This is a genomic window from Nonomuraea sp. ZG12 (assembly GCF_052068115.1).
Taxonomy (GTDB): domain Bacteria; phylum Actinomycetota; class Actinomycetes; order Streptosporangiales; family Streptosporangiaceae; genus Nonomuraea.
This window is the reverse complement of the sequence record NZ_JBQHCW010000008.1, coordinates 277,654-333,032: the sequence shown is the minus strand read 5'-3', so window position 1 is coordinate 333,032 and position 55,379 is coordinate 277,654. Positions and strand designations below refer to the sequence as shown.

Here is a 55,379-nt window from a genome sequence, read left to right as displayed (position 1 = left end):
CTCCGGTTCCACCGTCTATCCACGCAGGAGTGACCGCGGGGATCAGGAACTTTCGGTAGGTGAGTGCGCTGGTGTCAATTCGAATGTCAGCCATCCCGCTACTCCCGCCTGGCACTACTGCAAGGTGACGAACACCGGAATAGTGCCTCGACCGCTTGGCATGGCGCGCAGTGCTTTGCCGATCACAGCTCCGAAGGCGCGATGAGAGTCGGTCGCCTTCATCGCGTAGCCGACAGTCGGTGAGGTTGTCAGAAGATCACCAACAGTGACAGGAGCGCAGTCGGCGTCCACCTTGCAGTACACCTTTCCGAAGAGGGCGATCGGCCATCGGTTTGATGCGCCAGGTCGCTTATCCAGTATGATGGCGGGCTTGTAGCATCCGGCGCCGGACACCACACCTGCGACTCTTGTGTCATACGGCCTGTCGCTACGTCGTAGTGTGTTCTCATCGCAGATCACCATGACGGTGCCGGGCTCCACGCCTTCCGAGTCGGCAACCTGGAAGTCCTCCGCAAGGTCGGCGTTCGCCAGCGCCATATCTCCTTCGACGAAGAGATTCCGTGTGACGTGGACGTTCCCTATGAAAAACCCGGCGTGCCCCTTGTCGCCCTTCTTCTCGGCGAACACCGCCGCACCCGTACCCTCTGGGTTGACGTTGAAAGCCGCAAGGGCGGCCATCGTGAGCGATTCGCAGTGTGCGTGGACACCCTCTCCCTTAGCGCTCGCCGCAAAGACACCGGTACCGTCTCCATCTGCGCGGATGCCCGTCGAGCGGTCCCCGGTTGCCTTCCCCACAACTGCTATGGCATCGGGGCCGTCTTCCGTGCCAGTAACCCTCCCCACTATTCCTCCTCGAAGATAAGGGCTGTCCCTGTAAGGGCCGGATGTGTTGTATCCGGACATTCCCCCGGTGGTCGTACCCAGAGGCTCATGCGGCAAACGGGAGTAGGGCAAACTCTTGAGCTTTGTAACAATTAGCGCACCAAAGGCCGGTTTGTTCCTTATGTTAAGGCCCCAATGACTCGATTGATCATATTGTGGGTGCCAAGAACTCGGCCGCCCTATGCGGCCTACGCGTATTCGTGGATCAGCCCGCCAAGGCGGTCACGTCGAACGACCATGACAATCGTCCTCGACCGGGTCGGGAAGGGCCCGCAGCGGAGCGGCCTGCCCAGGGAGCGATGTGGGCGATACTCATTGAAGTGGGTCTCGTAGGCAGCCAGCACGCGCCGTAAGTGACGGGCGTTGACGATGAGGATCCGATCAAGGATTTCTTCAACGCAGGCCGCCGATCCAGCGTTCGGCGAAAGCGTTGGCCCGCGGAGCCCGAGGTGGACTCTTGAGAATGCGGATGCCTGAGGCCGTGAAGACTTCGTCGAACATCTCGGTGAACTTGGCATCCCGATCGCGGATGAGAAACCTGAACCCCTCCGCCCTGCCCCCCCAACGCGATCATCAAGGTTCTGGCCTGCTGTACAACCCACGGCCCCGTCGGGTGCTCGGTAACGCCGAGCACATGCACCCGGCGGGTGCTGATCTCCATGACGACCAGGCAATACAGGCGCTTGAACAGCACGGTGTCGCAAGGGAAGAAATCACACGCCAAGATCCCCTCAGCTTGAGCACGCAGAAACTCACCCCAGGACGGTCCTGCATGTCGCGGCGCTGGATCGATACCGGCCCTCTTCAAGATGAGCCACACCGCAGAGGTTCCGACCCGCTGGCCCAGAGCGGCAAGTTCCCCGGCGATCCGCCGGTAACCCCACAGCGGATCCTCCCGCGCCAAACGCACTGATCACCACCCGATCCGCCCACGACGGCCGAGGCCTTGCCACCTGCGGACGCAACACCGCGAGCTGATGGCTCAGGACCAGAATCTCCGCGTCCTTCGACCTCCGCGAGCGACCCAGCAGCACCGCCCAGCTGAGAGCCGAACGAAGATCTGATACACCAGCCGCAGCGCCATGGAAGCGATCATCTCTGCCAGCGCTGAAACGCCAAACCCGCAGGTCAGTCCCAACGGCCGACCCCCACACCGAATCGCGGGTGCGCGTCCGTGATTCCGAGGGTTCGGACCCTTTCGAACGTTACCCATGGGGATTGCCTGCCCATCAATGCGAGCGACACCCCTGGACCGCGATCAGCTGGGCCGGTTGCCGGTCGGAATCACGATCTTGGTTTGCGCCCCCTTGGTGAGGTAGTACGTGGTCCACTTCTTGATCATTTCATCGAGGAGCCAGGCGGTGGCGGGCACCAACGGCAGCCCGATCAGACCCTCCCGGAACTGCACCAGCAGCGGCCAGGCCGCCTTGACCACCGGGTCCGACAGTGGCTGGCGTGGGATGCCGTTCCAGTCGGCCACCTGGTTGCCGGTGAGGTACCTCGAGAACGCGTTGACGAGAGGCTTGTCGATGCCGCCGGGGCTGGTCAGCTCCGCGAGCATGTTCCGCAGGATGCCGTTCAGTTCCACGCCCTCCGGGGTCGGCCCCATGTTTCTGGGCAGGACTATGTCCGACTGGGCGTAGGACGAGTCCCAGGTGGCGGGCAGGAATTCGTCCCTGATGCCGAGCATGTGCCCCATCACCTGCAACGAGTGCAGGTATCCCGCGGTCTCGGCGGAGGAGATGCGCACTTTCCATTCACGCATCCCGCGCATGGAATAGGTCGCCAGGGTGTGCCACGTGACGAGCATGTCCTCCTGGCTGATCGGGATGGGGCCGGACCAGTGGGGAGACGATTTCAGCAGGTGCCGCACCGCCGCGTGCACCAGCCGGGTCTTCACGGCCTCGACCACGGCCGTGCCGCCGGCCGACCAGGCGTTCTGAGGTCTGACCGCGTACGCCAGGATGTTCGTCTTGGCGACCCGGTCTTTCAGATCCGCACCGCCCGCGGAGTAGTAGACCGCGCGGGCCTCCTTGGGGATGGCGGTGGCCAGCATGCCGGCGCCGACGATGGTGAGGACGACGATGTAGTTGCCTTTGAGCACATGGAACCGGGCCGCGGCGTCCAACTTGGCGGAGTCGACCCACGACGGCAGCTGACGCGCCTGCTCGATGAAGGCCCGCAGGTCTTCCGGCAGTCCCGCGGGCAGGGGCTGGTCGTTGCGGTTCCAGTCGTACAGCAGCCGGTTGACTTCGGGTATGAGACCGCGGTCGAACAGTGAGGCGAGGAGTGGATCGGCCACGTCATCCCACACCCATCGGGGATCGGCGCCACTGCCGGAGCCCGCGACCGAACCGCTGGCCGGCCAGGTCCAGCCGTCGGACGGGGAGGCCGCCTGGGCCGGAGAGGCCATCCCTAAGGCGCCGAGCGCTCCCAGGGCGGTACCTGAGATCAGCATGTCGCGCCTGCTCAAGTCTGCCATGCCTGTACTCCTTCGAGGTGGGGGGTCTCGCTCAGGGCATGTGGTTGGTTGCGAAGTCTTGGCCGGCTCGCTGGGGACCCACGGAACATGAAGCACGTGTACGCGCCCTGGCCGGACCCACGCCCGCCTTTGACGCGTCGCGCCTGCTGAGTTTTCCCATGCCGTTTCCTCCTTCTCGCCCGAGGCTGAGAAGTGGGTGATACTTAGAAACAGATCATGATTCTGTGTATCAGAAAATCACAGTGTGACAGGCATCACAAGACCGCGTTTGAGGCAGAATCCATACAGGAGGTGAGCGTGGAGTCTGTGCTGTCCGGATTCATGGCACCGTCGGACTCGGAGTCGTTGCTGGAGCGCGCCTACGTCGATGCCGTCGAGCGCGTGGACGACATCGACGAGCTACGGACGCGCATCCTTGATGCGGCGTACGAGCAGTTCTGCCGGATGGGTATCAGGCGCTCCACCATGGAGGACGTCGCCCGACTGGCGAAGGTTTCGCGGATCACGGTCTACCGGCGGTTCGACGCCAAGGACATGCTGGTCGAACACGTGGTGCGCCGGGAGTTCCGCCGCTACTTCGACCAGTTCCTCATCGACATAGAACAAGCCGACACCGCTGCCGACCGGGTGGTTTTGGGCTTCGTAAGCTCACTGCGGGCAATTCGCGGCAACCCACTGATCGGCGGACTCATCGCCACGGAACCGGACCTGCTCATACCCTCCATGATGGCTGGCGGGGGCCAGACCCTCGCCACCGTGCAGCAGTTCGTCGCCGGCCAGCTCCGCCGCGAACAACGCGCGGGCAACGTGTCGGGCAGCCTGGACGTCGACCTCGTGGCCGAGATGATGGTGCGGATCTCCACCTCCTTCCTGGCGATCCCCAGCGCCATCATCGATCTGGATGACGACACGCAACTGACCGCAGTGGCCCGGCGGTTCCTCGTGCCCATGCTGGAACCACCCGCCTGATCCTCGGCCTCGCGCCAGGGTTCCGAGGCGCCATGCGAGCCGCCGAGTTCACCGCAACCCCCTCGGCACGTAAACGCAAAACCGCCCCAATCTGGACCTTATCGGCAGGTCAGAGGCGGTCTTGGGCCGGTGGAGCCGCCGCATCGAACTAACGCGGCGCTCTGGCCAGGGCATGGACCCGAGTTCCCTCGATCACGCAGGCGGCCAGCGAGTCGCGTGCCCGCCGCCGACCCAAGGCTGTTTCCAAGGTCAGGTGCGGAGTCAGATGACCAGGGCAGCCAGGGTGGCGGCGCCCAGGAAAATGTGGACGCGTTTGATGTCCTATGGGGGTCAAGCGGTTGTTGGAGTGACTTGTGACGGCGGCGGGTTTTGCCGTCGGTGATGCGTCGTTCGACGTACTCACAGGTTCTCTGATCCAAGCGCAGCCGTGCCAGGACGATGGTGTGCGAAGGCGGAGTTGGCTTTGCTCCTGCCGGAAACTACACCCACGCACGTCAAGCATGCTGCACATCGCATCCGAGATCGACTGCAATTCCTGGCTCGCGGACGCGAACTCGCCAGCCGATGGCTGCTCCATGGCTACTCGAACGTACGTGATCTGCCGTGAAACTCGAGCCTCATCACGAAAGCCCGGCCCACACGATCCCTGTCAAGATAGGCGACAAATCGCACATAAGTGCGACGGTCAAGAACGCATCGTTGCTCGGTGGTTGCTCGCGTGTTCGCGATATGTGCTTCCCCTCGTAACGTGGAGACCGAGCCGGGAGAGGTTAGGTCGCGGCAGCAGTCACGCGGCGGCGCTTTGATCCGGAGTCCCGGGCCGGGGCGCTGCGCATCGTCAAGGAGACCGGCAAGCCCGTGGCCCAGGTGGCGCGGGATCTGGGGATCAGCCCGTACACGCTGCACAATTGGGTGCAGATGGACCGGCTCTCCGAGCAGTACGACGGCGACGGGAGCGGAACGCTGAGGGAGACCGAGCAGGAGGAGCTGGCCCGGCTGCGGCGGGAGAAGGCCGAGCTGGCCCAGCAGCACGCCCGTGAGAAGGCGGCCTGGGAGAAGGAACGCGCCGAGTTGGAAGACGAGCGTGACGTGCTCAAGCGCTCGGTGGTCTTGTGGGGCAAAGAGGCGATGGGCCGATAAGCGTGGCGGCCTTCGTCAGCTCCCAGAAGACCGAGCACGGCATCGACCACATCACCTCCTGCCGGGCGCTGGGCGTGTCCCAGTCCTGGTACTACAAGTGGAAGAACCGCATCAGCCAGGACGCGCCGACCGCCCGCCAGCGCCGGCGGGTCGACCTGGATGCGCAGATCACTCACTCGTTCGAGGCGTCGGGCGGCACCTACGGCTCCCCGCGGATCACTCGTGTTCTGCATGAGGCGGGCTGGCGGGTGTCGGAAACACGGTCGCGGCGCGGATGGCCGAGCTCGGCCTGGCCGGTCGCAAGCATCGCAAACCGCGGGCACCGACCCGGCAGGGCAAGCGGCCCGCCGCCCCGGACCTGGTGCGGCGGAAGTTCACCGCGGTCGCGCCGGACGTGCTGTGGTGCGGCGACGTGACGCAGATCGACACCGACGAGGGCAAGCTCTACCTGGCCACGGTGGAGGACCTGTTCTCCCGTCGCCTGCTCGGCTACGCCATGTCCGAACACCACGATGCCGCGCCAACCTGCGCCTCACTGCAGATGGCGGCCGCCACTCGCGGCGGTGACATCGACGGGGTGATCTTCCACTCGGATCGCGGCTCGGAATACACTGTCGCCCGCCACCAGGAGTTGTGCGGGCGCCCGGGCGTGGTCCCTGGGCCGCGTGGGCCGCGCACTCGACAACGCAGCCGCCGAGGCGTTCAACAGCACTCTCAAGGTCGAGTACGCGCACCATCACCGGTTCCGCACGCGAGCCGACGCCCGCTTGAAGATCGCCACCTGGATCGCCGACTTCTACAACACCATCCAGCGGCACAGCGCCAATGACGGCTTGGCGCCCATCACCTTCGAACGTCACATGATCGAGAAGAGAAACGCCTCATCGGCCCTGCTCAGGGCCGCTGTGGCATAGACCGTATCCACGATTCCAGGGGATTGACAGATACGACCCGGCACGGATGGGCACAGGCCGACACAACGGCCGGGAGAATCCCAGCCACAGCGACACAAATCAACACTCAGTGGCATCAACCGAGCCGACTCATAATCCGTGGGTCGTGGGTTCAAGTCCCACCCACCCTACTCTCCAATACCGTGTCCAACCTGGGGTTTCTTGGTTTCCACCAGCCTCTGATCTCGTTTTAGATCATGGTTGGTTGCTCGGTGGTTGCTCTTGTGTACGGATCGTGTATCGCGGTAGATCAGTTAGACGGTCACCGTCAATTCATTGGTGGCCTCACGGCCGGTCAAGTTTTGTCCAAGTGGGCTCGCCCTCCGACCACGCCTTTTGTGACCAGCAGATAAAAGATCCGCTGCTTCTCGCAGGGTGCCCCTCTCGGCCCCGCTTGCAGGATGGACCAGGGATTGATCGACTGCATCACCTGCACGGCGCTGAGGACAAACCACGGGCCCGCCGGCTGGACACAGAGCGCCTACTGCGCGTGCGATCATGCCGACCCGCCGAGGAGCACCTACGAGTGCACCGAACCGCAGGGCGTGCGGCCGTGCCCGTGGACCGGCTTCCGCCCATCTGCGGGCCGGGCGCGGTGAGCTGCCGACGGCGGGGTGCGTCGACTCCCATACGGTCCATACGGTCAAGGCGGCCGAGACCGTCGGTGCCGCGGCCTGCGGTTTTGACGCAGGCAAGAAGATCAAAGGGCAGAAGCGGCGGTGCTCGGGGGACGGAGTCGTTCGTCATCCTGATGGAGGAGGAAAGGGCTGCGGCGGGGGGCGCTAGTCCTGACCCGGTGCCATCCGGGCGGAGGATGAAACAGGCCGACCCCAAACCTAGATTCGAGGCATGACGCATGGAAATGCGCGGCCAAGCGGATGGCTGCGGCGGCTGGTGCGGCGGGTCACCGTCTGGGGTGCTGGCCTGCTCGTGCTGGCGGCGGGCGCCGGGTTCGGCTACGAGACGATCGCCCGGCAGAGCGACTCAGAACACCACAAGGCACCTGGGCGGCTGGTCGATGTGGGCGGTCACCGCCTGCACCTGCACTGCACCGGGGCCGGCGCCCCCACGGTCGTGCTGGAAGCGGGGCTGGCGGAATCGAGCGCTAGCTGGGAGGTGATCCAGCGGCGGCTCTCCCCGGGCACCCGGGTGTGCTCCTACGACCGGGCCGGATACGCCTGGAGCGATGACGGCCCCTCGCAGGGTACGGCGGAGCGCGCCGCGGGCGAACTGCGCACGATGCTGGCCACCGCGGGGGAGGCGGGGCCGTACGTCCTCGTCGGACACTCCTACGGCGGCAACGCCATACGCGTGTTCGCCGATCGCTGGCGGGACCTGACCGCCGGGCTGGTGCTGATCGACGTGACCGACGAGACGGCCGTCGAGGCGCTTCAGATCTCCCGGCCACTGATGGCCGTTCATTTCACCGCCTACCAGGTCGCCGCCCGCCTCGGCATTCTCCGACTGATGGGTGACTCCTTCGTGCCCGCGGAGGCCACCGCGGCGGCCCGCCGCCATGCCGTCGTCGTCTACGGGTCCGGCAGCATGGCGGCCGCACGGGCCGAGGCCTGGGCAGGAGTGGACAGCGCCGCCCAGGTCCGAGCGACGGTCCGCGCGCGAGCGTGGGGTGACCTGCCTGTCGTGGTGATCTCCGCTGCCGGCCAGCCTGCGGCCGTCACGAAGCAGGCCAGGGCTCTGGCCGCGCTGTCGACCCGCGGTCGCCTGGTGGTCGCGGCCACGACGGACCATTACGTGCAGCACGGTCAGCCCGACCTCGTCCTCGACGCGATCCGGGAGGTCGCTTCCGCGCACGGACGGCGGTGACCGTGCGCGGCTATCGCGCCGCGCGGGCATGACGCCGAGCGACAGACTTGGCGCAACGGTGTGCCGCTGGCCGCTCCGGTACGTCAGAGAGACATGAAGATCTGGCGAATCGTGCTTCTACCGGCACTGCTCCTGGCTCTTGAGCCTTCGTCAGCAGGCTCTCAGCGCCGGCACTCGCCCGGTCACCGATCTTGAGGTCCGGGTGCATCTCCAGCACGAGGTCGCCTCCCTGCAGCGCGCCCTGGATGCGGCTCTGTCTCCGCGCGAGGTGCCGATCGCCGTGTCCCAGGCGATGCGCGCCCCCGACACCGGGACACAAGAAATCCAAACCATCAGCCTCGACATCGACGGCACACCCGCCCGCATCGCCCTGCACCCACTTGGCCACGCCGACGCCGAGCGCGAGCTCGCAGCCCGGGCCGTCATCTGCGCTGCCGCCGACCGCATCACCGGCCGGCAGCTCCGGCCCATGGACCCCGCCATCGGCGCCATCGACCTCGGCTCCGACAGCGGAGAAACCCACATCCTCATCCTGAATGACGCGGTCATCCCCAACTTCAATGTCCGCGAACCCACCTGATGATCACGATTCTGCGAGGCCGCTGACCTGGCGCGTCATCGCCCCCAACGCTTACCGCTGATGGCTGTTCCACTGTTCCCCGAGGCCGTTGAACGACAAGCTAAGCGCAGGGGCCGACCGTCGCCATCGCGCGGTCGATGGCGTTGGCGAAGGTGCCGCTCGCGCCGGAGGCGAGCAAGGAATGCTGCGCGGCCACGAGGCATCCGAACGCTGCAGCGGTCAGCGCGCGGGGCGTCGGATCGTCGGCGGCGTAGGGCGTGCCGGCCGCCTCGGCGCGTCTGATCAGTTCGGCGACGACGGCGTTCTGCATCCGTTGCAGCCTCTGCAGGTAACCGGCGAGCAGTGCGGGGGTCTCGAAGACCACCCGAAGGATCGGCTCCACCATCTCCTCGTGACCCGGCGCTTCCGCGAGGGACACCAGCACATCGAACAGGCGATGAAGCGACGTCCAGACGGGCTCGTCGGCCGGGCGGGCGCGCAGGGCGGCGAGCATGTCGTCCACGACGAAGTCGAACTTACCGAGGACGATCTCCTCTTTCGTCGCGAAGTAGCGAAAGACGCTGCGCTGGGACATGCCGACGGCCGCTGCGATGTCGTCGATGGTCGTGGCCTCGAAGCCGCGCTCCACGAACAGCGCGTTGGCAGCCTCGGCGATCTCCTTCTGTATCGCTCGGCGGGCGCGCTGGCGGAGGCCGGGATGGTTGTTGCTCATGATATCGCGATTCTATCAGTAACAGTCGCATGTGACATCTACTGACACAAGTGACTTAGACTGACACAGGTCGCTTCCACCATCATCAGCAGCACCAGCGAGGAAGACATGAACCAGGCCAAAACCATCGTCATCACCGGCGCCAGCGACGGAATCGGCGCCGCAGCAGCCCGCCGACTCCACCGAGAAGGTCACCGCGTCGTCATCGTCGGCCGCTCCCCGCACAAGACCCGGGCCGTCGCCCGTGAGATCGGCGCAGACCACTACCTGGCCGACTTCACGCGCCTGGACGAGGTCCGCAAGCTCGCCGCCGAGCTGAACACTGCCTGTCCCCGGATCGACGTGCTCGCCAACAACGCCGGCGGCGTCTTCGGTGACCGCACCAAGACCGTCGACGGCTACGAAAAGACCTTCCAGATCAACCACCTGGCGCCGTTCCTGCTCACCCGGCTGCTGATCGACAAGCTGACCGCCTCCAGCGCCACAGTGATCCAGACCTCCAGCATCGGCGCACGCGGGGCCGGCGAGCTGGACATCGACGATCTGGACCACGACCGGAACTTCACCGCGGTACGGGCCTACACCGCGGCCAAACTCGAGAACATTCTGTTCACCAAGGAACTGCACCGCCGATACCATGCCCAGGGCATCTCCACGGCCGCCTTCCACCCGGGCAACGTCGCAACGAGCTTCGCCACCGAATCCGACAGCCGGCTGATGCGATTCATCGTCACCAACCGCATCATCCGCGCCATGCTGATCAGCCCGGAAAAGGGCGCCGACCAGCTGGTCTGGCTTGCCCAGGGTCGGCCCGGAGTCGACTGGGAATCCGGCACCTACTACGAAAAGCGCAGGCCCGCCAAACGCGTCAATCCGCAGGCTCTCGACGCCGACCTGGCCCTCCGGCTCTGGGACCGATCCCAACAACTGCTCGGCTGAGCACCGCCCCGCGGGGCCGCCGTGAGCGCGCTACCCGCCAGATGCCCCCGCCGGGAACCCCTCCTTGCCGCCCATCACCGATGCGAACTACACCTGCCGATAAGCCTTTGCGTCGTGCGCCGGCGAGCGCCACTGTGGTCGACGCAAGTTATCGGGCGCCGAAACGACATGAGCCCGCCAAGGCCTCTCCCAGCCGGGTCTAACGTGCGTCAGGTGGGACGTCGACGCCTGGAGGCGGCGGGTAGCTGCAGCGGGCCGCCGTCGAAGGCCAGGTGGAACAGGGCACCCAGGCGTACGGCGGCGAAGTCCGGGCCGCGGCAAGCGAGATGGCATCGTCGGGGCGCATCGCCGCCTCCAGCAGGCGGTCGAGGACGGCGTGGATGTGTTCTCCACGATCCGCTTGTCTCATGAGACATCGCAGAGTTCGGCCTGGGGCCCCACGCCAGTGCCTGTTAGGTCAGCAGGTCGTTGATCCTGCTGAAGAGTTGCTCAGCGCGGGCGAAGGTGGCGGTGCCGATGTTCGGCATCAGCGTGTTCTGCTCGCGCATGAGGACGGCGGCCGGCTTGTAGTGGTTGAACCTGCCGCCGGCGATGCCGGTGGATCGGAAGCAGGTCTCGATCTGCCGGACGATGTGCGCTGCCGCCCAGGCGGGTCGTCGACCAGCTCACAGCCCCAGCCCGCCACCGCGCAGCAGGCCGCGACCCGCTCCGCGGTGACCCGCACCTTCGCATCGGCCGGCCGGCCGGGATTTTTGACGTCCATCACCGTCGCCGACCCGTCCACCCGCCGGATGAACAGGTCGGGGGTAGCCTTCCAGGTGCCACGATCGTCCACGCCGAGCAGTTGCATGGGCTGGCCGGAAAAGCCGCTCACCTCGCCCAGTGGCCGTTCACTCGGCCGGAAGGGCGCAAGACCGGCGGCGGTCGAGCAAGGGGACAGCCGGGTGCTGGAGCTCCTCGGCGAGGATTCCGCGGGGCCGGCACTGCCATTTAGATGAACGTCTCATCAGATCGATGAACGACATTCAAGCCGACAGTGCGATCCGAACACCGTACAGGAGCAACACGTGCGGAACTTCGATCACATGAGCCCGCAACCCCTCGAGGAGGGCCGCTACTCAAGAGGAATAGAGCCCAATGTCCGACCTCACATCCTATATGTCATGAAATTTACCCATTGTCACGTATATGACTATTTGGTAGATAATGCACCATGGCAGAATACGAGCGACGTACCGGCGAGCCCGAACTCGACCGGCTCATGACGGAGTTCCGAGCGAACTCCAAGGAGTTCTCCGACGTCATGGCCGAAATGGGGGACGTCGTCGGCCAGGCGGCCAGTACGGATGACAAGGTCAGGGTGCGGGTGTCGGCCTCGGGGCAGTTGATGGGGCTGCACATCGATCCCCGCGCGATGCGGCTGGGCTCGCAGGAACTGGCGGAGACGATCACGGAGCTGTCGCGGCGGGCGACCGAGGACGCGGCCCGCCGGGTCATGGAGCTGACCCGGCCCTATCTGGAGATGGACGACCGGTAGGGGCGCCCCCCTCAGAAGATCCGGGGTATGAGGCTGCGGGTGCCGTGAATGATGAACTTCTGGTACATCTCCTCCTCGGTCAGCCCGTGCTCGGTGCCGGGGAGCGGGTTGTCGCCGTGCTGCGCGTCCAGGGCCACCGAGTACGTGGTCGAGGCCACCATCCGGGGGAGGAAGCTGCCGGTGTTCAGCGTCGTGCCGTTCGGCAGCTTGACGTGGGTGGCGACCGTGCGCAGGCCCGGCACCTTGGACATGAGCGCCACGCCGCCGTCGACCACCCCGTCGAAGACCACGTTGGCCACGAAGTGCTCGCGGAACACCGTCAGGTTGTGGCTCACCGAGCGCACGTCGTTGCCGGACAGGTCGGTCTTGATACCGCCCGCGAGGTTCAGCCCGAGAGGCAGCAGCACCTGGCCGCCGGCGTACGCGGCGCTGTCGGCGACGTAATGGGCGAACAGGGGCAGCAACATCGTGACGTAGCGGTGCGCGGTGAACCTGAGCAGCAGCGCCTGCCGCTTCATGATCGCCTGCAGCAGCTTCCAGGTGAGCACCTGGTATCCGATGGTGAACATCATGTCCACCGTCATGATCCAGCACAGCACCCGCAGCGCGTGGTTGACCTTCTCGATGACGTCGGCGTAGGCGCGGCAGGCGTTGGCCGCCCTGCGGTGCTTGAGCGAGACCGCGAGGACGGCCGGGCCGTACCGCTCGGTCCAGAACTTCTTGAACTCGTCGACCGCCGGGCCGGAGTTTTTCGTCCAGACGGCCTTGGCGACCGCGTTCGCCTCGCGGAAGTGGGTGTCGATGGCGTCGGCGATGTCGTCCAGGGCGTCGGCCGCCTCGCGGATCTTGTCCGGGTCGCCTTCCAGGTACGAGATGCCGAACAGGAACTCGGGCGCCAGGATCCCGGCCGCGCCGGCACCGGCCATACCGCCCAGGGCGACCTTGGTCGCGACCCCGATGGGCATGTCCGCCTCCTCAGGCTCGCTCGACGGGAGTGGTCGGCACGCCGATGTCGTCGTTCTTGCGCTCGGCGAACGTGAAGAGATCCTGCACGAAGGCGTCCTTGTCGATCATGCTGGCCAGGTCGGCCGCCTTGACGTTCTTGCTCATCGCCACCACGGCGGCGCCGATGACCTGGTACGCCTCGCTCAGATCGGTCAAGGCCTTGCTCAGGTCCTCGTAGGCGTGGTCGAAGCCGGGGTGGCCGTCCTCGCCCTGGCGGAAGATGCGCGCCGCCTCGTCGCTGGACGGGTTGCCGAAGTAGGGGATGAACCGCTCCAGCTGCGTGCCGAGCCGGTCCGCGCTCCGCCGGAACTCCCCTCCCTCTGTGTGGATCGCCCGGCCGGCTGCCTCCATGCTCGTATGGTCGAGCTCCAAGATGATCACCTCCACGGACTCCGCTGCGTGGCCAGTCTCTGTCCCGCCGATTACCGGAGGATGATCAATTTGTTGCAAGTGTGCGCTCTTGTGCCAGCCCTGATCGCCTGACCTATCTCCGGGGTAGCCACGATGCCGTATGCCAGGGAACGGACTTGACCCGACACCGCGCGGACATCCAGCCCCAACGCCTCATCGATCGACCAGGGCGGGCATCCGTTTCGTACCGCCCACCGATCTGCCCATGACGCGATCGACTCGCCAGGCACAGGAGCGACCACCAGGGCCGACCGCCGAGGCCGGACCGACATCATTCCGAGCCGAACCTCCTGTCGTGCACACGCCCACTGACATCCCCGATGGCTCAATGCCAAGTCCCTCTTGGAGCCATGGGGACCGTCGCAGAGATCACGCGATCGGGAACGACCGTGCTTCTCTACACTTTCGCCGGCGCTCCAGTCGGTGTGAGGAATTCATCCAGCAGTGTGAACAGGACCTGGATGATGGCGCACCTGCCCATGCCAGCCATGGTTGCAGTCCTGGCCCCGCCGAGCGACCAGCCACTCCCGCCGGCCGCTCAGTCCAGGACCTCCATGACGCAGCGCGTGCTGGTCATAACCGTCCAGGAAGCCCTCAACCCCAGTAAGCCTCGATCCCACCACGAACATGCCCAACCGCTTGGCCACGTGGGCGAAGTACTCACGTTCGCTCATCCCCGCCAGATTCGCCGGGATGTGGGCACTGCCCCCGAAGGTCTCACGCATTCGGATGAGCTGCTTCGCCCAGCTATGTGGCTTCGTTCGTGAGAACCGGCACCACTTGTGGATGTTGCCCACCGGTGGTGACGTTACGTGACGAGCACGGCGGTGAGCACCGAGAGATACGACTCATGGGCGAGACGCAGGCTGTCGAGGTCGGACGTCTCGAACCACGCCACAGCGTCGTGCTCGTCCGGCGCGGCGTTGACGGGTGTTCCGGTCCACCTGTCGACCAACCAGATCTGCATGTCGAACGTCGCGGTCCGGATCTCATGCATCGGCGGGCCGGACGGCTCCGATGCCGTGATTCCCAACTCCTCCCGAAGCTCGCGGACAAGGCTCTCCTTCGGATCCTCCCCCTCCTCAACATGACCGCCCGGCAGGTCCCACACGTCGGCATACCAACGGCGTCCGGCGCTTCGATGACACAGCAACACCCGATCGCCGTCGCGAAGAACGGCCGTCACAATCCGGACCGGACCGGAGTCGTCAGCGGAGATCGCCATCGGCACATTCTGACCCATGCGGATCTGCCGCAGACAAGGCGCGTCCCGCCTCCGACACCCGTCACCGTGCGTGAGCGGTGCGCTGGCCGACGACAGACGGATCCCGCCCCCCGTAGAGCAGGTCGCGGCAGAACTCCCGGGCGGCGGATCCGCCGGTCAGCGCGAGCTGGTCGCGCCGCCTTTCACCAGGCCCGCAACCACGACGAATAGCCCCCTCACTGCTTGATCACGCAGGCACTGAACCGAGCTACACCCAAGCTCGTTTTCTCTGACGCCACACCGGGGCCCTGGCCCGCGAGGAGGATCGACTGACCCGCGTCACAGTGCGACCGGCCGGTAAACCAAAATCGCATCGACGATCTCCTCGGCGGATGCCGACTCCAGTTCAGGCGGCGACCGGAAGATGAGATCGCTCACTGCCGGATGCGATGTGTTGGTCTTCAATACCAGCAGGTACCAGTCCTGGTCCGGAGGCAGGCACGTCTGGATCCTACGGACGATCTCGACAAGCTCATCGCGCGTGACGTCCGGAACCCGCGGATAACTGGGCCGCGCCGCCCGCAGGGCGGCTTCCTCACGGGACTCGGCCGCCCAATAATTTCGGAACTCCGAATAGTCGTAGCCCGTGGTCTCATTGAACATGGCCACCGCCTCATGGGCGACGTCGCCGCTCAGCTCCGCGATCCTGTCGATCTCACAGCCAAGTTCCTCAATGCGCTGGGGTTTGACCTGCGGGGGCAGCAGTTCAGGACGCAACTCCATCCGCGCATTCTGCCAGGGAGAAAAGTGCTCGCGATCGCACTCGATCCGCTACCGCGCGCAAGCGAGCCACGATGACGTCGGTGACAGTGTGGCGAACCTGCTGGTCGCGGGCGAAGGCCAACGCTCTGACAGAGCATCAGGACCCGGATCCGGCTCATCTGGAAATGGAAGCCGTAGGTGGGCACGCAGCATGTCCATACAGGTCCGGCGGAGCGGTGCCCAATCGTCGGCAAGCCCTGCGAGAGCATGCGCGCCGGCACCTGATCGACCTGCTCACCCGCCTCGCCGATCATCGCGGCAGGCTGGACTGACCCGTTAGGGGCCGCTGTAGACGAACGCCCCCCAGGTGGAAGGGTCGGCATGGGCGCGGCCGGTGCCCCAAAGGCGTGCGGCGAGTCCTCGGAGTTCAGGGCGGGGGATTCCGAGTGTGATGGCCTTGTCGTGGTTTGTGCTCTCGCGAAGCCAGATCTGGGCTTGTCTCAGTGCTTCCGCGGGGGCGATTCCCGCTTGGTGGAGCTGGTGCCAGCGGATGCTGATCATCATGGCGGCGACATCGTCGACGGGCCAGAGCGTACCGATGACGCTGTGCGCGCCGGCTGCGAGGAACCCGGTGTTCAGGCCGATGGCCTCGTCGGGGATGCGCTGGCCGGGGACGGCGGTGCCGCAGGCTGACAGTACGACGACCGCTGCTGCCACAGGGAGCCGGAGCAGATGTGCAAGGTCGAGCGGAGTGTCATCGGCGAGCAGGAGGGCACTGTTGAGCGGTTGGTTCAGGTCGGTCTCGCCGTGGCAGGCGAGGTGAAGGACGTCGCCTTCAGCGATGGCGGCTTCGACCGCGGCGCGGCTGGCCTCGGCGCCGGTCAGGAGCAGTGCGGAGGTGTACAGGTCGGCGATGCGGCCACCTTCGAGCAAGGTCGCCGGAAGCCGTCGTCGGCTGGTCGGCTGAGGATCGGCGATGATGACGGCCTTGAGGTGGTCCGGCCATGGGTTGAGGGGTGCGCGGCGCAGGACGCGTGCGTTGGGCGCGTACCTGATGGCGATCCGGTCAAGCAGGTAGTCGGTTGTGTCCGGTGGGCGGGCCAGGTGCAGGGGCAGGAGCGCGAGTTGTCCGCAGGGAATCAGGGTCAGTTCCCGCGCGTCGGGGAGTTCCGAGAGAACAGGGCCGAGGACCCCTGTCCATGCCCACCGCTGGACATCCTCGTGCCATGGAGTGCCCTTGGCCCACAGGGCCACGGCCGGTTCGACCTCTTGGCGCCCCAGACCTGGCAGCCAGACCGCCCGGGCGCCACTGTCGACCATCAACGCGAGCCCTTCTCCTTCTCCGGGGATCAGGTAGACCACGGGCGCGGTCGCCGACGCGGTCGCGGCGATGTCATCGAAGGCGGGTATGTCCCAGAAGCGATGGAATCCGGCGATGCGCCGGACGTCCCGAATCGCGCTTTCAAGTCCGGCCCACGCGGCCGCCACGTCGCGCATAAGGGCGGGGGGCGTTTCCATGTCGTGTCTGGCTTGTTCGAGCCGCCTACTGGTGCCGGTCCAGGAGCCGAACGCGGCCAGGAGCCCGCTCTTGGTCCCGTCCGGCAGCAGGTCGATCTGGGCGGGCGACAGAGCCACACGTTCGCTCAGCACGATGGCCCTGCCCGCCTCGATCGAGACGACGGCCGCCGCGGGATCCCCGGCGAGCGTGTGTGCGAATGAGGCGGTCTGGGCGAGATCGGCTGCACTGCCCACCCAAAGGTCTTTGTGGTCGGTCACGGCCTGGACCAGCGACAAGCGGTAGATCGCGGAAAGTGCCACGTCCGCTGCCTCACCCACCTCTGCCCACGCCTCCTGGTCGGCCGCCCACTCCATCCACCGCGATGCGAACCGGCCGATCGTGCTGAGCGACTTGTGCGCGCCCTCGCAGGCTTGGCGGAAGGTCTGCGAGATCTCCTCGGCGTCGACGCGGTCCGGGGCCCGCCGGGCGAGAGCGGCGAGGGCGACCGCTCGGACGAACAGGTTGAGTGGTCGTTCGGTGTGGTCATCGGGTGTGCTCGCCAGGACGTCGGTGGCGATGCGCAGCGCGGTCTGCGCGGCGCGGCGTCGGCGGAACGGGAGACCGGGACGTCGCGCCCATTCGGCGAGGTACTGGGCGTGGCTCGCCCGCATCCGCATGCCGAACTCCGATGTGGGGCCCGCGGCATGGATCGCGAGGCCGAACAACCGGTCGATGCGGCGGCGACCTGCCATGCCCTGGACGATGAGCGCTTGCGCGAGCCCGCCCCATCGGCTCGCGGCCGCCGGATCTGTGGGTTCCTGATGGGCGCAGGCGGTCTCCAGCAGAGCGATGGCTCGGGACCGCAGTTCTGAGGCGGTGTGCTCGTCGCTGTGGTCGGCTTGCGCCAGAAGCGTGAACGCCAGGTTGGTGAGCGGCCCCGGTGCGCGGGACCTCTGAGCGGCTCGTTCGGCCAGGTCGATGCCGTGCTCCAGCGCGGCGATGTCCCCGGTGCGTTCATATCGGCGGATCAAGGCGATTCCCAGGGCGCTCCGGGTCGCCCAAGCGTCGTCGTCGGAGTCGTCGGGGTGCAGCCGGAGGTCATCTTCCAGCAGATCGATGGCTCTGTCGCCGTCGGCGCTGTCACTGGCGAGCTGCTGACGGTCCACCAGCATGTTCGCGAGGTTGGTCGCACTGATCCGCGGAGGGAGCCCGGGTATGGAGATCGGAACCCGTTGCGCCGCCTCGGCCAGGGCGATGCCTCGGTCCAGGAGGCTTCGGTCGCCTGTGGCGGCGTACTTTTGACGGTACGCCCAGCCCAGAAGGTCGTGGACGATCCCACCGGCCATCGAGGCGAGGCCATCGAGCCGCGCGGCCCGGGCCAGCACGGCGATGGCCTGGTGGAGCACGTCAGGGTCCCCACGCTCGGCGTAACGGCTCAGCAGCTCGTTACCCTCCTGCCCGAGCGCGAACGCTTGCGAGGATCCCACGATGACGACCTCGGCCTCGGACTCACCGCCTGCGGGAGCAAGGAGACGGCGCATGACCGAGCCGTGCAGTTCGGTCAGCCTGTCGCTGTCATTGGCCTCCTCGACAGGCACCGCGCCGATGGATCCGGCGAGGTCGACCTCGGTGGGTTCGGCGAGGCAGCGCCGGGCCGCGGACATGGCGGCCTGCGCGACGGTTTCGGCATAGGGGCCCCATGCGATCGCCGGATGCAGCGCGACCTCGCACAGCTCGACCGCTCCGGCTCGGAGCAGGGCTCGATCCGCGCCGCTCACGTACAGGCAGATCCTGGCTTTGGCTCGCACCGCCTTGACGAGGAGGGTGCAGGGATGCCCCTCCGGAAGGAGAGCGATCACCTGTTCCAGGGGCTCGACGGCGTTCGCCAGCTCGTCCGCCTTGCCTGTGCGGACCGTCTCCTCCATGGCACGTCCGATGGGCGGCACCCCGCTCAGCACCCTGATCAGGGCCCTCGCGTGCAGCCCATCGACTGCCGGATCACCGGCGGCCTCCTCTACGACCGGCTGGATTCCGGGTGGGAGGTGCGGCGCTGGACCGTCATCGACGGAGGCGACGAGCGCACTCTCCAGGCTCTGGAGGATCGGTCGGTATCGGGTCGCCAACGCCGCGGCCTCCGGGATACCGAAATCGACACAATCACGCGCGAACGCCCATGCCGTGAAGTAGCGGGACCGAGCGATCCCGTCACCTCGGGAGTCGACGTCGGCGAGCATGTCGTGCAACAACGCGGCCGCGCCAGGCAACGCCCGTTCCGCCTCAGGGAAGGCCGTCACTGCGGCGGCGGCTTGATCCGGGGTGAGAGAGGCCAAGAGATCAGCGACGAGATCCAGGGAATCTCCGTCGACTTCCAGGGAATCGGCTCTCGCCGCAGCCGCCACGATCGCGGCGCGGACGGCGTCGACCATCGCGAGCATCCGCAGGACCGTCTCGGCCGCTTCCGGGCTGTCGGCCTGGTGCATCATGGCGAGGATCTCTTCATGGAAGGCAGCCTCCAAGAGCACCGGATGGCGTCTGACCACGACGAGCGCGGCCTCAACGGTCTGGGCCGCGGCCAACGCGGCCAGCGCCTGACCCAGGTCTGAACCGTCTGCGATAGCTGTCACGACCACGCCCCTTCTCCACCGCTGCTGGGTCACCGATATGGTCTACCGGCGCGCGGACCTGCGGTAGCCGGTCGAAGAAGTTGGCCGTTTCTGTCCACGTCGGTGCCGACCGGCCGGGCCACGCGGGTAGGCGGGTGGCGGACTCCAGCGTCACCGATCACAATATGAAGGGCCCGCTGGCTCCCCCTGAGGAGAGCGATTGGACGAGGACGTTTCCCAGACGCTGCGCGTACTGCGCGGTCACCTGAACGAACTCGTTCCTGCTGCCGACACGGCCGAGGTCGACCGCCAGGTTGCTGGGCTGTTGCGCGAGAGCGACGACGAACGCCTCTTCGGACAGCTGACGACCCTGTATGGGGCTGTACCAGGCCTTGAGGCGTGGGTCTCCTCGGTGCTCGCTGATCCACTGCACCGGCCTCCGGCCGCGCAGGACCGGGCCGTGCGCGGCGTTGATCGCCCGCCCGGCGACGGGGAGCCCGTCGACGCGGACCGCTTCGGCTGCCCCGAGAGGGACTACATCTGGTACCGGCTGAGCGTGGCAATGCCCGTGCCCCGGTGCCCCACTCATGATCGTGTCCTGATCCGTGAGGACTGACCAGCGTGGACAAGTTCTGGGAAGGCACGGCAGCCAAGCTCGCGGACAGGTTCGGGGCGGCCGCTGGACCGGCGCTGGTGTTCTGGGTCTGCGGTGCGCTGGCGTGGGTCCGCGGTCACGGTCGCCTCACCGACCCGGCCGGACCCGCGGCACGCGGGCTCGCGTGGCTCGCCGCACGGCCGGGGCCGGTCCAGATCACCATCCTGCTGGCCGTTCTCGCCGCCGTCATCGCCAGCGCCGTGGTCGTGCAGCAGCTCACCTTGCCGGTGTTACGCCTGCTCGAAGGTTACTGGCCCGCCAGAATCGAGCGGCTGACCCGCGCGCTCGCCAACCGCCACGCCACAGCGGCGAGAAGCGACGTCGATGCCTGGCAGGAACTCGCTCCGCGGATGCTCGCCGACGGCGCCCAACCCGGTGACCGGGCGGAGCTGCGCCGGTTCCAGACGCTGGACAGACGCATCCGCCGCCGTCCGGCCCACCCCGTACAGATGATGCCGACCCGGCTGGGCAACGTCCTCCGCGCCGCCGAGACCCGTTCCGTTGACAAGTACGGCCTCGACATCGTCGCTGTCTGGCCCCACCTCTGGCTGGTCCTGCCCGAGCAGACCCGTACGGAACTGGCCGCCTCCCGGCTGCGCCTGGACGCCGCCGTCGCCGCGTGCATCTGGACGGTGGCCTACCTGCTTTTTACTCCGTGGACCCTGTGGGCGCTCCTCGCCCTCCCCGCCGTCGTGCTCGTTCACAGGGTCTGGCTCGTCCGTCGAGCCGAGCACTACGCGGACCTTGTGGAGACGACCGCCGATCTCTATCGCGCCCACCTCTATCGGCACTTGGACTGGCCGCTCCCAACCTCTCCCCGGGAAGAGAAGGCCACCGGCCGGGCCGTCACCTCCTTCCTCGTCCGTGGCAGCGACAGCAGCACACCTCTGTACCGACGACCGGAGGATGACAGCACAGCGCAGCGCGCACTCCCAGCCACTGATGTCTGGACGCAGCGAAGATGACCGTGGAGCCTGCTCCTAACCTGGGCGCTGTCACTTCGATAGGTGTCGAAATATCGGCGCTCGCGTCATCGAAGTCGGCAGTACCCGATCGAAGATCTCGTCCCCTTGAGGGAGGGCTATGACTCCGCGCGGAGGCTTCAGGGAGTCGGACGCCGTGCGCTTGAAGCCGGGAGGGAATCAGCTCTCGGAGCTCGCGTTCTTGGTCCATCCTGCGGAAGAGTCCGTGTCGTACATCGCAAAGACCAACTGGCGATCTTGCGATAGGTGGCGCCAGGGTGTAACTATTGCGCCGATCGCCAGGGTGCACCCGCTGGCCTAGTGAGTCGTCGCCGGTTTCGTCAGCGGGCGTTACGCAGGCGCAGGAGATGCCCGGTGATGTGGTCACGGGCCGCGGTGACAGCGCGAACTGCGTGATCGTCGATGCCTTGTGGCGGGCGGGTGCCCTTGAAGAGCAGCGTGGCGTAGCCGTGCGTGGTGGACAGGTGCACGTAGACGAAATCGGCGGTGTCGGCCCAGGAGGTGTCGGCGGGCAGCACGTCCGCCGCCAGGCGCATGAGGGCGGCGGTGAGGTGGCGGCTCTGCTCCTGGACGGTCGGACGGTGGGGCTCGGCGAAGTCATAGGAGTAGACGAGGTCGAGGCCGGCGCGGTGCTCCAGGACGAAGCGGGTGTAGGCGCCCGCGGTGGCAGCGAGCCGGTCCACGGGATCGGACCCCGCTCGCTCGGCCGCCTTGACGAGAACGTCGGTGATGTCGCTGATGATGGCGGCCGCGCAGGCGGCGAGCAGTGCCTCCCGATCGGGGAAGTGACGGTACGGCGCGGCCGATGACACGCCGACGCGGGCGGCGACCTTCGCCACGGAGAAACCGGTGACGCCCGATTCGGCCAGGAGCGCGCGACTCTCGCGGATCAGCTCGGGACGCAGGTCGCCGTAGTGGTAGCCGCGTTTCGGCGGCGTGGGTCTGCTCACGGCGAACGATTCTCCCTCCCTTTCCAATGTTAGAGTACTCTTACTTAATGTTAGAGCACTCTTACATCTGCGGGAATGAGGACGCATCATGGAGCAACGGACCCTCGGACGGCAGGGGCTGGCGGCGTCGGCGCTGGGATACGGCGCGATGGGCATCTCCCTGGCCTATGGGCCGTCGGATGAGAACGGGGGGATCGCGACGATCCGCCGGGCCCACGAGCTGGGCGTGACGTTCTTCGACACGGCCGAGCTGTACGGGCAGGGCGAGAACGAGCGGATCGTCGGCGCCGCGCTCGCCCCGATACGCGACGAGGTCGTCATCGCGACCAAGTTCGGCTTCGACTTCACCGGCACCAGAGAGGGCGGTGTCGACAGCCGTCCCGAGCACATCCGCGAGGTCGTCGACAACAGCCTGCGTTACCTCGGCGTCGACGTCATCGACGTGCTCTACCAGCACCGCGTCGACCCCAACGTGCCGATCGAGGACGTGGCCGGGACGGTCAAGGAGTTCATCGACGCCGGCAAGGTCCGCTACTTCGGGCTGAGCGAGGCGGGGGCGAACACCATCCGTCGCGCGCACGCTGTACAGCCCGTCTCGGTCCTGCAAACCGAATACTCCCTGTTCGAGCGGGACGCCGAGATCCTCTTCCCCGTCCTGCGCGAGCTCGGGATCGGGTTCGTCGCCTACTCGCCGCTCGGCCGGGGTTTCCTCACCGGACAGGCCAAGCCCGGCGCCGAGTACGACCCCACCGACATGCGCACCTGGGACGCCCGCTTCCAGCCCGGCAACTACGAGAAGAATCTGGAGGCCACCCAGCGGCTCGCCGACCTGGCCGCGACCAAGGACGCCACCGTTGCCCAGCTCGCCCTGGCCTGGCTCCTGACCCAGGGCGACGACATCGTTCCCATCCCCGGCACCCGCAGCATCCAGCGGCTGGAGGAGAACGTGGCCGCCGCCGACCTCACCCTCGACGACACCGACCTGAAGCGCATCGCCGAGATCCTCCCGACCGGCGGCTTCGGCGCCCGCTACCCCGAGGGCATGCTCCCCACTTGGGACTGACCCCGCTGACCGGGCACGACCTTCTCTGAAGCAGCGGGCAGGCCGCTGCCGTCCGCGGCCGCGCCCGCGCCACCCGGCACGGCGATGACCACCGATCGGCGGCTGCGGCCCAGCGGATGCTGCGCCCAAGATCGACCCGTCGGCGATTGCCATCCACTGTCTCGACGCTGACGTCATTGTCCATGGACGCGTCGATGAGCCCCCACTGGCGGAGAGGCGCCGGGTATGGCAGCGCCGAGGATCGGACGGCGAAGGTGTTGCGGGGTGAGCATGACGCCGGTCATCCGGCCGGCGAGCGCCAAGGCCGCCGAGATGGGGTTGTCGATGCTGTCATCGGCGGCCGGATCGATGCCCAGCTCACGGAGGTGACGATTGAGCCGGTCGGGATCCGCGCCTTGCCGTTCGATGGGAAATCCTGGGTTGATGTCGGTGATGGGCAGGCCGTCGACGGCGTAGGCGATGCGGTGCTGGGCGTAGTCATGCCGGTGCACTGCCACGGCCTCTCCGTCGTTGCGCGTCAGGACGCCTAAAACCTCCGGTTGCAGGCCGCGCCAGCCGCAGTCCTCGATCGCGACCGTCCAGTCCCCGATGCGCCTCACGGTGATGATCTGAGGTCCTTCCGGATAGGTGCGGTCCCCGTCTTCGATCATGCGGATGTCCTCGTCCGCGGCGCCGAGCCGACGCAGCACCTCGCGCTCGTCGCGCCCGCGGACGAAGATGATCGTGTAGATGTCGCTGAGTGGGCTGTCCTCCTGCCACTCGTAATCCTCCGGCGACGCGCCGGGGGTTCGCGCGGTGGCGCGGATCATCTCGAACGTGCGTGCCTGCTCGAGGATCTCGGGATGGGCGGTGAAGAAGGCCTCGGTGATTTCTGGAGCTAGCCGGCCACGCTCACTGACCAGCGGACTGACTCCTTGTCGCCCACGCGGACGCCTGCCAGATCCAGGACCGAGTCGTCGAACACCTCCAGGTGCATCCCACGCACGACCTCGAACTCACGCCTGTAGCAGCCTCGACAGCTCTGCACGTCTCCGGCATCGTGACGATGCCGTACGCCGGTGCCACCACCAACGCCAACCGCCGGGGCCAGACCGTCATCATTTCCTTGGCCGAACCTCCTGCTGTACACGCGCCTACTGACATCTCCGATGACCTGCTGCCAGGTCCGCTGACATCTCCTGTGCCGTTCTGACATCTGCAAGCGCGCCAGACAAAGGGCAATTCGCTCAGTTTGCCCTTGACGATTCAAATGAATGATCTTTTAATTCGTCCATGGGCCGGATCGCGGGCGTCACCGCCGCCGAGACGCGGGCGCGGCTGTTGCAGGCCGCCGCCGACGTCTTCGCCCAGCGCGGCTACGACGGCACGCGGGTGGCCGACATCGCCGCCGCCGCGGGTGTGAGCAACGGCGCCCTGTACGCGCACTTCGGCTCCAAGGCCGCGTTGCTCGTGGCGGCGATCCGCGCGCACGGGCGGCAGTTGCTCGCCGATCTGTTCGCCGCCGAGCCCGACCGGCCGATCACGGACCTGCTGGTCACCGTCGGCCGGTTGCTCCCCCGCCGGGGCGACGACTCCTGTGACCTCATCGTCGAGGCGCTGGTCGCGGCCCGCCGGGACCAGGACGTGGCGCGGCCGATGCGTGACTACGTCGGCGAGCGGGCCGACTGGCTCTCCGAGCTCGTCCGTATCGGCCAGTCCAGTGGTGAGCTCGACCCGGCCGTGTCGCCGGCGGCGGTGGCTCATTTCTGCCTGTTGCTGTCGATGGGCAGCGCCCTGATCACGCCGGACCTGCACACGGTCGACGACGCGGAGTGGGCCGACTTGCTCACCCGTATCGTGACCGTTCTGGCTGTACCGTCATTACCCGCACAGAGGGAAGCATTGCAGTGAAAGCGCACATCGACCCCGAGCGATGCCAAGGGCACGGCCGCTGCTACACCCTGGCCCCGGACCTGTTCGGGGAGGACGACGAGGGGTACGGGACCGTCCTCGGTGACGGCCTGGTGCCGTCGGCCCAGGTGCACACGGCACGCCTGGCGAGGTCGAACTGTCCGGAAAGCGCCATCGACCTGTCCGAGGAGACCTGATATGGCCGTCGACGACCGTTTCACCCGCGATCATCGAGAGCCGGACGACGATCGGCCCACCGGGACGCGCAACGAGGTCATCACCGGCCCGGTGGCCGACTGGGCGACCGACTTCTCCCATACGGAGCCTGAGTGGGCCGCCGATCCGTACCCCATCCAGGACGAGCTGCGGCAGCGCTGCCCGATCGCGCGCACCGAGAGGTTCGGCGGCGGGTGGCTGCCGACGCGCTACTCGGACGTGGCGGAGATCGCCTACGACACCGAGCGCTTCTCCTCGCGCTCGGTCGTCATGAGCAACTTCCGGCCACCGGTCGAGCTCGCGCCGATGGGCGTCACCCCGCCGATCTCGTCGGACCCTCCGTTCCACCACGGCGCGCGCAAGCTGCTGCTGCCGGTGTTCACCCGGTCGGCGGTCGCCAAGCGGGAGGAGTCGACCAGGGCGCTGTGCCACTCGCTCATCGACGCCTTCGACGGCCGGCTCACCGTCGACGCCGCCCACGACTACGCGCAGCACATCCCGATGCGGGTGATCGCCGACATGCTCGGCTTCCCGCCCGAGGACGGGCCACGGTTCCAGGAGTTCATCGAGAGCGCGCTCGAAGGCGTCAACAGCCCGCCGGACGAGCGCATGGAACGGATGAACCTGCTGTTCGACTATCTGTACGAGCAGATCCGCGACCACGTCGACGACCCACGTGACGACCTCACCACCTACTTGATCAACGCCGAGCTGTACGGCAACAAGCTGGAGGCCGAGCACGTGGCCGGCACGATGGCCTTGCTGCTCATCGCCGGCATCGACACGACGTGGAGCGCGATCGGCTCCTCGCTGTGGCATCTGGCCAAGACGCCGGCCGACCGCGAGCGCCTGGTCGCCGAGCCGGAGCTGGTGCCGACGGCGGTGGAGGAGATGCTGCGGGCCTACGCCCCGGTGACGATGGCGCGGCTGGTGAAGCAGGACATGCGCTGGCATGACGTCGACATGAAGGCCGACGACTGGGTGCTGCTGTCGTTCCCGGCGGCCAACCGTGACCCGGCGCAGTTCGACCGGGCGGGCGAGGTCGTCATCGATCGTGAGGTCAACCGGCATGCCGCGTTCGGCCTCGGCATTCACCGGTGCGTGGGGTCCCACCTGGCCCGGATGGAGCTCCGGGTCGCCCTGGAGGTCTGGCTGGAGCGGATCCCCCGGTTCAGCCTCGACGACCCCGAGGCGGTGACCTGGGCGAAAGGTCAGGTTCGCGGGCCTCGTACGCTGCCGCTGCGCATCGGCTGAGCCCGGGGCGCCGCGACGCGGGCGTCGATGGAGTCCAGGACGAGGTCGAGGCCGAAGGCGAAGCGGTCCAGCGCCCGCTGCAGCGTGTAGGGCAGGGCGGTGTCCGACACGGCGAACGCCCCGGCCTCGCCCAGCGCGGCCAGCCGGGGAAAGCGCCCGGCCATGCGCTCCCCCAGCAGCGGCGCGCGCCGCTCCCACCACTCGTCGTCGCTGCTGCCGGTCCGCGCGGGCGCCTGCTCGGCCTCGACGACCGCCGAGGCGGCGCCTCTGGTGTACGCCTCCACCGCCGCGACGCATCCCGCCACGTCGATCGCCGCCAGGCCGTGCCCGTCGAGCAGGGCCATCGCGGCCTCGTAGCGGGTGACGACGTTCGGGCCGAAGACCGTGCGCGAGGTCGCCACCTGCAGCAGCCAGGGATGGGCGCGGAAGGCGGCGAGGTCGGACCGGGCCAGGTCGCGCAGCCCGGCCCGGTGGCCCGCGTCGGCGGCGGGCAGCGGCCGGCCACCCGCGACCCGGTCGACCATCAGCTCCAGCAGCTCCGCCTTGCCCGGCACGTAGGTGTACAGCGACGCCGTGCCGATGCCGAGCCGCTGGGCCAGGGTCCGCATCGACAGGGCGGCCGGACCGGCGCTGTCGGCTTCGGCGATCGCGGCGTCGACGATCCGCGGCAGGTCGAGCCGCTGCCTCGGCCCGCGCCGGGGCGCCGGCAACCCGTCCCAGAGCAGCGCCATGGTGCGCGCCGCGTCACCCCGCCCCGCGTACTCCATCTCACGACCTCCAGAAAAACTCCGAACAGTGTACGGTGTCAGCATGCGCACCGAGTACACCATCCCAGGCCTGCCCTGCCGGGACCTCGACGACGTCCTGCCCTTCTACACCGCGCTCGGGTTCGACGTGACGTACCGTCAGGAGCGCCCGAACCCGTTCGCAGCCGTCCGGCGCGGCGGCATCGAGCTGCACTTCTTCGGCGTCCCCGGGTTCGATCCCGCCGACTCGATGGGCAGTGTGGTCGTACTGGTCCCGGACACGCGGGCGCTGCACGCGGCGTTCGCCGCCGGGTTGCGCGAGGCGTTCGGGAAGGTGCCGGTGTCCGGGATCCCGCGGATGACCCGGCCTCGGGCCAGGCAGGGCGCGCCCGGCGGGTTCAGCGTGGTCGACCCGGGCGGCAACTGGCTGCGGATCCACCGCCACGGAGACGAGGAACCGGCCGCGCCGCAGAGCCGGCTGGCACGCGTGGTGGCCGCCGCCGTGCGCCAGGCCGACTCGCACGGCGACGAGGCCGCCGGGGTGCGCGTACTGGAGACGGGGCTGGCCCGGCACGCCGACGCGCCGCCCGCCGAGCGGCTGCCCGCCCTGGTCTACCTCGCCGAGCTGCGGCTGCGTACCGGCGAACGGGAGGCGGCGGCCATCCTGCTCGCCGAGGTCGGCGCGCTGGAGCTGTCCCCCGCCGACCGCGAGGCCCTCGCCACCGACCTCGCCACGGCCGCCGAGCTGACCGCCGAACTGCGCGCGTCCCAGCCGGCCGACTGACCTCCGCAGCGGCCAGGGCCGCGCCCTTTCAGCGCGCCGAGCCGCTGACCGGGGTGGTCATGTGGATGATCATGGCGTGCAGATAGGCGCGGAAGTCCTCCAGTTCCTCCGTGCTCGGCGGCCGTCCGCGCCGCCCCTGACGGCGATGCGGGTCGACGTACCGCATGCCGCCGGCCAGGAACCCGTACACGCACCACACCACGGTCCAGAGCAGATGCTCGGCGTCGATGTCGGCCGGTATGAGGTCCCGTACGGCGTTGAGCAGGAGGGCCGACAGCGGCCGCGAGTACAGGTCCTCCAAGTCGGGCACGTCGGCGGCGTCCCCCATCCATCGGTGCAGCCACAGCGCCAGGATCTGCGGATGGGTGGCGTAGAAGTCCAGGTAGGCGTCCGCCAGCTCGATCAGCCCCTCCCTGGCCGGGGTGAAGGCGGCCACCGCCGCGTCCAGGACCTCACGCTCGGCGCGATGCGCCCGCAGCATCACCTCGGCGTACAGCTGGTGCTTGCCGCCGGCCCGCGCGGTCAGCCACTCCACGTCGACCCCGGCGGCGTCGGCGATCAGGCGCATCGACGTCCCGTCGAACCCCAGCTCGGCGAACAACCGTGCCGCGACGCCCACCAGCCGGTCCGCCTCAGGATCCATCGTCATGGTTCATCACTCTAAGTGACGGACGATCTTCCCGTACGAATCGACCGCTGGATGACGGTCAGCGGGGCGCCTGCTCAGGCGGTGCGGCCGAGGGCGCGGAGCTCCTCGGGGGTGAGCGGGGAGACGTTCTGGTCGACGGGGTTGTCGGAGTACTGGTGGATGGCCCAGGACTTCCAGTCGGCCGGCGGGGTGACCGTGCCCTTGGCCTTGCTGTAGTGGGCGACCCAGAGCGGGTACTCGGCCAGCCCCTTGCCGTAGGTGTCGGCGAAGTTCCAGCCGCTGTAGAACATCGGGGTGGTGCCTGTCTTGTCCTTCACGTGGGCGAGCCAGGTCTTGGCCCAGCCGTTGACCTCGGCGACGGAGCGGCCGTCGGTGGTCTCCAGGTCCAGCACCAGCAGGTCGCCGGGCTTGGCCGGCTGGGAGTTCACCATGGACAGGAAGTGCTCGGCCTCGGCGATGGGGTCGTTGGCCGGGTGGCCGTAGTGGTAGGCGCCGCGGACGATGCCCTTGGCGTCCAGTTCCCGCCAGTGCCGGGCGAAGGCGTGGTCGCGGAAGGTCACGCCCTCGGTCGCCTTGATGATGCCGAATTCGGCGGGGCTGGCGTTCCAGTCGTGGTCGGGCTGGTAGTTCGAGACGTCCTGGCCGTACGTGAGCGGGACGGTGCGTTCCTGGGCGATGGGCGCGTTCTCCGGCGGCGCCGCGTGGGCGGGGCCGGCCATGGCCAGGCTCGCGGCTGCGAGGGCGAGTCCGGCGAGGGCGCGGGTGAGGGGTGTGCGCAGGCGGGGGTCGAGCATGAGGGGGTTGACTCCTTGCTTCCATGCCGCCTACCGGGTTAGCTGACGGGTTCGGGCTGGGAAGTGCCCTACGGGCGCAGCTGGGCTGGCGTCCGATTCACCCCGGAAAAGAGTGGGTCCCCGGCTCCGCGTGAGCGGATTAGGCGGCCGCGCACTGCCCTGGCTGGCAGGGGGTCCCACCAGGGCAGCGCGCGGTCCGGTCAATGATTCGGCAACGGATGGTCTAGGGGAGCCCCGTTCCGGCTGCCGTAATGACCGAGAAGGTATATAACCCCCAATGTCCCCGCAAGAGGTACAAACATCCACATAGACTCCGACTCCATCTGTCGGATGCCGCAACCCCTTGCCTGTAAGGGATTCCCGCCTCTAGGTAGATCTTTGACCGAGCAGGGCGCGCGACGATCAGCCGTCCATCGCCTCGGCGAGTGAGCGGGGGCGCAGGTCGGTCCAGTGGGCCTCGACGTAGTCCAGGCACGCCTGCCGGGTGTTCTCCGCGAAGGCGACCGTCCACCCGGCGGGGACCTCGGCGAAGACGGGCCACAGCGAGTGCTGCCCCTCGGCGTTGACCAGAACCAGGAAGCGGCCTTCCGCGTCGTCGAACGGGTTGGTGCTCATGTACGGATTCCTCCTCGGAAGCAGTCAGGGACAGAGGATCAGCGGGACGCCGCTCGCGACAGGGCGTAGGGGTTCGGGCTGCGCAGCCGGCCGGCCATCGACTGGACGATCTCGCCCACCCGGACCGCCGTGTTGGACAGCAGGGTCGAGGTGAGGCCGTGGGTGTGCTCGGTGGCCCCCTGGACGTAGATGCCGCAGCGCATCGCCGGCGACGTCGCGATCCGGTAGTCGCGGCCGACCCGCAGCCCGCCGCCGGGAAGCCGGTCGCAGTGCTCGCCGATGGCGCCCAGCAGGGTCAGCGGGTCGGCCGGGCGGTAGCCGGTGGCGAAGACGACGACGTCGGCGTCCAGCGGGGTCCGCTCACCGGTCGGCAGGAACTCCACCGTGGCGCGTACCTCCGTCTCACCCGGTTCGACCTCGACGAGCCGGGAGGCGTTGAGGATGCGCAGCCGCTCGGTGCCCCGCACCTTCTCCTGGTAGTGGCGACGGTAGAGCTCGTCGATGACCTCCAGGTCCACCACCGAGTAGTTGGTGGAGGCGTGGTAGCCGAGCAGCCGCGACTTCACCTCGTCGGGGGCGGAGTAGAAGTGGTCGACCGCCGTGGGGTCGAAGATGCGGTTGGCGAAGGAGCTGTCGTCGGCGGGGGTGTAGCCGTACTTGGCGAAGACCGCGCACACCTCGGCGTCCGGGAAGGTGTCGTGCAGATGGCCGGTCACCTCCGCGGCGCTCTGGCCGGCGCCGACCACGATGATCCTGCGCGGGTCGCGCAGGCCGGGGAGCCGATCGAGCAGCTCCTCGCTGTGCCAGACGCGCTCGTCGCTCACCATGCCCTCCGGGAGGACCGGTTCGAGCCCGGCGGCGACGACCAGGTCACGGGTGCGCCGGGTGGTCAGCGTGCCGTCGCTCTGACGGACGACCACGTCCAGGTACTCGACCGTCCCGGCCACGGCCACCGGGGTGACGGCGACGACCTCGGATCCGTACTCCACCTGATCGGCGAAGGGCGCGGCCGCCCATTCGAGGTAGTCGTGGAACTCCATCCGGGAGGGGAACATGGTCTTGTGGTTGATGAAGTCGAGCAGGCGTCCCTTGTCCTGCAGATAGGTGAGAAAGCTGAACTCACTCGCCGGATTCCGCATGGTGACCAGATCCTTGAGGAAGGACACTTGCATGGTGGTCCCTTCCAGCAGCATGCCCCGGTGCCATCCGAAGGCGGGCTGTTTGTCGAGGAACACGGCGTCTATCAGATGGCCCGTCCGCGCATGGTGCTCGCGTAAGGCGATCGCAAGGGCGAGGTTGGACGGCCCGAAGCCGATGCCTACGAGGTCGTGGACGTGCTGATCCGTAGAGGACAATGTAGCGCCTTCCTGGCGGGCCGATTCAGGGGTGGATGACCTACCTGAATTAGGTTAGCCTGACCTAATTAAGGCGAGCCTAACCTGATCGGATCCCCTCGACAAGGAGACACCCATGCGGGTCGTGATGTTCGGTTACCAGACCTGGGGGCACCGCACCCTCCAGGCGCTGCTGGACTCCGAGCACGAGGTCGTCCTCGTGGTGACACACCCAGAGAGCGACCACGCGTACGAGAGGATCTGGAGCGACTCGGTCGCCGAGCTGGCGCAGGCCAACGGCGTCCCGGTGCTGCTGCGCGACCGGCCGGACGACGAGGAGCTGATGACCCGGCTCAAGGACGCCGACCCCGATCTCATCGTCGCCAACAACTGGCGGACCTGGATGCCGCCGCAGATCTTCCGCCTGCCCCGCCACGGCACCCTCAACGTGCACGACTCGCTGCTGCCGGCCTACGCGGGCTTCTCGCCGCTGATCTGGGCGCTGATCAACGGCGAGGAGGAGGTCGGCGTCACCGCGCACATGATGGACGAGGACCTGGACGCCGGCGACATCGTGGTGCAGCGCGCCGTGCCCGTCGGGCCCGAGGACACCGCCACCGACCTGTTCCACCGCACGGTCGACCTGATCGGCCCGATCGTCGCCGAGGCGCTGGACCTGATCGCCTCCGGCCGGACCGACTGGACACCGCAGGACCGGTCGAAGGCCAGCTTCTTCCACAAGCGGTCGATCGAGGACGGCGACATCGACTGGACCTGGCCCGCCGAGGACATCGCCCGGCTGGTCCGGGCCCAGTCCGACCCCTATCCCAACGCCTTCACCCACTACAACGGCCGGCGCGTCCGCGTGCTCAAGGCCTCGGTGTCCCAGGGCGTCTACGGCGGCACCCCCGGCCGGGTCTTCATCCGCGAGGGCGGCGGCGTGGTGATCGTCGCCGGCGCGGAAGCCCGCCGGGGCCGCAGCCATGGGCTGGTGATCGAACGCGTCCGCACCGAGGACGGCACGGACCTGCCCGCCACCGAGCTCTTCCGCACCATGGGCGGCTATCTCACCCGGGGGGCATAACACCGCGATAGGGGCAAATTGCCAGCTCTCCTCCCGGGAGTGTCACGCATACCGTGACAGCGTCGCCACTCCCGGAGGAGCCCCCCATGCCAAGCCCCCTGCGACTCGCCCTCTCCCTCCTGCTCACCCTCTCCTTCCTTCTGATCAGCTCCCCCGCCCAGGCCATCACCCTGGTCAGGGTGCTCAGGTACGACGCGAGCCGGGCGGCTGAGTTCCGGGGCGCGGTGGACCAGGCCGCGCAGATCTGGAACTCCAGTGTCGCCAACGTCCGGCTGGAACCGGGCACGCCTGCCCACTTCACCGTGCGCGCCGATGACGGCTGGCCCCGGGCGCTGCCCACCAGCCTGGGCCGGGGCACGATCTGGATGGGCAGGCAGGCAACCGACCAGGGCTACCACCCGGTGCGCATCGCCGCCCACGAGATCGGCCACATCCTCGGCCTGCCCGACCGGCGCACCGGCCGCTGCTCGGACCTGATGTCCGGCTCCAGCGCCGGGGTGAGCTGCACCAACCCGAACCCGAACGCGGCCGAACGGGCCGAGGTGGACGGCAACTTCGCCGGTAGCACGCCGCAGGTGACGTTCGGCAACGTGTACGTGAACCGCTGACGACCGGCCTCACGCTCCCGCCGGTGCGGTCGAGCACCGGCGGGCCGGGCCTCAGCGCAGAACCTTGACGGCGAGGGCCGCCACGACGTCGACGACGTCGGCGGGGGCCTTCACGTGCGCGCTGTGCCCCTGCCCGTGCAGCACCACGCGCACCGTGTTCGGCATGGTGCGGGCCAGGACGTCGAGGCGGTCGCCGAGATGAGCCGGGCTGCGGTCGCCGCCGAGGAGGACGGTGGGCGTCTCGATCATGGCGTAGGCGTCGAGGCGGTCGCCGAGCCGGTGGATGGCGAGGGCGTCCTCGATCTGACCTGGGACGAGGGCGCGCATGCGCGGATGGACGGCCACGAACAGCCCGATCAGCCGGGCCTGGCCCGCCGACAGCCGGACGATGTCACGTACGAAGATCTCCAACGCCTTCCCCGGCCTGCCCGCGGCGAGGGCCGCCTGGGCGCGCTCGATCGGCTCGCCCCAGGGGGACGAGGCGGCCGGGGATGGCGGCTCGTACAGGACCGCGCCCGCGAACGCCGACGGCGACGCCGCCATGGCCTCCAGGGCGACCACCGCGCCCGAGGAGTGCCCCACGACCAGCACCGGCCCCCCGATCGCCGTGGCCACCGCCAGGACGTCCTCTACCTCCTGGGCGATCGTGCACGGCGGGCCCCCGAGGTCGAGCCGGTAGCGGCGGCGGTGCAGGCGCACCACGCGGAAGCGCGGCGCGAGCCGTTCGCCCACCTTCCGCCAGGCCGAGCCGTCGTCGAGGCCGGGGCCCAGGACGAGGACGGCGGGGCCCCGGCCCGCGTCCAGAGCGCGGACGTCCGTGCCGTCGGCGGATGTCACGGTGATCATCGGCAGCCTCCTTAGCGATGCTAAGGAGAGCTTAGCACCGCTAAGCTGGCAGGGATGAGCGAGAGCAGGCGGGCCGGGCTGACCCGGCAGATGATGATCGACACTGCCTTGGGCCTGCTGGAGGAGGTCGGCCTGGAAGGGCTCACCGTGCGCCGGCTCGCCGCCGAGCTGGGCGTGCGGTCCCCCGCGCTCTACTGGCACGTCCGCACCAAGCAGGAGCTGCTCGACGGCATGGCCGACCGGATCGTCCTGGCGGCCAGGATGGGGCCGCCTCACGACGGCGAGTCGTGGCAGGACTGGCTCGCCCGCCGAGCGCGCGCCTACCGCCGGTCGCTGCTCGCCCATCGCGACGGCGCGCGGCTCGTGGTCAGCGCCACACAGCTGAGCGCGGCGGCGACACGCCTGCTCGATGAGGAGCTGACCGCGATGACGAGCCGCGGCTTCTCACCGGTGCTGGCGCTGCACACGATCACGACCTTCAGCCGCTACGTCACCGGCTTCGTGCTCCAGGAGCAGGCGGCGCCCCGCCCGCCGGCCGAGGCGCCGCAGGACCGGCTCGCCGCGCTCGCCGCGATCCTGGAGGGCGGGGAGTCGGCCACCCTGCTCGTCGCCCTGCGCGAGGGCGGCTCCTCCCTCGGGGAGAGCGCCTTCGAGCACGGCCTGCGGGCGCTCATCGACGGAACGGCCGCGGCCCTGTCGCGGCCTCAGCTCACCGCCCCGGAGCAGTCGCCGTCCGACGTGAACGCGTCCGACGTGAACGATGTCACGAACGGCGGCACCGGCGGCTTGTAGCGCATGGACATGCGCAGGCGGGTACGGCCGTCCGGATGATCGAGGGTGACCTCGTCGCACACGCAGCGGATCACCCACAGCCCGAATCCGTGCGAGGAGGTCGGATCGACGTGCGCCGTGGTCAGGTGCTCGGGCAGCAGGGTGCCCGCCAGGTCGACGACCTCGACGGTCACGCCGTCGTCATCGCTGGTGGCGCTCACCGTGCCCGCCGCGCCCGCGTGGTCCAGGACGTTGGTGACGGCCTCGTTGACGGCCAGCGTCAGGTTCTCCAGCCGGCCGCCCGAGAGGCCGGCGTGCTGGGCGAACAGGCGCACCAGGCCACGGATCAGCCCCAGGTCGTAGGTGATGGGGCAGCGCAGCTCGAACTGACCGCTCATGTCTTCACCTACCGGATGCGGGGGCAGGGCGCGCGTAAAGCATGTTCCCTCGGGCAGAAGCTCAAACGACCCGGCACTCGGGGCGGGCGGGGGCACGCGGGGCACGGCTGACGGGCACAGCTCACGGGCACGCGCGACGACCGGCGCGGACACGGACGGTGACCGCCGGAGACCGTCCCCCAGCATCGATGGTGCCATGCCGAGTGCGTTCAGGGCCTGTTTGTGTCAGATTCGCGGGATTTCGCAGCGCTGATGCCCGTACGGGTCGCGTCCTGAAGTCGACCATCCCGGAGGCGCGATGATCTACGAATCTCACCGACAAACCCAGGTGACCCACCTTCCCCATCCGCCCGGCCTGCGGGTGACGGGCGAGATCGACCGGAGCAATCGGCGTCTTCTGGCCGACGGCCTGCGATGGGCGGCCCGGCGCGGCGGTCAGGACATCCGGCTCGACCTCGCCGGACTGACCTTCATCGACGTGGCGGGGCTGCGCCTGATCCTCGTCACCGCCGCCGCCCTGTCCCCTGCGCGCCGGCTGATCCTCGATCCGGCTCCGTCCCACGTACGAGAGCTCCTCGCGCGGCTCGGCTGGAGCCTGAGCGCCGACCTGCACCTGTACGTCCCGTCACCGCCACCCCTCGCCGATCCGCACCAGCGTCCATGAAGGCCGGCTTCGAGCGGCGGGGTGACCGTGGCCGCCAGGCCGGCAGGGGGCGCATCGCGGGTCGTCAGCACGGCGCGGACACGGCGACGTTCTGGTCGGACAGGCGAATCACGCGGCCCTCCACCATGAACAGCGAGGTCCCCGCACTGCCCCCGAGCCGGAGCACGCACCCCGCCGCCGGGGACGGCCTGGCCGGGTCGGCGGAGCTGAGCCGCACCGGGGTCACCCTGATCGCGGACATGCCGAGCAACCCGAAGTCCACCGGCCGGCCGGCTCGCGCGTCGGCCGCGAACCGGTCCCCCAACCGGAACGGCAGGACCAGCAGGAACACCACGATGAATCCCACCAGCGCCCCGGCCACCCCCCGCAGCCAGTGGCGTCCGTGCAGCGGCAGCCGGACCTCCATCAGCGACCGGACCTCCGTCCCCACGGACAGGACGAGGTCGGTCGACCGCACCAAGGTGGCCCGCCCCTGCAGCCAGCGGGCGGCCAGCAGCACCGCCAGGGCCGCCAGGCCGACCAGGAACGCGCGCGCCACCAGCCAGGTGAAGGTGATCCCGACCTCCTCCGGCTCCACGCCCAGGCTGCCGTAGAACCGGGCCATCAGCACCCACCCGAAGGCGTAGGACAGCCCGGCGACGCCGGTGGTGATCTGCGCGGCCTGTCCGGCCCACTCCGAGATCCAGGCCCACGTCGGCCTGTTCACACGTACCTCAGCAGCACGAACACCGCCAGGACCGCCCCGATGACCAGCCCGATCAGGAAGGCCAGCCGGTCCGCCGGTTCGGTGACGTCCGGGTTCCCCACCGACGCGGGCTCGACCACGGTCCCGGTGGTCTGGGCCAGCGCCCCGCCCAGCGCGCGGTCCCATTCCGACAGCGACGGCCGGTCATCGGCGGAGCCGTGTGCCCTCGTCACCATCGGCGTGAGCGCGGCGGGAAACCGATCGGGCGGCAGCGGGTCCCCCGGATGCCAGTAGGGCGAGACCAGCGTGCGCGCGGCCAGCAGGCCGAGCACGTAGGACGTCGACGCACCGTCCGGCCGGTCCACTTTCCGGGTCAGCACCCGCGGATCGGTCCAGTCCACGGTGGTGTAGAGCGGCTGCCTGCTCGGCTCGGCGAGCAGCCGCAACGAATCGCAGTCCAGGACGAACACGGCGGGCGGGTCGAGCTTCCACAGCAGGTTGTGCGCGGCCAGATCCTCGTGGACCAGGCCGCGCTCGTCCAGCCAGGCCAGCACGCCCACCAGTTCGCGGAGCAGCTCCACCTTCTGCCGGTCCGTGGCCCGCTGGACGCCGAGCCTCTCGGCTCGCTTCTCGTACAGCAGGAAGTTGAAGTCCCGCACCCGGGTCCGGCTCGCGGACAGCGTGACGTGGAAGTCCTGTGCCGCGCGCACGATCAGCACGCCGGCGACGCGGTCGCCGTCGCACACCACGGCGACCGGCCAGGCCAGGCGCGTCCGCGCGAAGGCGGCCGCCTTCGGCGTCAGCTTGGCGTGCGTGTCGACCAGCCGGTCCAGCTCGGCCGCGTGGTGCGAATCGCCGTACCTCTTGTACAGCAGCGTCTTGCGCTGTCCGAGCACGGTGTGGACGGTCGCTGAGCCGCCGGTGGCCAGCACTCCGCCGAGCCCGACCTCGGCCTCGGTGATCCGGGCAGGCACGGGCGCCCAGGCTTCGGCGCTCATGCGTCGTCCGGGCGGATGAGGCGCCGGGACGTCGCCAGCGGGGCGAGGTGATCCATGAGCCCGGCGCAGATCTCGCTCATCAGCGGCTGGTCCGGCGCGTCGCCGAGCGCTCGGATGAACGTGGCCCGCATCGCGCCTCCCATCTCCTCGGCTTGCGAGTCCCGCAGGCCGATGGTGAACAGGACGATGTTCGGGTGGGCGTGCCGGTAGAACCTGGCGAAGGCCCGCTCCCAGCCCGGATCGGCGGGCGCGCCGTCGGTCACCAGCAGCACCAGCGGCCGGTAGGCGAAGACGCCCGACGCCATGTGCGCGGCCGCGTCCGTGTTGGTCAGGTCGGTCAGCAGGTCGAACATGGGCGCGAAACGCGTCTCCCGGCCGGGGACGAGTTTCGGGAACTCCTCGACCTCGGTGATGTCCACGAGCGGTAACACACACCGGGCGCTGTCGGCGAAGGCCACGGCGCACACCCGCACGCGGTCGCCCAGGAGCGGCGAGTACAGCAGCTCGTCAGCGATGGCGGCGAGCGCATGCTCGAACTCGACCAGCCGCCCCGCCATCGACCGCGACGTGTTGATCACCAGGTAGATCGGCATCACCCTGCGCATGAAGCCCTCCCACCGTACTAACGGCCCGCCCGCCACCGCCGTTACAGGGAGAGCGGGAAACAGTCAGCCGGCGAAGCCGTCCACGGCGGCGTGCAGCTCCTTGCGCAGGGTGTCGCTTCCGGTGTGTCCGGAATCCTCCACCACCACGAGGCGCGCGTCGGGCCAGGCCTGGGCCAGTTGCCAGGCCGTCTCCAGCGGCGAGCCCAGGTCGAACCGGCCGTGGATGAGCACGCCGGGGATGCCGGCCAGCCTGTCCGCCTCACGCAGCAGGACGCCCTCCTCCAGCCAGGCCGCGTTGGAGAAGTAGTGGGCGCAGATCCGGGTGAAGGCGAGCAGGTCGGCGGGCGGGCGGTCGCTGTAGGCGTTCGGCTTGCCGTTGACCTCCAGGGAGATCACCGTGTCCTCCCACGTCGTCCAGTCGTGGGTCGCCTTGGCCCGCACGCCGGGATCGGGGTCGGACATCAGCCGGGCGTAGGCGGCCAGCAGGTCACCGTCGCGCTCGGCCTCCGGCACGCCCTCGCGGAAGCGCTGCCACTGCTCGGGGAAGAAGCGGCCGACGCCTCGGTAGAGCCAGTCGATCTCGGAGCGGCGCGTCATGGTGACGGCGATGATGACGATCTCCGACACCCGCTCCGGATACGCCTCGGCGTAGGCGAGCGTCAGCGTGGACCCCCACGACCCGCCGTACAACAGCCACCGATCGACGCCGAGGTGCTCGCGCAGCCGCTCCATGTCGGCGATCAGGTGGTGGGTGGTGTTGGTGGACAGATCGACGGCCGGGTCACTGGCGTGCGGGAGGCTGCGGCCGCAGTTGCGCTGGTCGAACAGGATGATGCGGTAGCGCTCGGGGTCGAAGGTGCGGCGCTGGTTCACGCTGCAGCCGGAGCCGGGGCCGCCGTGCACGACGAGCGCCGGCTTGCCCTCGGGGTTGCCGCACACCTCCCAGTAGACGAGGTGACCGTCGCCGACGTCGAGGTGCCCATGGTCGTAGGGCTCGATCGGGGGATTCATCGGATCATCCTACAGAACGAAGACGATCTCCCCGCCGGAAACCGGCGGGGAGATCGTCACGCGTGCGGGGGGTCAGCCGGTGAAGCCGACCTGGGTGTAGTCCCGCCAGTGGTAGCCGAAGGCGCCCCAGTTGGCGAGCGTCTTCTTGGTGGCCTGGATGTCGGGGCGCTGGTACAGCGGAATGGTGTGCACCATGTCCCAGACGAGCTTGTCCGCGGCGTTGGCCTTCTCGAAGGCCTTGACCGGGTCCATCTCGCTCACCGCGGCGTCGATCGCCGCGTCCACGGCGGGGTCGCTCGCCTTGGGGAAGTTGCTCTCCGAACCGGTCTTGTAGATCTGCTGCAGCGAGCCGAGCGGGAGCGGGTCGCCGATCCAGGAGAACGGCACCAGGTCGAAGTCGCCCTTGATGATGAAGTCGGTGAAGAACTTGTCATCGGGGACCGGCCGGATCGTGATCTTGATTCCGGCCTCCTTGAGCATGGCCTGGGTGAGCTCGCCCTCGGTCTTGGCGTACGGCACGCCCGCGGGGACGACGAAGCTCAGCGCGAACTCCTTGCCGTCCTTCTTGCGGTACTCGCCTTCCTGCTTCCAACCGGCCGCGTCGAGCAGCTGCTTGGCTTTGTCCAGGTTGTACTTACCCAGGTCGCCGGAGTTGTCGACGTAGCCCTTGTGGTTGTTCATGAAGACGTGGTTGTTGAGCGCCTGGATCGGCCAATCCATGTCCTTGAGGTCGGACTGGGTGATCACATCCCGGTTGATCGCGTACTGGACGGCCTGCCGGACCGACTTGTCCTTCAGGAAGTCGCTCTGGTTGTTGACGGTGATGTGCCGCCAGTTGGGGCTGAGCGACTTGCGGACGTCCACGTCGGGGACTTCCTTGGCCCGCTTCAGGTCGGCCGGGCTGCCCGGCGGGATCTCCACGCCGTCGAGCTCGCCGTTGGCGAAGGCGTTCACCTGCGCGGCGGGCGTCTCGATCGTCCGGAAAATGATCTTGTCGAGCTTGGCCTTCTTGCCCCACCACTTGTCGTCACGCACGACGGTGAGCGTCTTGGTGCCCTCGTCGATCTTCTCCACCTTGAAGGGCCCGGCGGTGACCGGAACCTTCTGCAGGTAGTCCTTGTCGTACGCCTCGGGCGTCTCCAGGTGCTTGGCGGGGTGCAGGAACGGCGAGCGGGAGAACAGGTCCTGCCACTCCGGACGCGGCTTGGTGTAGGTCACGATGGCGACCTTGTCCGTGTCGCCCTTGGTGATCGACTCGATCTGCTCGTAGCCGTCCGTGGAGGCCGGCTTGAACTTCTTGTTCTCGCCGTTGTTGGCCTTCCAGGTGGCCTCGAGGTCCTTCCAGGTGATCGGCGTGCCGTCCGACCACACGGCCTTGTCGTTCAGCGTGTAGGTGACGACCTGCTTGCCCCCGGACATCTCGTTCTTCACGTCGGTGACGAAGTCGGGGTTCGGGGTGTAGTTGGCCTCCTCGTCGGCCACCATCAGCTGCGGCATGAGGGTGTCCATCATGAACGCGGTGTCGTCCTGGTTGCCGTCCACGTGGTTGGTGTTCCACTGGCTGGGCCACTGGCCGATCGACAGGGTCAGCGTGCCGCCGTCCTTCACCTGCTCGTACGGCACGGGATTGATGCTGATGCCCGGCGTCTGCGCCATCTGCTCCTGAGCCTGCTGCGACTGCTCGGCCTTCGGCGCCTGAGCGCCGCCACCACCGCCACAGGCCGCGACGGCCATGGCGAGGACCGCGAGTCCCGCTCCTGCCCGATAACGAACCTTCACAATTCCTCCTGATCTTCCGAGGCCGTGATGACCTCGATCTCTTCCGCGTAGTGACAGGCGACGCCGTGATCCATGGCGTTCGCGTGCCGAGCGACCAGCGGTTCCTCGTCCACACAGCGCCGCTGCTCCGCCTGGCTGAGCCGGGCGAACTTGGGGCAGCGGGTGCGGAACCGGCACCCCGATGGCGGGTCCGCCGGGCTGGGCAGGTCACCTTCGAGCAGGATGCGCTTGCGTGAGCGTTCCAGCACGGGGTCCGGCAGCGGGATCGCTGACAGCAGCGCCTGTGTGTAAGGGTGCGCGGGGCGGTCGTAGACGTCCTCGACGGCGCCGATCTCGGTGATCTTGCCGAGGTACATGACCGCGACCCGGTCGGCGAGGTGCCGGACCACGGCCAGGTCGTGCGCCACGAACAGGTACGACAGCCCCAGGGTGTTCTTCAGCCGCTCCAGCAGGTTGATGACCCCGGCCTGGATGGACACGTCGAGCGCGGAGACCGGCTCGTCGAGCACCAGCACCTTCGGGTCGAGCGCGAGCGCGCGGGCGATGCCGATGCGCTGGCGCTGGCCGCCGGAGAAGTGCTGCGGGTAGCGGGCGGCGTGTTCCGGCGCGAGCCCGACCAGCCGCAGCAGCTCGTCGACCCGCTCGGCCACGTTCTTGCGCCCGTGGGCGCGCAGCGGCTCGGCGATGATGTCGCCGACCGGCATGCGCGGGTCGAGCGCGGCCATGGGGTCCTGGAAGACGATCTGCAGCTCGCCGCGGAGCTCCTTGTGGGCGGCCTTGTCCAGCGTGGCGCTGTCCTTGCCGAGCACGACGACGCGGCCGCGCTGCGGCGCCCGGAGCTGCATGATCTGCTGCAGCGTGGTCGTCTTGCCGCAGCCGGACTCGCCGACCAGGGCCAGCGTCTCGCCCTGCGCGATGTCGAAGCTGATGCCGTCGACCGCGTGCACCGTGCCGACGCGGCGCTTGAACACCGCGCCCTTCATCAGCGGGTAGTGGCGGATGACGTCGTCGAGCTCCAGCACCGCCGGGCGCTGCTCGCGCGGCACGCGTACGGCATCGCTCGGCGGGATGACGGGGACGGGGAAGACGTCGGCGCCGGTCAGGTTCTTGTGCTCGATCTCGCGCGAGCGGATGCAGGCCACCTGACGCCCGCCGCCGATCTGGACCAGCGGCGGCTCCTCGTCGTCGCACGCGTCGACCTTCATCGGGCAGCGCGGCGCGAACGGGCAGCCCGGCGGCAGGTCGACCGGGGAGGGCGGGTTGCCCTCGATCGGGACCAGCGGCCCCTCGTCGCCGTCGATCCGGGGGATCGAGGCGAGCAGACCCATCGTGTACGGCATGCGCGGCCGGTAGTAGATGTCGTCCACCTGGCCCTGCTCGACCGGCCTGCCCGCGTACATGACGAGCACCCGGTCGGCCATGCCCGCGATGACGCCCAGGTCGTGGGTGATCATCACGATGCCGGCGCCCGTCTCCCGCTGGGCGGTCTTGAGCACCTCGAGCACCTGGGCCTGGATGGTGACGTCCAGCGCGGTGGTCGGCTCGTCGCAGATCAGCAGGTCAGGGTCGTTGGCGATGGCCATCGCGATCATGGCGCGCTGGCGCATGCCGCCGGAGAACTCGTGCGGGAAGGACTTGGCCCGCACGTCCGGATGCGGGATGCCGACCAGGTCGAGCAGCTCGACGGCCCGCTTGGCGGCCTTGTCCTTGGGCAGTTTCTGGTGCACCCGGATGGCCTCGGCCACCTGGTCGCCGATCGTGTAGACGGGGGTGAACGCCGACAGCGGGTCCTGGAAGATCATGCTGATCGACTTGCCGCGGACCTTGGTCAGCCTGCCTTCGTCGAGGCCGAGCAGCTCCTGGCCGTGCAGCTTGACCGAGCCGCTCACCGACGCGTTCGGCGCGAGCAGGCCCATGATGGCCAGCGAGGTCACGGACTTGCCGGAGCCGGACTCGCCGACGATGCCGAGCACCTCGCCGCGGGAGACCTCGTAGCTCACCCCGCGCACGGCCTCGATGCCGCCGGGGAAGGTGACGTTGAGGTCGCGGACCTCCAAGATGCTCATGAGTTGCTCCCCGGGTCGAGTGCGTCACGCAGTCCGTCGCCCAGCAGGTTGACGCTCAGCACCAGGACCACCAGCAGACCGGCGGGGAAGGCGAACAGCCAGGGGTAGCCGGTGGCGTTGCGGGATCCTTCGGCGATCAGGGTGCCGAGTGAGACGTCGGGGGGCTGGATGCCGAAGCCGAAGAACGACAGCGCCGCCTCGCCGATGACCGCGGCGCTGACGTTGAGCGTCGCGTCGATGATCAGCAGGGAGGACAGGTTCGGCACGATGTGCCGGAAAATGATCTTCCAGCGCGGGATGCCCATGTAGACGGCGGCCAGGACGTACTCCCGCTCGCGCAGTGAGAGCGTCATGCTGCGCACCACCCGGGAGGTGATCATCCAGGTGAACGCCGCGAGCAGCGCGACGAACCAGAGCCAGGAGGCGCCCTTGAGCCGGGGTGAGACGATCGCGATGATGAGGAAGCTCGGCAGGACGAGCAGCAGGTCCACGCCCCACATGAGCACCTTGTCCACCCAGCCACCGAAATATCCGGCGAACGCTCCCACCAGGGCCGCGAGACCGGTGGAGATGAGCGCCACCAGCAGCCCGATGATGATCGACTTCTGCATGCCACGCAGCGTGACCGCGTACATGTCCTGGCCGATCGTGGTGGTCCCCCACCAGTGGTCGGCCGACGGAGGCGACAGGAACGCCAGGAAGTCCTTGTCGGTCCAGTCGTACGGGCCGACGTACGGGCCGACGTAGGCGAGCGCCACCAGCAGGATCAGCGCGATGGCGCCATAGCGGGCCTGCCTGTTGCGCAGCAGCCGCGCGAATACGACCTTCGAACGCACCTAACTCACCCGCACTCGGGGATCGAGGGCCGCCACCAGCAGGTCCGAGAGGAAGGCGGCGGCCAGGACACAGACGGCGGAGAAGAAGCTCACCGCGGCGACGGCGTTGACGTCGTTCTGATGGATCGAGTCGATCAGCCAGGCCCCCATGCCGTGCCAGGCGAAGATCTTCTCGGTGAACGTGGCTCCGGTGAGCATCGTCCCGAACGCGAAGGCGAAGTAGGTGGCCGCGGGGATCAGCGCGGTCCGCAGCGCGTGCTTCAGCAGCGCGGTCCTGCGCCGCAGCCCCTTGGCCATCGCCGTGCGGACGAAGTCCTGGTTCAGCACGTCGAGCATCATGCTGCGCTGGATGCGGCTGTAGAAGGCGATGGAGCCGAGGCTGAGCGAGATGGTCGGCAGGATCAGGTGGTTGAGCCGGTTGAGGAACTGGTCCCAGCCCGTCAGCCTGGGGTTGTACTCCCCGGTGTACTCGATCAGCGTGAACCCGAGCCCTCGGTTGAGGTTGTAGGTGCCGATCGCGAGCAGCGTGGCCAGCACGAACACCGGGATCGCCATCACCACGAAGGAGCCGACCCCGATCAGGCGGTCGGCGAATCTGTACTGTTTGACGGCCGAGTAGGCGCCCAGCGCCACCCCCAGGGCGAAGCCCACGAGCGTGCCGACGAGCAGCAACCGCAGGCTGACCATGATCCGCCGGCCCATCTCGTCGTTGACCGAGCCGCCGTTCCAGGTCTTGCCGAAGTCACCGGTGACCACCCCCGACACCCAGGTCGCGTACCGCTGCAGCACGGGTGTCTTGTCGTTGAGGTTGTACGCGTCGAGGGTCGCGTCGATGACGGCCGTGGGGACCGGTGGCTGACGCCCTTCGTAGGCGGCACGCGGGTTCATGGTGGTCGCGGCGAGCATGTACGCCAGGCTCGCCGCCACCGCGACCAAGATCACATTTATTGCCAACCTGCGAAGCAGGTACTTGCCCATCACTCTCCGTCCACGTTGGACGGGGCCGGTGGTTCGGGATGAAGACGGCCCCCACAACGAAGACGCCGCCTGACATCATGGAAATCCATTGATGTGAAGACGACGTTCAAGTGAACAATATCGGGCTATACGTAACGGTCAGCAAGGGTTAAATATAACAGTCAGATTACCGAGCTCCGCCTCGGCGCCCTTGTTCGACCACTCCGACCTGCAGTAATACCGCCCCGAGCCAAGATGTCGCAATATAGGGACATTGTCACGAGATCCAGACAATGCACGACAGAATGCGGAAGACTTTCGTGATCTAATCCCTCGGGTAAGCGGTTCGACCGGATGACGCCGAGCGCTTATCACCCTATTCCGGCATCGCCCTCGCCACGCGAGGCGGCCGCTACCGATCCGCGTGACGCCGGGCTCCGGGCACCGGGACCCGCGACCAGTCGATGTCCGAGCCGAGATGGAAGCTCGGATAGGCCGGCTGGTTGTACCCCGTCTGCTGCCGGGCCACATCCGCCCGATACTGCGGATCGTGCATGAGGGTGTAGAGCTTGCGGTCCGTCACCTCGGTGCTGACGTACATCCGGATCGCGCCGCTGTCGGCGGTGCGCACCAGCAGCTCCTCCCGCCAGTCGCCGAGGACGTCGGCCACCAGGGCGGGGTTGCCCTTGGTCCCGTTGTTGGTCAGCGTGCCCTCCGCCGTGAGCAGCGTGCCACGCGCGCGGTCGTCGATGGTCGGGGTCGTGGTGGCCGTGCCGTTGACGATCTGGGTGGTCATGTCGGCCGCCCAGCGGATGCTCATGTTCGTGCCCGGCGCGTCCCTGCCCAGATACTCGCCGCGCGCCGACCACAGGCCCGCCTGGACCGTCTGGCCGGGCGGCATCGACGACCAGGCCTCCAGGCCACGGACGGCGGGATCGATGTCGCCGACCATGCCGCGTCCGGTGTCCACGCCGCTGTAGCCGCCGAAGAGCACCTCGCCGGTGGCGGCGTCGCGCATCGCCCAGCCGTAGGGGGCCGACCGGCCGCCCTCGTGCACGGTCCAGATCTCCAGGCCGTCGCGGTCCGGGTCGAGGTCGCCGACGTGCATCGCGTCACCGTGCCCCAGCCGCACGCGCCTCCCCGGCACGTCGCTCTGCGGCGGTCCTTCGGCGAAGGAGGAGTAGAGCAGGTCACCGTCGTCGTCGATGGTCGCCGCGCCGTACACGACCTCCTGCCTGCCGTCGCCGTCCACGTCGGCCACGCCGAGGGAGTGGAAGCCCTGCGTGGTGATGGTGCCGAACTCGGGGTCGGAGCCGTCCACGCCGTGCGGGGCGGCGTGGAACGGGTTGGCCATCGGCACGTGACCGCTGTCGACGTACCAGACCTCCTTCAGCCTCCGGCCGTTCCAGTCGTAGGCCACCAGCGTGGCGCGGGTGTAGTAGCCGCGGGCGAAGATGGCCGACGGGCGCTTGCCGTCGAGGTAGCCGACGGCCGACAGGAAGCGGTCGACGCGGTTGCCCGGCTCGATCCGGGACATCGCGTAGTCGCCCCACAGGAGGCCGTCGTCGCCGCGGGCGGGCTTGTACGGGATCGTCTGCAGTTCCCTGCCGGTGGCGCCGTGCAGCACCGACAGGTACTCCGGCCCGGTGATGACGAAGCCGGCGAACTCCCGCAGCCGGTTGTTGCCGCTGCGGCCTGGGGCGTAGACGTCGACGAAGTAGGTGGCGAGCTCGGTGGCGGCCTGCCGGGAGAGCGGGTAGTCGTGCGCGGGTTCGATGCCGAAGGCCTGCTCCAGCGTCGCCGGCCAGCGTCCGGCGACCACCTCGGGATGCTCGTGCCAGCCCAGGAACATCTCGACGACGTGCTCGAAGTAGTCCTCGGCGCTCTTGCGGTGGTCGTCGGTGTGCGCGTGCCCCGACTTGACGTCCCGCCTCGGCAGCGTGATGTGGCGCTCGGAGACCACCTCGCCGCCCGGCGCGTACCGAATGATCTTGGTGCCCGGGGCGGTCTTGACCATCATCTCCGAGCGGCCGTCACCGTCGAAGTCGTACACGAGAAACTGCGTGTAATGGGCGCCGGATCGGATGTTGACACCCAGGTCGAGCCGCCAGAGCAGGGTGCCGTCAAGGGTGTAGGTGTCGAGATAGGTATTTCCGGTGTAGCCGCGCTGGGAAACGTCCTTGGCATTCGACGGATCCCATTTGACGACGAACTCGTAGCGCCCGTCGCCGTCGACGTCACCGACGCTCATGTCGTTGGCCGAGTAGGTGTAGGCCTCCCCCGCCGGCGTGACCCCGTCGGCCGGTTTCCGCAGCGGCAGGTCATAAAACGATTCAAGCCACGGCGCGACCGGAGCGCTGCGCCGGCCCTCCCTGCCTTGGACGACGGGGGCCACGCGGTACTCCGCGGAGCCGGTGCCCGCGGCGTCGTGATAGTTGGTGCCGCCGGTGACGGTCGCGATCGGCCGGCCGTCGCGGTAGACGCGGAAGTCCGGCCCCGTCATGCCGTCGTCGCCGTGCCCGGTCACCTCGTCGCCGAGCAACCGCCAGCTCAGGAAGACGCCCTCGCCGGTGGAGGCGGCGACCAGCCCCCGGTCGAGACGCTCCATCCGCGGCCCGTGCCGCTCCCCGGCCGCCGCGCCGGCCGGAACGGCCACCGGCGTCGTGCAGAGCAGGGCGGCCACGGCGGTGACGAATGCGCGACGGATGCTGGGGCTGCTCATGGCACAGGCTCCTCGCGTCCCAAAGGGATTGAAACGATATAAGCAGACGGGACGCTATTGGCGTGTCACGCCCCTGTCAAGGGCCCAGTCATCGGCGTTGTTCACGGTGATGAACGTGCCGCGAGTACGCCTTCCGGCCGATTGACGTGGCGATTGACGGTCGTTCGGGTGAATGTCAGAAGGATCCCCCGGTCAACGTCCTGACGCGACAGCGGGCCGATGTGCGGCCGCCTCCCAGGTGCGCAGGTAGGACTCGGCTCCCGCCGCCAGGTCCTGGACGATCTCCGGACCGGCGAGGAGCCGCATGTCCTCGATCCAGTCGGGCACCAGGCCGTAGTGGGCGACGCCGTCGGTGTTGACGTCCCAGACCCGCTCGCCGGTGCGCTGCCGGTCCAGGCGCACGCTGCCGTCGAAGGAGGTGAAGGGGTACGTGACCGGGCCGACGGCGCCAGGGGCCCGGGGGCCCGGCAGCCGGCCCATGCCGTTGACGTCCAGGCCGTAGCCGTAGCCGGCGACCTGGTGCGCCTGCCGGAGCGGCTCGGTGCGCCGCCATTCGGCGACGAAGTGCTCCGAGTCGTGCCCGTACTGGGTGATCATGCCGCCGAGGGCGTAGATCCTGCCGAAGTAGCCGGGGTCGGCCCAGCTGTGGGAGGAGATCACGCCGGGGTAGTCCGCGGCCTCCAGGAGGTCGAGGGTGCGGTCGGCGGCCTTCACGCTCATGTGGTCGATCTCCACCAGCATGCCGCGCCGCATCAACCCCTGCACCATGTGCTCGCCGAGCCCGCTCAGCCCTCTGGTGTTGCAGTGCGGGGCGGGGGGATACAGCGGCAGCGAGACCCCCGGCGGCAGCAGCCCGGCGAGCTGGTCGGGCAGGACCCCGCCGGGCTCGATCGGGTTGTCGTGCTCGGCCCCCGTGCAGGTGCGGGCCTGCCAGAAGGAGCCGGTGCTGAGCAGGTTGCCCAGGTTGACGATGGCGCCCTGGGTGCCGGAGTCGAAGCGGACGCCGCACAGCGCGTTGTCGTACTTGTGGCAGACGTACATGCTGCGCACGCCCAGCTCGTACAGCTCGTCCAGGCCGCGGTCGATCTGTGCCCTGGTGCAGTGCGGGATGCCGAAGGTCTGGCGGCAGCCGAACGGCTCGGAGGCCTCGACGCCCAGGACGACGGCGAGCTTGCCGGCCGCGACGGTCCGCCTGGCCTCCGCCGCGTCGTGCACGATCCTGAACCAGCCCAGGCCGGGCCCACCGTGCTCGGCGTCGATGTGCTCCTGCAGCTCGCGGGCTCGCTGGGCCTGGAGTCTGAGAGTGTCCATCTCATCGCAGGAGTTGCGCCTGAGCGGGTAGATGGCGCACAGCTGGCGGTTGGCCACCAGGTGATTCACCATGATCCGCAGCCCGCCGCGCCAGGCCCGTTCCACCCAGGTGTAGTGGGCCTGCTGGTGGGTCAGCGAGTCGTGGGCCGGCCAGTCCGCGAAGGTGGGCCAGCCCACCGGGTCGTGGGTGCCGGTCGGCGAGCCGGTCCTGGTGAAGTTCTCGAACCAGGCGAGCTCGCCGTTGGGGTGGTGGTCGGCGCAGTCCTTCAGCGCCTCCTCGATCCCGTCGGGGTCGAACGGCCTGCCGCACATCAGCCTGCCGCCGAACGCCTCGTAGGAGAACAGGTGGCTGTGCGCGTCGACGAACCCGCGGACCTCGGCGGCGGCCTGCGCCGGGCCCGCCTGCGCGGTGGCGCCCGTGGACCCGGAGACCAGCGAAGCGGCCAGGAGAAGCACGACGGCGAGTGTCCTGGCGGCGGAACGACGACACATCACGGACACCTCACCGGGCCGGGTATCAATCCGCCGTCAGCATCCCCTGCCTCAGTGGGGGCGACAAGACCCAAACATGAGCCGGTCTCAGCCGGGCCGCCGGGTCACGGACCGGTCAGGCGGCGCTCCCCGTCCGTGGTCAGGACGAACACCTGCCAGTTGTAGTAGACGTAGTAGTTTCTGGCGTCCCGCTTGATCTGGCGGGCGTGCAGGAGGATGGCGTCCACGTACGCCTGCGACGGGTTATAGGCGTGCAGCGCCCGCTGATAGTCGCGCGGCGCGCCGGTGGCGCGCAGATAGTTGGCGGCGGCCATGACGGCGTCGCGCGGGTCCTGGATGTCACCGCCCAGGCCGTACGCCTTCCAGGTCGCGGGCATGAACTGCATGGGGCCCTGGGCTCCGGCGTGGCTGTCCGACTTCACCCTGCCGAACTTGGTCTCGGCCAGCATCACCGCGGCCAGCACCTCCCATTCCACCCCGAAGCGGCGCTCGGCCTTCTTGAAGTGGCGCAGCAGGTCGGCGGCGGGCAGCGCGGGCTGGACCTTGAAGGTGGCCGAGCCCTTGATGGGCCTGGCCAGGGCGAGCAGCTCCTGGATGGCCGCGGTCTCGTCCTTGGACTGGGCGGCGAGCGTGCGCGGCAGCTTGGCGAAGGCCTTGGTGGCCACCTTGGGGTGGCGGGCGGCGTACCGGAGAATGCGCTGATGGTAGAGCGCCAGGAGCTCGACGTCCTGCGGCGGCTTCTCGCTGTCGCCTTCGTTCCACGCGTCGATGGCGTCGTAGAGCGCCTCGGCGGTCGTCTCCAGCGCCTCGGCCAGCCGCGCCGCGTCCTTGGGGATCACCTCGTTGGGCGCGGGGAGCGCCACCGCCGGATCGGTGGTGGCCGACGGCAACGCGGACGCGAGCGACGGCGAGGGGACGGCTACGGGCTGCGGCTCCTGCCCGCCGCAGCCCGCCACGGCGACGAGGGCCGCGACCGCCACGGCGGTTATCCGGTCAAATGGACGTTGCTCCATGACCGCCCAACTTACCCGGTCGAGATCTCCCAGGAGCCGGGTCAGACCGCCCGGCCATGATCATCGTGGTACGGCCCGGCGAGGTCGGCGCCGCGTGTTCTCAGGGCCGGGTTTCCCCCGTGCAGCTCGGCGGTCTGGATCATCCGGCTGATGTCGGTGGGGGTGAGCAGCCCGACCAGGCGACCGTCGGAGTCGAGCACCACGGCCCGCCCGTCCGCGCTGCCGCTCATCCGGGTCAGCAGCTCGGTCAGCGCCTCCTCGGGCCGGGCCCGCGGCACCTGATCGGGCGGGCAGGCGATGTCCCGCAACCTCAGGGAGGCCCGCCGGGCGGGGGCCACCTCACGGATGCGGTTGAGCGTCACCAGCCCGGCGAAGCCGCCGCCTGCGTCGACGAGGGGGTAGGTGGACAGGCGCTCGCGCATCACCACCCGGTCGATCAGCTCTTCCACGGTCTCGTCGGGATCGGCCACGATGGGCCGCGCCGTCATCGCGTCCGCGACCCGGACCCCGTACAGGGCGGTGCCGATCCTGCTCTGCTGCTCCTCGGCGCTGGCCGCGTTGACCAGGAAGAGGCCGATCAGGGCGAGCCACAGCCCCTCGAAGCCCAGACCGCTGACGACCTGCATGAAGCCCAGGGCGATGAGGACGTAGCCGAAGACGCGTCCGGCGCGTGCGCTGGCGATCGCCGCCCTCGCCCTGTCCCCCCACCGCGCCCACAGCGCCGCGCGCAGCACCCTGCCGCCGTCCAGCGGCGCGGCCGGGATCAGGTTGAACACGGCCAGCAGCACGTTGACGCCCGCCAGGTAGCCGAACATGCCGGCGACCAGGGGCGGGCCCACGGCCGCCGACAGCAGCGCCAGGCCGCCGAAGACCACCCCGGCCGCCAGGCTCGTCAGCGGGCCCACCACGGCGATCTTCAGGTCGGCGCCGGGCGAACGGGGCTCTCCGCGCAGCTCGGCCACACCGCCGAGCAGCCACAGCGTGATCTGTGACACCTCGATGCCGTGCCGCCGGGCCGTCAGCGCGTGCGCGAGCTCGTGCGCCAGCAGCGAGGCCAGGAACAGCACCGCCGACGCCAGCCCGGCCAGCACGTAGGCCACCGGGGACAGGCCCGGGTACACGGCGGGGAAGCGCCCGAAAGCCAGCCCGAACACCAGGATCACCACGATGAACAGCACGCTGATGTTGAGCCCGACCGAGACGCCCCCGATGCGGCCCAGACTGATCGACGAGCGCATCTCTCCTCCACGGATATCCGAGTCAGCTCCCATTACCCCCATTCGGGGGCAACACGCGGAGGTCGGAGGAGGTTCGTCACGGGCCGCCGAAAGCGGCGGCGTGCTCCCGGACCCACTGCGCGAACGTCCGCGCCGGCCTCCCGGTGACCTCCTCCACCGTCGGCAGCACGGTGTAACCGGCCACCGGCGGATCGGTGCGCATGGTCAGGAAGAACTCGACGTCCTCGTCCGAGTAGCCCGCCTGCCGCCACTCCTTGACGATCTCGTCACGACTCAACTCGACATAACGCACCTCACGCCCGAGAACCTCGGCGATGGTGCGTACCTTCTCCGGTGGGGTGAGCGCCTGCGGACCGGTCAGCCAGTACTCCCGCCCCGCGTGCCCGTCACTGGTCAGCGCGACGGCGGCCACCGCGGCGATGTCCGCCTCGTGGATCATGGCGCTCCTGGCCTCCGGGAACGCCTCACGCACCACGCCCTCGGCCTTGACCGACCCGGCCCACTCCAGGGCGTTGGACATGAACTCCACCGGGGCGAGATGAGTCCACTCCAGACCGCTCGCCTCGATCGCCTCCTCCAGCGGGCCCTTGGTCACCTCGCCCCGCAGCACCGTCACTTTGCGCACGCCGGCCTTCATCGCCAGGTCCACGATGTCGGGGCCGTTGGCGAGCGGGCTGAAGTCCGCGCCGTCGAAGCCGATCAGGTGCACGGCGGTGGCGCCATCGAAGGCCGCGGCCAGATCGGCGGTGTCCGTCAGATCGGCCGCCACCACCTGCGCGCCCGCGGGCAGGCTCGCCCTGGCGGGGTCACGGGTGAGGGCGCGGACCTGGTGCCCGGCGACCAGCAACTGCTCGACGAGAGGGCGTCCGACGTTGCCGGTGGCGCCCGCCACGACAATGGTCATGGAGATCTCCTTCCGTTTCGGCACGACGTTAGGACGGATCGCGGTCACGTCGTGTCCGCGATCGGTTGCGAGCCTGGTTCCGGGTTGGAGATTTCGGCGCTGCCGCTCCGCTTGCTCGCCCCTCACTCAGCCAGGGGTATCCGGGCCTTCGCGATCGAGCGCCGTTCTGATCTGGTCGAGCCACTCTGTGCCCAGCCGGCGCCCGTTCGGGAGCTGGTCGTCCCGATCCCAGCGCCATGCCGTGATCATCGCCAGCACGAGGATCCGGCACTCGCGCAGCAACTCCTGATCGACACCCGGATAGTGCGCGCCGACCTCTTCGGGCGCATGGGCGAGGTCGAATTCGACGGGCCCGCGGCAGCATGTCTCGAAATCTATGAACAGCGGCCCGTCCCGCGTGGTGAGCAGGTTGCCAGGGTGCGGCTCGCCGTGCAGCAGCTGCTCGGCGCCGCCGCGCTCGCCGATCGTTCGTCTCAGGCGTCGTAAGGTGTCGGCGAGCAGCTCACGGTCCGCGTCGGCGAGCGCCGGAGTGCGGTCGGGGCTCGCCACGAGTCGCCGGGCCTGCTCGACTCGATCCGTGAAGTGCGGCGTCGGGACATCGAGCTTGCGCATGCCGGCGTGCAACCGCTCGAGCGCCCCGGCGTAGCCGGCCGGTGAGACCTCTTGAGGTGACCCGGGTTCGTAGAAGGTCCACAGGGTGACCTCGAAACCATCACGCTCATGGACACGTGGCGGCACCCGAGGCTCAAGGGCGGCCACGGGGCACCCGGACTCGGCGAGCCGCTGAGCGAGCTCGACCTCGAACCGCAGGACCTGATCGCCTGCATGGGCCACCCGGGCGAGCACGTCACAGGGCAGCAGACGCAGAGCGAGCTTGTTCGAGTCGTGAAGGACGACGGCGTCGTCGACCGTCAGATCGAGTGATGAGGCCGTCGACATGGCCGCGGCCATCGCACGCGAGACATCTGACGCCTGCATCGTCGCCCGGCCACCTCTCCCTTGAACGCTTCCGGTGCTCTCCCAGCGGTGCCGCCTGGGCACCCTACCAAGTCGCCGACGATGGCCGCCGTCACGGGCGATCAGGCTCTGCGGCGGGCCCGGTAGGCGCTGGCCTTGGCGCGGTTCTGGCAGGACAGGCCGCAGAACCTGCGGGAGGCGTTGCGGGTGACGTCGAAGAAGACCAGGTCGCATCCGTCCGCCTCACACGAGCGGAGCCGTACCCCCTGACCGACGCCGATCACCATGGCCAGGGCGGTGGCCGCGCTCGCGGCCCAGGCGTCGACCAGGCCGGCGTCCTCGCGGTGGAAGGTGAGCACCGGAGGATCCCCCTGGACGTGGGGGACGGCGCCGTGCCGGGTCAGGGCCGCGTTCAACGCGCCCAGCTGCGGGGCCGGGCCGAAGACCGGGCGCAGCTCCGCCGCCACCTCCGCCAGCCCGTCGGCGTCGGCGGCCGTCACCGGCCCGCGCGGGCTCAGCTCGCCTGCCTTGGCGCCGATGGCGGACAGGCGGGCGGACCGGTCGGCGGGCGGCTGGAGCCGGCGGCCGTGCGCCCGGTCGACGGACAACGTGTTGATCAGCGTGACCGCCACCTCCACCCAGCGGCCGACATAACTGTCTATTTGGGATTGACCAGTGATGCGCCATGCCTCTATCGTCACTGTTATATCTTATCTAGACAGTGAGGGATTTTTCGCGATGTCTGATGTTTCGCGGCTTGCCCGCAGCATGTGGCACCAAATGGAGCCGATCCACGCCGTGTTGTACTTCTCGCCCGAGGGCTTCGAGGAGGCCGCGGCGCTCGGCTACGACGTGGAGACGCGCTGGCCGAGCTACTTCGCCTACCGCACCGCACCACTGGGGGCCGTGGGCCCGAGAGCGACCGCCGCCGCCTGCTACAGCTTCAGCCCGAGCATGATCCAGGAGCACGTGACCGGCCTCTGGGACACCGCCTCGCCTGCCCAGGTCCTGCAGGCCAGGCTGACAGCGGTCGAGCGTACGTACCGCGCGCTGCTGGGCGATCGGGTGGCGGGACCGGAGGTGGCGGAGGCGGCCGAGCTGGCCAGGCGGGCCGCCGAGAGCACGGCCGTGGCCGCGCGGCCGTTCGCCGCCGCCAACCTCGACCTGCCCTGGCCCGAGGAGCCGCTGCTCGCGCTCTGGCATGCGGCCACGGTGCTGCGCGAGCACCGTGGCGACGGCCACCTGGCCGCGCTGCTGACGGCGGACCTGGATCCGTGTGAGTCACTGGTCTCCTTCGCCGCGATCGGCGCGGCCCCCGTGGCGAACTTCGCCGGGCGCGGCTGGAGCGAGCAGGAGTGGGCCGCCGCGCACGAGCGCCTCACCGCGCGCGGCCTGGTCGACCCCTCGGGGCAGGCGACCGAGCGGGGGCGGGCGCTGCGCGACCAGGTGGAGCGGATGACCGACGAGCTGGCCGCAGCACCGTGGCGGGCCCTGGGCGAGGAGCGCGCCCAGCGCCTGGCCGTACTCGCCGGGCCGGTCCTGGGCGCCGTCTTCGGAGCGGGCCTGCTGCCGATGACCAGCACCCTCGGCATCGCGACCGTCAAGGCCCCGGACTGATCACGCGAACCCGGGGGCCGGCTGCCAGAGCCCGATGACGGTGCCCTGGTCGTCGGTGCAGGTGCAACCGCGGCCGGACTTGCTGTCCAGCATCTCCCCTGTCGTGCCGCCGAGCCGGCGCGCCCGCTCGGCGGACGCGTCGATGTCGGCCACGTGGTAATAGAGGTTGGGCTGCGACGACGGGCCGCCCGCGGTGAAGCCCATGGGCACCGCCGTGTTGGTGACGTGCAGGTACGTCTCGTGCTCCCGGCTGAACTCCCAGGCGAACAACGCGCCGTAGAAGGCCGCCGCCCGGTCGAGGTCGCCGACGGACAAGGTGTAGTAGCCGAGCTCGACGGCCATACGGTTCCTCCGCAATGATTAGCGCTATCGTGAACTATTAA

55 protein-coding genes, 2 pseudogenes and 1 riboswitch (1 of these 58 running past the window's edge) are annotated in these 55,379 nt (G+C 68.7%); of the genes and pseudogenes, 23 read left to right on the top strand and 34 right to left on the bottom strand.

Annotated elements, in window-relative coordinates:
- From ACTMTF_RS24340 to ACTMTF_RS24330, 3 genes are all read right to left on the bottom strand, one after another.
- Positions 1 to 94, bottom strand: partial view of a hypothetical protein gene (locus tag ACTMTF_RS24340; RefSeq protein WP_441112743.1) — the beginning only. Its footprint begins 2,279 nt before the window's first position; only the first 94 of its 2,373 coding nucleotides appear in the window; its start codon is at positions 92 to 94; its stop codon lies beyond the left edge, outside the window.
- A 20-nt stretch (positions 95 to 114) separates the two neighbouring features.
- Positions 115 to 903 (bottom strand): hypothetical protein, encoded by a 789-nt coding sequence (locus ACTMTF_RS24335; protein ID WP_441112742.1) that lies wholly within the window; start codon positions 901 to 903, stop codon positions 115 to 117.
- A gap of 1,237 nt (positions 904 to 2,140) precedes the next feature.
- A complete protein-coding gene (locus tag ACTMTF_RS24330; protein ID WP_441112741.1) occupies positions 2,141 to 3,364 on the bottom strand; it encodes an oxygenase MpaB family protein in 1,224 nt (407 codons plus the stop codon).
- A 297-nt stretch (positions 3,365 to 3,661) separates the two neighbouring features.
- On the opposite strand from ACTMTF_RS24330, the gene ACTMTF_RS24325 reads away from it, so the two are divergent.
- The 7 genes and pseudogenes from ACTMTF_RS24325 (at position 3,662) to ACTMTF_RS24295 (ending at position 8,830) form a co-directional block, all read left to right on the top strand.
- Entirely contained in the window at positions 3,662 to 4,333 is a 672-nt protein-coding gene (locus tag ACTMTF_RS24325; protein ID WP_441112740.1) for a TetR/AcrR family transcriptional regulator, read from the top strand.
- Between the two features lie 801 nt (positions 4,334 to 5,134).
- Positions 5,135 to 5,473: pseudogene (locus tag ACTMTF_RS24320) on the top strand (transposase); the annotation flags it as partial.
- Positions 5,446 to 5,889, top strand: coding sequence for an IS3 family transposase (locus tag ACTMTF_RS24315; RefSeq protein ID WP_441112739.1), 444 nt, complete (start codon positions 5,446 to 5,448; stop codon positions 5,887 to 5,889). The pseudogene ACTMTF_RS24320 and the gene ACTMTF_RS24315, both read left to right, overlap by 28 nt.
- Positions 5,835 to 6,119 (top strand): annotated as a pseudogene (locus tag ACTMTF_RS24310) (DDE-type integrase/transposase/recombinase); the annotation flags it as partial. The gene ACTMTF_RS24315 and the pseudogene ACTMTF_RS24310, both read left to right, overlap by 55 nt.
- A 19-nt stretch (positions 6,120 to 6,138) precedes the next feature.
- Positions 6,139 to 6,387, top strand: a complete 249-nt coding sequence (locus ACTMTF_RS24305) for an integrase core domain-containing protein (RefSeq protein ID WP_441112738.1) — start codon at positions 6,139 to 6,141, stop codon at positions 6,385 to 6,387.
- Between the two features lie 888 nt (positions 6,388 to 7,275).
- Complete coding sequence (locus ACTMTF_RS24300) at positions 7,276 to 8,250, top strand: alpha/beta fold hydrolase (RefSeq protein ID WP_441112737.1); 975 nt, start codon at positions 7,276 to 7,278, stop codon at positions 8,248 to 8,250.
- Positions 8,251 to 8,389: 139 nt separating this feature from the next.
- A complete protein-coding gene (locus tag ACTMTF_RS24295) occupies positions 8,390 to 8,830 on the top strand; it encodes a hypothetical protein (RefSeq protein WP_441112736.1) in 441 nt (146 codons plus the stop codon).
- Positions 8,831 to 8,930: 100 nt separating this feature from the next.
- Here the strand turns inward: ACTMTF_RS24295 and ACTMTF_RS24290 are convergent, their stop codons facing one another.
- On the bottom strand, positions 8,931 to 9,542 hold the full coding sequence (locus tag ACTMTF_RS24290; RefSeq protein WP_441112735.1) for a TetR family transcriptional regulator: 612 nt from the start codon (positions 9,540 to 9,542) through the stop codon (positions 8,931 to 8,933).
- Between the two features lie 108 nt (positions 9,543 to 9,650).
- Between ACTMTF_RS24290 and ACTMTF_RS24285 the strand changes: the two genes are divergently transcribed.
- Positions 9,651 to 10,481: an SDR family NAD(P)-dependent oxidoreductase gene (locus tag ACTMTF_RS24285; RefSeq protein ID WP_441112734.1), complete on the top strand. Its 831-nt coding sequence runs from the start codon at positions 9,651 to 9,653 to the stop codon at positions 10,479 to 10,481.
- A 1,213-nt stretch (positions 10,482 to 11,694) separates the two neighbouring features.
- A complete protein-coding gene (locus ACTMTF_RS24280) occupies positions 11,695 to 12,018 on the top strand; it encodes a YbaB/EbfC family nucleoid-associated protein (RefSeq protein ID WP_441112733.1) in 324 nt (107 codons plus the stop codon).
- Positions 12,019 to 12,029: 11 nt separating this feature from the next.
- On the opposite strand, the gene ACTMTF_RS24275 is transcribed toward ACTMTF_RS24280, so the two are convergent.
- From ACTMTF_RS24275 to ACTMTF_RS24255, 5 genes are all read right to left on the bottom strand, one after another.
- Positions 12,030 to 12,983: a hypothetical protein gene (locus ACTMTF_RS24275; RefSeq protein WP_441112732.1), complete on the bottom strand. Its 954-nt coding sequence runs from the start codon at positions 12,981 to 12,983 to the stop codon at positions 12,030 to 12,032.
- 10 nt (positions 12,984 to 12,993) lie between these two features.
- Positions 12,994 to 13,395, bottom strand: coding sequence for a hypothetical protein (locus tag ACTMTF_RS24270; protein WP_441112731.1), 402 nt, complete (start codon positions 13,393 to 13,395; stop codon positions 12,994 to 12,996).
- A gap of 847 nt (positions 13,396 to 14,242) precedes the next feature.
- Positions 14,243 to 14,659 (bottom strand): NUDIX domain-containing protein, encoded by a 417-nt coding sequence (locus tag ACTMTF_RS24265; RefSeq protein ID WP_441112730.1) that lies wholly within the window; start codon positions 14,657 to 14,659, stop codon positions 14,243 to 14,245.
- A 318-nt stretch (positions 14,660 to 14,977) separates the two neighbouring features.
- Complete coding sequence (locus ACTMTF_RS24260; RefSeq protein WP_441112729.1) at positions 14,978 to 15,421, bottom strand: hypothetical protein; 444 nt, start codon at positions 15,419 to 15,421, stop codon at positions 14,978 to 14,980.
- A 315-nt stretch (positions 15,422 to 15,736) separates the two neighbouring features.
- On the bottom strand, positions 15,737 to 18,844 hold the full coding sequence (locus tag ACTMTF_RS24255) for a CHAT domain-containing protein (RefSeq protein ID WP_441112728.1): 3,108 nt from the start codon (positions 18,842 to 18,844) through the stop codon (positions 15,737 to 15,739).
- Between the two features lie 30 nt (positions 18,845 to 18,874).
- Between ACTMTF_RS24255 and ACTMTF_RS24250 the strand changes: the two genes are divergently transcribed.
- The 3 genes from ACTMTF_RS24250 (at position 18,875) to ACTMTF_RS24240 (ending at position 21,121) form a co-directional block, all read left to right on the top strand.
- Complete coding sequence (locus tag ACTMTF_RS24250; protein WP_441112727.1) at positions 18,875 to 19,501, top strand: hypothetical protein; 627 nt, start codon at positions 18,875 to 18,877, stop codon at positions 19,499 to 19,501.
- Between the two features lie 220 nt (positions 19,502 to 19,721).
- Positions 19,722 to 20,117, top strand: coding sequence for a hypothetical protein (locus ACTMTF_RS24245; protein WP_441112726.1), 396 nt, complete (start codon positions 19,722 to 19,724; stop codon positions 20,115 to 20,117).
- A gap of 5 nt (positions 20,118 to 20,122) precedes the next feature.
- Positions 20,123 to 21,121, top strand: a complete 999-nt coding sequence (locus ACTMTF_RS24240) for a hypothetical protein (RefSeq protein ID WP_441112725.1) — start codon at positions 20,123 to 20,125, stop codon at positions 21,119 to 21,121.
- Between the two features lie 338 nt (positions 21,122 to 21,459).
- Here the strand turns inward: ACTMTF_RS24240 and ACTMTF_RS24235 are convergent, their stop codons facing one another.
- Complete coding sequence (locus tag ACTMTF_RS24235; RefSeq protein ID WP_441112724.1) at positions 21,460 to 22,089, bottom strand: TetR/AcrR family transcriptional regulator; 630 nt, start codon at positions 22,087 to 22,089, stop codon at positions 21,460 to 21,462.
- Positions 22,090 to 22,177: 88 nt separating this feature from the next.
- Between ACTMTF_RS24235 and ACTMTF_RS24230 the strand changes: the two genes are divergently transcribed.
- Positions 22,178 to 23,152 carry an aldo/keto reductase gene (locus ACTMTF_RS24230; protein ID WP_397012948.1) on the top strand — a complete coding sequence of 325 codons (975 nt, stop codon included), beginning with the start codon at positions 22,178 to 22,180 and terminating at the stop codon, positions 23,150 to 23,152.
- Between the two features lie 173 nt (positions 23,153 to 23,325).
- Here ACTMTF_RS24230 and ACTMTF_RS24225 read toward each other — a convergent pair whose 3' ends face one another.
- Positions 23,326 to 23,961, bottom strand: a complete 636-nt coding sequence (locus ACTMTF_RS24225) for a DUF6461 domain-containing protein (RefSeq protein WP_441112723.1) — start codon at positions 23,959 to 23,961, stop codon at positions 23,326 to 23,328.
- A gap of 463 nt (positions 23,962 to 24,424) precedes the next feature.
- Between ACTMTF_RS24225 and ACTMTF_RS24220 the strand changes: the two genes are divergently transcribed.
- From ACTMTF_RS24220 to ACTMTF_RS24210, 3 genes are read left to right on the top strand one after another with little or no spacing between them, the layout of a single operon-like run.
- The gene (locus ACTMTF_RS24220) at positions 24,425 to 25,042 is read left to right on the top strand and encodes a TetR family transcriptional regulator (RefSeq protein ID WP_441112722.1); all 618 of its coding nucleotides are present in this window, start codon (positions 24,425 to 24,427) and stop codon (positions 25,040 to 25,042) included.
- A complete protein-coding gene (locus tag ACTMTF_RS24215; protein ID WP_441112721.1) occupies positions 25,039 to 25,239 on the top strand; it encodes a ferredoxin in 201 nt (66 codons plus the stop codon). The genes ACTMTF_RS24220 and ACTMTF_RS24215 overlap by 4 nt, the downstream gene beginning before the upstream one ends.
- A 1-nt stretch (position 25,240) precedes the next feature.
- On the top strand, positions 25,241 to 26,512 hold the full coding sequence (locus ACTMTF_RS24210; RefSeq protein WP_441112720.1) for a cytochrome P450: 1,272 nt from the start codon (positions 25,241 to 25,243) through the stop codon (positions 26,510 to 26,512).
- On the opposite strand, the gene ACTMTF_RS24205 is transcribed toward ACTMTF_RS24210, so the two are convergent.
- Positions 26,470 to 27,279, bottom strand: a complete 810-nt coding sequence (locus ACTMTF_RS24205) for a TetR/AcrR family transcriptional regulator (RefSeq protein ID WP_441112719.1) — start codon at positions 27,277 to 27,279, stop codon at positions 26,470 to 26,472. The two genes, ACTMTF_RS24210 and ACTMTF_RS24205, sit on opposite strands and share 43 nt — an antisense overlap.
- A gap of 43 nt (positions 27,280 to 27,322) precedes the next feature.
- Between ACTMTF_RS24205 and ACTMTF_RS24200 the strand changes: the two genes are divergently transcribed.
- A complete protein-coding gene (locus tag ACTMTF_RS24200; protein WP_441112718.1) occupies positions 27,323 to 28,042 on the top strand; it encodes a bleomycin resistance protein in 720 nt (239 codons plus the stop codon).
- Between the two features lie 28 nt (positions 28,043 to 28,070).
- Here the strand turns inward: ACTMTF_RS24200 and ACTMTF_RS24195 are convergent, their stop codons facing one another.
- The 4 genes from ACTMTF_RS24195 to ACTMTF_RS24180 form a co-directional block, all read right to left on the bottom strand.
- Positions 28,071 to 28,691 carry a TetR/AcrR family transcriptional regulator gene (locus ACTMTF_RS24195; protein WP_441112717.1) on the bottom strand — a complete coding sequence of 207 codons (621 nt, stop codon included), beginning with the start codon at positions 28,689 to 28,691 and terminating at the stop codon, positions 28,071 to 28,073.
- A 74-nt stretch (positions 28,692 to 28,765) separates the two neighbouring features.
- Positions 28,766 to 29,485 (bottom strand): glycoside hydrolase family 25 protein, encoded by a 720-nt coding sequence (locus ACTMTF_RS24190; protein ID WP_441112716.1) that lies wholly within the window; start codon positions 29,483 to 29,485, stop codon positions 28,766 to 28,768.
- Positions 29,486 to 29,497: 12 nt separating this feature from the next.
- Positions 29,498 to 29,641: riboswitch (cyclic di-AMP (ydaO/yuaA leader) on the bottom strand.
- A 246-nt stretch (positions 29,642 to 29,887) separates the two neighbouring features.
- Positions 29,888 to 30,100 (bottom strand): MbtH family protein, encoded by a 213-nt coding sequence (locus tag ACTMTF_RS24185; protein WP_397012968.1) that lies wholly within the window; start codon positions 30,098 to 30,100, stop codon positions 29,888 to 29,890.
- Between the two features lie 38 nt (positions 30,101 to 30,138).
- Positions 30,139 to 31,455, bottom strand: a complete 1,317-nt coding sequence (locus ACTMTF_RS24180; protein ID WP_441112715.1) for a lysine N(6)-hydroxylase/L-ornithine N(5)-oxygenase family protein — start codon at positions 31,453 to 31,455, stop codon at positions 30,139 to 30,141.
- 115 nt (positions 31,456 to 31,570) lie between these two features.
- Here ACTMTF_RS24180 and ACTMTF_RS24175 point away from each other — a divergent pair, with 115 nt between their 5' ends.
- Together ACTMTF_RS24175 and ACTMTF_RS24170 are read left to right on the top strand one after the other, a co-directional pair.
- On the top strand, positions 31,571 to 32,518 hold the full coding sequence (locus tag ACTMTF_RS24175) for a methionyl-tRNA formyltransferase (protein ID WP_441112714.1): 948 nt from the start codon (positions 31,571 to 31,573) through the stop codon (positions 32,516 to 32,518).
- An 86-nt stretch (positions 32,519 to 32,604) separates the two neighbouring features.
- Positions 32,605 to 33,126 carry a snapalysin family zinc-dependent metalloprotease gene (locus ACTMTF_RS24170; protein WP_441112713.1) on the top strand — a complete coding sequence of 174 codons (522 nt, stop codon included), beginning with the start codon at positions 32,605 to 32,607 and terminating at the stop codon, positions 33,124 to 33,126.
- Between the two features lie 51 nt (positions 33,127 to 33,177).
- On the opposite strand, the gene ACTMTF_RS24165 is transcribed toward ACTMTF_RS24170, so the two are convergent.
- On the bottom strand, positions 33,178 to 33,972 hold the full coding sequence (locus ACTMTF_RS24165; protein WP_441112712.1) for an alpha/beta fold hydrolase: 795 nt from the start codon (positions 33,970 to 33,972) through the stop codon (positions 33,178 to 33,180).
- A 54-nt stretch (positions 33,973 to 34,026) separates the two neighbouring features.
- On the opposite strand from ACTMTF_RS24165, the gene ACTMTF_RS24160 reads away from it, so the two are divergent.
- On the top strand, positions 34,027 to 34,764 hold the full coding sequence (locus ACTMTF_RS24160; protein WP_441112711.1) for a TetR/AcrR family transcriptional regulator C-terminal domain-containing protein: 738 nt from the start codon (positions 34,027 to 34,029) through the stop codon (positions 34,762 to 34,764).
- On the opposite strand, the gene ACTMTF_RS24155 is transcribed toward ACTMTF_RS24160, so the two are convergent.
- The gene (locus ACTMTF_RS24155) at positions 34,677 to 35,141 is read right to left on the bottom strand and encodes an ATP-binding protein (protein WP_441112710.1); all 465 of its coding nucleotides are present in this window, start codon (positions 35,139 to 35,141) and stop codon (positions 34,677 to 34,679) included. The genes ACTMTF_RS24160 and ACTMTF_RS24155 overlap by 88 nt on opposite strands.
- Before the next feature lie 298 nt (positions 35,142 to 35,439).
- On the opposite strand from ACTMTF_RS24155, the gene ACTMTF_RS24150 reads away from it, so the two are divergent.
- Positions 35,440 to 35,805 (top strand): STAS domain-containing protein, encoded by a 366-nt coding sequence (locus ACTMTF_RS24150; RefSeq protein ID WP_441112709.1) that lies wholly within the window; start codon positions 35,440 to 35,442, stop codon positions 35,803 to 35,805.
- 64 nt (positions 35,806 to 35,869) lie between these two features.
- Here ACTMTF_RS24150 and ACTMTF_RS24145 read toward each other — a convergent pair whose 3' ends face one another.
- The 14 genes from ACTMTF_RS24145 to ACTMTF_RS24080 all read right to left on the bottom strand — a co-directional run bounded on the left by ACTMTF_RS24145 (position 35,870) and on the right by ACTMTF_RS24080 (position 53,232).
- Positions 35,870 to 36,511, bottom strand: coding sequence for a hypothetical protein (locus ACTMTF_RS24145; RefSeq protein ID WP_441112708.1), 642 nt, complete (start codon positions 36,509 to 36,511; stop codon positions 35,870 to 35,872).
- Positions 36,508 to 37,488, bottom strand: coding sequence for a hypothetical protein (locus tag ACTMTF_RS24140; protein WP_441112707.1), 981 nt, complete (start codon positions 37,486 to 37,488; stop codon positions 36,508 to 36,510). Before ACTMTF_RS24140 ends, ACTMTF_RS24145 begins: the two co-directional genes overlap by 4 nt.
- The gene (locus ACTMTF_RS24135) at positions 37,485 to 38,093 is read right to left on the bottom strand and encodes a vWA domain-containing protein (protein WP_441112706.1); all 609 of its coding nucleotides are present in this window, start codon (positions 38,091 to 38,093) and stop codon (positions 37,485 to 37,487) included. Before ACTMTF_RS24135 ends, ACTMTF_RS24140 begins: the two co-directional genes overlap by 4 nt.
- A gap of 63 nt (positions 38,094 to 38,156) precedes the next feature.
- A complete protein-coding gene (gene pip, locus ACTMTF_RS24130) occupies positions 38,157 to 39,104 on the bottom strand; it encodes a prolyl aminopeptidase (protein ID WP_441112705.1) in 948 nt (315 codons plus the stop codon).
- Positions 39,105 to 39,176: 72 nt separating this feature from the next.
- Positions 39,177 to 40,883 carry an ABC transporter family substrate-binding protein gene (locus ACTMTF_RS24125; protein ID WP_441112704.1) on the bottom strand — a complete coding sequence of 569 codons (1,707 nt, stop codon included), beginning with the start codon at positions 40,881 to 40,883 and terminating at the stop codon, positions 39,177 to 39,179.
- Positions 40,880 to 42,949, bottom strand: coding sequence for an ABC transporter ATP-binding protein (locus tag ACTMTF_RS24120; protein WP_441112703.1), 2,070 nt, complete (start codon positions 42,947 to 42,949; stop codon positions 40,880 to 40,882). Before ACTMTF_RS24120 ends, ACTMTF_RS24125 begins: the two co-directional genes overlap by 4 nt.
- Positions 42,946 to 43,785 carry an ABC transporter permease gene (locus ACTMTF_RS24115; protein WP_441112702.1) on the bottom strand — a complete coding sequence of 280 codons (840 nt, stop codon included), beginning with the start codon at positions 43,783 to 43,785 and terminating at the stop codon, positions 42,946 to 42,948. The genes ACTMTF_RS24120 and ACTMTF_RS24115 overlap by 4 nt, the downstream gene beginning before the upstream one ends.
- The gene (locus tag ACTMTF_RS24110; protein WP_441112701.1) at positions 43,786 to 44,763 is read right to left on the bottom strand and encodes an ABC transporter permease; all 978 of its coding nucleotides are present in this window, start codon (positions 44,761 to 44,763) and stop codon (positions 43,786 to 43,788) included.
- Positions 44,764 to 45,154: 391 nt separating this feature from the next.
- A complete protein-coding gene (locus ACTMTF_RS24105) occupies positions 45,155 to 47,464 on the bottom strand; it encodes a rhamnogalacturonan lyase (protein ID WP_441112700.1) in 2,310 nt (769 codons plus the stop codon).
- Positions 47,465 to 47,656: 192 nt separating this feature from the next.
- Positions 47,657 to 49,267, bottom strand: a complete 1,611-nt coding sequence (locus tag ACTMTF_RS24100) for a Coagulation factor 5/8 type domain-containing protein (RefSeq protein ID WP_441112699.1) — start codon at positions 49,265 to 49,267, stop codon at positions 47,657 to 47,659.
- A gap of 104 nt (positions 49,268 to 49,371) precedes the next feature.
- Positions 49,372 to 50,280 carry a lytic murein transglycosylase gene (locus tag ACTMTF_RS24095; RefSeq protein ID WP_441112698.1) on the bottom strand — a complete coding sequence of 303 codons (909 nt, stop codon included), beginning with the start codon at positions 50,278 to 50,280 and terminating at the stop codon, positions 49,372 to 49,374.
- A gap of 41 nt (positions 50,281 to 50,321) precedes the next feature.
- A complete protein-coding gene (locus tag ACTMTF_RS24090) occupies positions 50,322 to 51,518 on the bottom strand; it encodes a site-2 protease family protein (RefSeq protein ID WP_441112697.1) in 1,197 nt (398 codons plus the stop codon).
- A gap of 76 nt (positions 51,519 to 51,594) precedes the next feature.
- A complete protein-coding gene (locus ACTMTF_RS24085) occupies positions 51,595 to 52,422 on the bottom strand; it encodes an NAD(P)H-binding protein (protein ID WP_441112696.1) in 828 nt (275 codons plus the stop codon).
- 126 nt (positions 52,423 to 52,548) lie between these two features.
- Positions 52,549 to 53,232, bottom strand: coding sequence for a phosphotransferase enzyme family protein (locus ACTMTF_RS24080; protein ID WP_441112779.1), 684 nt, complete (start codon positions 53,230 to 53,232; stop codon positions 52,549 to 52,551).
- Here ACTMTF_RS24080 and ACTMTF_RS24075 point away from each other — a divergent pair.
- Positions 53,143 to 53,346: a hypothetical protein gene (locus tag ACTMTF_RS24075; RefSeq protein WP_441112780.1), complete on the top strand. Its 204-nt coding sequence runs from the start codon at positions 53,143 to 53,145 to the stop codon at positions 53,344 to 53,346. The two genes, ACTMTF_RS24080 and ACTMTF_RS24075, sit on opposite strands and share 90 nt — an antisense overlap.
- 155 nt (positions 53,347 to 53,501) lie before the next feature.
- Here the strand turns inward: ACTMTF_RS24075 and ACTMTF_RS24070 are convergent, their stop codons facing one another.
- A complete protein-coding gene (locus ACTMTF_RS24070) occupies positions 53,502 to 54,080 on the bottom strand; it encodes a CGNR zinc finger domain-containing protein (protein ID WP_441112695.1) in 579 nt (192 codons plus the stop codon).
- A 37-nt stretch (positions 54,081 to 54,117) separates the two neighbouring features.
- Here ACTMTF_RS24070 and ACTMTF_RS24065 point away from each other — a divergent pair, with 37 nt between their 5' ends.
- Positions 54,118 to 54,996, top strand: coding sequence for an SCO6745 family protein (locus ACTMTF_RS24065; RefSeq protein ID WP_441112694.1), 879 nt, complete (start codon positions 54,118 to 54,120; stop codon positions 54,994 to 54,996).
- Here the strand turns inward: ACTMTF_RS24065 and ACTMTF_RS24060 are convergent, their stop codons facing one another.
- Positions 54,997 to 55,338, bottom strand: a complete 342-nt coding sequence (locus ACTMTF_RS24060; RefSeq protein ID WP_441112693.1) for a VOC family protein — start codon at positions 55,336 to 55,338, stop codon at positions 54,997 to 54,999.
- Positions 55,339 to 55,379 lie beyond the last annotated feature (41 nt).

Excerpts from the sequence above, each read along its gene's own strand:
- ACTMTF_RS24335 (WP_441112742.1), bottom strand. The coding sequence starts at position 903 with ATGTCCGGATACAACACATCCGGCCCTTACAGGGACAGCCCTTATCTT.
- ACTMTF_RS24330 (WP_441112741.1), bottom strand. The coding sequence starts at position 3,364 with ATGGCAGACTTGAGCAGGCGCGACATGCTGATCTCAGGTACCGCCCTG.
- ACTMTF_RS24300 (WP_441112737.1), top strand. The coding sequence starts at position 7,276 with ATGACGCATGGAAATGCGCGGCCAAGCGGATGGCTGCGGCGGCTGGTG.
- ACTMTF_RS24290 (WP_441112735.1), bottom strand. The coding sequence starts at position 9,542 with ATGAGCAACAACCATCCCGGCCTCCGCCAGCGCGCCCGCCGAGCGATA.
- ACTMTF_RS24285 (WP_441112734.1), top strand. The coding sequence starts at position 9,651 with ATGAACCAGGCCAAAACCATCGTCATCACCGGCGCCAGCGACGGAATC.
- ACTMTF_RS24280 (WP_441112733.1), top strand. The coding sequence starts at position 11,695 with ATGGCAGAATACGAGCGACGTACCGGCGAGCCCGAACTCGACCGGCTC.
- ACTMTF_RS24275 (WP_441112732.1), bottom strand. The coding sequence starts at position 12,983 with ATGCCCATCGGGGTCGCGACCAAGGTCGCCCTGGGCGGTATGGCCGGT.
- ACTMTF_RS24265 (WP_441112730.1), bottom strand. The coding sequence starts at position 14,659 with ATGGCGATCTCCGCTGACGACTCCGGTCCGGTCCGGATTGTGACGGCC.
- ACTMTF_RS24260 (WP_441112729.1), bottom strand. The coding sequence starts at position 15,421 with ATGGAGTTGCGTCCTGAACTGCTGCCCCCGCAGGTCAAACCCCAGCGC.
- ACTMTF_RS24230 (WP_397012948.1), top strand. The coding sequence starts at position 22,178 with ATGGAGCAACGGACCCTCGGACGGCAGGGGCTGGCGGCGTCGGCGCTG.
- ACTMTF_RS24225 (WP_441112723.1), bottom strand. The coding sequence starts at position 23,961 with ATGATCCGCGCCACCGCGCGAACCCCCGGCGCGTCGCCGGAGGATTAC.
- ACTMTF_RS24220 (WP_441112722.1), top strand. The coding sequence starts at position 24,425 with ATGGGCCGGATCGCGGGCGTCACCGCCGCCGAGACGCGGGCGCGGCTG.
- ACTMTF_RS24210 (WP_441112720.1), top strand. The coding sequence starts at position 25,241 with ATGGCCGTCGACGACCGTTTCACCCGCGATCATCGAGAGCCGGACGAC.
- ACTMTF_RS24205 (WP_441112719.1), bottom strand. The coding sequence starts at position 27,279 with ATGGAGTACGCGGGGCGGGGTGACGCGGCGCGCACCATGGCGCTGCTC.
- ACTMTF_RS24200 (WP_441112718.1), top strand. The coding sequence starts at position 27,323 with ATGCGCACCGAGTACACCATCCCAGGCCTGCCCTGCCGGGACCTCGAC.
- ACTMTF_RS24195 (WP_441112717.1), bottom strand. The coding sequence starts at position 28,691 with ATGACGATGGATCCTGAGGCGGACCGGCTGGTGGGCGTCGCGGCACGG.
- ACTMTF_RS24190 (WP_441112716.1), bottom strand. The coding sequence starts at position 29,485 with ATGCTCGACCCCCGCCTGCGCACACCCCTCACCCGCGCCCTCGCCGGA.
- ACTMTF_RS24185 (WP_397012968.1), bottom strand. The coding sequence starts at position 30,100 with ATGAGCACCAACCCGTTCGACGACGCGGAAGGCCGCTTCCTGGTTCTG.
- ACTMTF_RS24175 (WP_441112714.1), top strand. The coding sequence starts at position 31,571 with ATGCGGGTCGTGATGTTCGGTTACCAGACCTGGGGGCACCGCACCCTC.
- ACTMTF_RS24170 (WP_441112713.1), top strand. The coding sequence starts at position 32,605 with ATGCCAAGCCCCCTGCGACTCGCCCTCTCCCTCCTGCTCACCCTCTCC.
- ACTMTF_RS24165 (WP_441112712.1), bottom strand. The coding sequence starts at position 33,972 with ATGATCACCGTGACATCCGCCGACGGCACGGACGTCCGCGCTCTGGAC.
- ACTMTF_RS24160 (WP_441112711.1), top strand. The coding sequence starts at position 34,027 with ATGAGCGAGAGCAGGCGGGCCGGGCTGACCCGGCAGATGATGATCGAC.
- ACTMTF_RS24155 (WP_441112710.1), bottom strand. The coding sequence starts at position 35,141 with ATGAGCGGTCAGTTCGAGCTGCGCTGCCCCATCACCTACGACCTGGGG.
- ACTMTF_RS24150 (WP_441112709.1), top strand. The coding sequence starts at position 35,440 with ATGATCTACGAATCTCACCGACAAACCCAGGTGACCCACCTTCCCCAT.
- ACTMTF_RS24140 (WP_441112707.1), bottom strand. The coding sequence starts at position 37,488 with ATGAGCGCCGAAGCCTGGGCGCCCGTGCCTGCCCGGATCACCGAGGCC.
- ACTMTF_RS24135 (WP_441112706.1), bottom strand. The coding sequence starts at position 38,093 with ATGCGCAGGGTGATGCCGATCTACCTGGTGATCAACACGTCGCGGTCG.
- pip (WP_441112705.1), bottom strand. The coding sequence starts at position 39,104 with ATGAATCCCCCGATCGAGCCCTACGACCATGGGCACCTCGACGTCGGC.
- ACTMTF_RS24120 (WP_441112703.1), bottom strand. The coding sequence starts at position 42,949 with ATGAGCATCTTGGAGGTCCGCGACCTCAACGTCACCTTCCCCGGCGGC.
- ACTMTF_RS24110 (WP_441112701.1), bottom strand. The coding sequence starts at position 44,763 with ATGGGCAAGTACCTGCTTCGCAGGTTGGCAATAAATGTGATCTTGGTC.
- ACTMTF_RS24105 (WP_441112700.1), bottom strand. The coding sequence starts at position 47,464 with ATGAGCAGCCCCAGCATCCGTCGCGCATTCGTCACCGCCGTGGCCGCC.
- ACTMTF_RS24100 (WP_441112699.1), bottom strand. The coding sequence starts at position 49,267 with ATGTGTCGTCGTTCCGCCGCCAGGACACTCGCCGTCGTGCTTCTCCTG.
- ACTMTF_RS24095 (WP_441112698.1), bottom strand. The coding sequence starts at position 50,280 with ATGGAGCAACGTCCATTTGACCGGATAACCGCCGTGGCGGTCGCGGCC.
- ACTMTF_RS24090 (WP_441112697.1), bottom strand. The coding sequence starts at position 51,518 with ATGCGCTCGTCGATCAGTCTGGGCCGCATCGGGGGCGTCTCGGTCGGG.
- ACTMTF_RS24085 (WP_441112696.1), bottom strand. The coding sequence starts at position 52,422 with ATGACCATTGTCGTGGCGGGCGCCACCGGCAACGTCGGACGCCCTCTC.
- ACTMTF_RS24075 (WP_441112780.1), top strand. The coding sequence starts at position 53,143 with ATGGACACGTGGCGGCACCCGAGGCTCAAGGGCGGCCACGGGGCACCC.
- ACTMTF_RS24065 (WP_441112694.1), top strand. The coding sequence starts at position 54,118 with ATGTCTGATGTTTCGCGGCTTGCCCGCAGCATGTGGCACCAAATGGAG.
- ACTMTF_RS24060 (WP_441112693.1), bottom strand. The coding sequence starts at position 55,338 with ATGGCCGTCGAGCTCGGCTACTACACCTTGTCCGTCGGCGACCTCGAC.